Origin of the sequence: Streptomyces sp. NPDC002888 (genome assembly GCF_042888465.1) — a bacterium.
Lineage (GTDB): Bacteria > Actinomycetota > Actinomycetes > Streptomycetales > Streptomycetaceae > Streptomyces.
Map to the genome: position 1 here is coordinate 111,982 of NZ_JBIAPU010000010.1, position 56,832 is coordinate 168,813.

Here is a 56,832-nt window from a genome sequence, read left to right on the forward strand (position 1 = left end):
CTGCTCGATGACGGCCAGGACGGCCTTCTCGACACCCTTGCCCTGGTAGCGGTTCGGGTCACCGTCGCGGAGCTCGATGGCCTCGAAGGCGCCGGTGGAGGCGCCGGAGGGGACGGCGGCACGACCCGTGCTGCCGTCGTCGAGGCCGACCTCGACCTCGACCGTGGGATTGCCTCGGGAGTCCAGGATTTCCCGGGCTACGACGACGTCGATGGACGGCACGAGCATCTCCTTCATGGGATGTGACGCTGGAAGTGCGGGGCCCGTGGGCCTTGCGACTAGAGCCTAACCGCCCCCGGGGCATCGGCAGCCGACCGACCGCCTCGTGGACAGGCTGACGGTACACATTGTTCCCGGCTGGAACAAAGGGCGGTACGGGGATTGCGGGCGAAGGACGGGCAAAGAAAAACCCCGCCCCGGTGCGTACGGGGGAACACGCACCGGGGCGGGGAGCCCGTGGGGACGGGGGGCCCTCACGTGTCCTCCACTGTGGAGGACACGGCTATGAGGACGCTTTGGTTCGGCTGGGGTCCGCGTAGGACCTCGGCTCGAGCCCGCGTATCACTTCAGGTGAAGCTGCTGGCCCGGGTAGATGAGGTTGGCGTCCTGGACGATGTCCTTGTTCAGCTCGAACAGCTTCTCCCAGCCGCCCGCGACCTTCTGCTTCGTGGCGATCGAGCTGAGGGTGTCGCCCGTGACGACCTTGTACTCGCCGTCGCCCTTCTTGACCTTCTTGCCGGTCGGGGTGGTGACGGTCTTCTTGGCGGCCGGGCGCTCGGAGGAGCGGGAGGCCTGCTGCTCGCTCGAGCGGGTGCTGGTGCCGCTGTCGTTCGAGGAGCTGCTGCCGGAGGAGCCGCTGCTGGAGGAGCCGCTGCCGGACGAGGTGTCGGTGCTGCCGCTGGAGGAGGCGCCGGACAGGCCCTTGCCGCAGACCGGCCAGGCACCCTTGCCCTGGGAGGCGAGGACCTTCTCGGCGACGGCTATCTGCTGCGCCTTGCTGGCCTGGTTGGCCTGGGAGGCGTACTGCGTGCCGCCGTACGCGGCCCAGGTGGAGGCGGAGAACTGCAGGCCGCCGTAGTAGCCGTTGCCGGTGTTGATGGACCAGTTGCCGCCCGACTCGCACTGGGCGACCGTGTCCCACTCGGAGGCGGTGGCGGCGGAGGCGTTGCCGGCCGCCATCAGCGGGGCGGCGACGGCGGCGCCGGTCACACCGGCGATGGCGATGGCGCGAGTGGTCTTGGACGGACGACGGTGCTTGCCCTTGCCGGAAAACAGCATGGTTGGATCCCCTCACCGACGCCTGCGAGGTGAGCTGTCGGGTTCGGGCCGGTTGAGTTGCCCGGCCGCACCTCTCACGAGGCGCGGCTTCACCCCAAGCCGGATCCGGTCTCAATGTCCGGGCCCGGCACTTACCTTGGGTCCCCCGCTCCTGCCTACGGCGCTTGACGCGACGACTGTTCCCGTACGGCCGCTGGCAGGATTCGGCGTTGCGGCAGCCGGGGCTCACGTTGGCGAGCGGTCATGACCGTAGACACGTGATCCACGGAATTTCAAAGACGATCAGGGCTTCTGAGACTCATCCCACACTTTCACCAAAGCGGACATTTTGTGTGAAGTGTGGCGCTAACTCCCGCCGCTTTTCGCCCTATTCAGCCCCGACTCGAAGGGTCTGACCGGCGGAGATGTTGTTCGGGTCGGCGCCGATCGCCTGCCTGTTCTCGGCATAGAGGGCAGACCACCCGCCGTCGAGGCCAAGGGAGTCGGCGATGGACGCCAGGGTGTCACCGGGGCGGACGGTGTAGGCGTGACGGCCGGAGGAGGCCGTCTTGGCCCCGCCGTCCGTGGTCTCGTCGGCACTGCCGCCGCGGTGACGGCCGGTGCCGGTGTCCACGGAGCCGGTCACGGAGCCGGTGTCCACAAGGCTCCAAGAACCCGCACCCTGCTGCACATTGTCCGACTCGTCGGACTTGTCGGATGCGGGGCCTTCCGCGGGCGAGCTTTCGGGGCTCCGTGAGTTCGTCGCGCCGGAATCGGCGGACGAATCGGACTTTGCGGAGTTATCCGACTTGGAGGGAGAAGAGGGCGAGGGGGGCGAAGGGGACGGTTCCGTGGAGGATCCGGTCGCAGAGTCGTCGGGGGTACTGGACGCACCCGAGGACTCATCGGATGTTCCGGAGGAGTCGGAAGAATCCGACGAATTGGACGATCCAGATGAGCCAGATGCGCCGGATGAGCCAGATGCGCCGGACGAATTGGACAGACCTCGGGAGGGCACGTCGTCGGCCACACCCGTGTCGACGTCGGCCGAGCCCGAGTCCTTTCCGAGTCCGGTGAGCAGTCCGCAGGTGGGCCAGGCGCCGGGGCCCAGGTCGTCGAGGATCTTCTCGGCGACGGTTATCTGCTGGGAACGGCTGGCCTTGTCGGCGCTGGAGGCGAACTCGAGGCCGCCGTACTTCTCCCAGCGCTCCTGGTTCAGGTGCAGGCCGCCGTAGAACCCGTTGCCCGTGTCGGCGCTCCACGCTCCGCCGGTCTCGCAGTCGGCCACCTTGTCCCACGTCGTGCCGTCGGCCGCACTGGCGCCGGTGGCCCCGAGCAGCGGGATGGCGATGGCGGAGCCGGTCACCCCGGCAGCGACGAGGAGAGCCGGAGCCTGGCGAGGGCGACGGTGGCGACCGTTCCCGGAGAGCATGCGGTGACCTTTCGCGAGACAGCACGTACCCACGCGGCGGGTGAAGCCGAGTCGCCGCGTTGACGAGTGAACGTACCGACAGCCGATCACTTGTCACAAGTTAATGCCGCGTAGATCACGTGAAGATCACAGAGTTGAAGGCATGTCACCTTGATGTATCGGGTACACAGCGCACTCGCCCGGTCACCATGAGGGCGTGAACTCCACCGGCAGCGTGCGCAGTCCCCGCATGATGAGTCCGCCCCGCCACCTCAAGTCGGCCGGATCCCCGCCAAGTCGCAGGTCGGGAAGCCGGGTGAGCAGCGTGGCGAGCGCGGTCTGCCCCTCCAGACGGGCCAGCGGCGCGCCGAGACAGTAGTGGATGCCGTGCCCGTAACCGAGGTGCTGGTTGTCACGCCGTCCGAGGTCGAGGACGTCCGGCTCCGCGAACCGCTCCGGATCCCGGTCCGCGGCGGCGAGTACGACGAGAACGGGGTCCCCGGCCGCGATGTCCTGCCCGCCGATGCTGAGCGGCTCGGTGGCGAACCGCCAGGTCGCGAGCTCCACGGGACCGTCGTAGCGCAGGAGTTCCTCGACGCCGGTCTCGAGGAGGTCGGTGTGCCCGGCGGTGAGGGAGTCCTGCAGGCGGGCCCGTTGTTCGGGGTGGGTGAGGAGGGCGTAGGTGCCGTTGCCGATAAGGTTGACGGTCGTCTCGAAGCCGGCGAACAGAAGGATGAACGCCATCGCGGCCGCCTCGTTCTCGGTGAGGTGCTCGCCGTGGTCGGAGGCGCGGATGAGGCCGGAGATGAGGTCCTCGCCGGGCGCGGCCGTGTCCGGGAGGGCCTCGCGCTTGCGGTGGATGAGGTCGGCGAGGTAGCCGCGCATCTTCTTCACGGACCGCGCGACCCCGCCGCGCGGGCCTCCGCCGTGCCGGATCATCATGCCCGCCCAGTCCCGGAAGTCGTCCTGGTCCTCGCGCGGGACGCCGAGCAGGTCGCAGATCGCGTAGATGGGCAGGGGGAACGCGAACTCGTGGATGAGGTCGGCCGAGCCCCGGCCGGCGAACTCGTCGATGAGGTGGTCGGTGAGCTCCTGCACCCGCGGGGCGAACTCGGCGACCCGGCGCGGTGTGAAGGCCTTGCTGACGAGCCGTCGGAGCCTGGTGTGGTCCGGGGGGTCGATGTTGAGCAGATGCGTCATCAACTCGGCCTTGCGCTCACCGGGAATGCCGGTTTTGCCCTTGGCGTGCGCGGGTTCGTCATGATGCGCCGGGTTCTTGCTGAGCCGCTGGTCGGCGAGGGCTTGCTTCGCGTCGACGTACCGGGTGACCAGCCATGCCTCGACCCCGCTGGGGAGTTTCGTCCGGTGCACGGGGGCGTGCTCGCGCAGCCAGGCGTAGGCGGGGTAGGGGTTGGTGGCGAACTCCCAGGTGAAGAGGTCGGGGGCGGGAGCTGGGGGCTGGGGGTGGTTGGTCACTCCTTGACGGTAGCTGGCTTTTCGGCCATCTCCGCCAGGGCCTTCTTGGCGGCGGGGTGGCCCATGTCGGCGGCTTTGCGGTACCAGAAGGCGGCTCTTTCGGGATTGCCCTGCTTTTCGCGGAGGACCGCCAGCCGGTAGGCGCCGTAGGGGTCACCCATCGCGTAACCCTCGTGGTACATCGCTCTGGCGTCGTCGAGGTTGCCCAGTTCCTCCATGACCATGCCGAGATTGGTGGCGTAGACCGGGTGGTGGAGGCGGAGCGCGAACAGCTCTCCGGCATCCTGCATGGAAGGGGACACCGGGCTTGTGGCGGCCTTCAGCAGCTCGGCCGCGCGCTCGTCACCCGCGTCCGCGGCTCGCCGCAGCCAGATCGGTCCCGCCGCGCGCGGTCCCCAGGTCAGCGCGTACAGGCCCATGCTCCTGGCGATGCCGGTGTGCCCCGCCTCCAGCGCGTCCCAGTAGTACGTCGCCGCCTCGTCGTCGTCCCCTCTGCCGTACAGCAGATCCCCGAGGTGCTCCCCGGCCTCGCCGTCGCCCCCGTCCGCGGCCTTCCGCAGCCAGTGCTCGGCCAGCATGAGGTGGGCCTTCCCGAGGAGCCGGCTCGCCTTTCCGTCCGGATACCGCTCCGCCGCCGTCCGCAGATACGGCAGCGCGTCCTCCGCCTTCTCCCGCGCCAGCAGCAGCTCGCCCACGTGCCCGGACAGCTCCCCCTTCCCCGCGTCCACCGCCTTGCGCAACCACTCCAGTGCCTCGGCCCCCTCGCTCAGGAGACCCATCATGTGCATGGAGTCGGGGTCGCCCTCCTCGGCCTTGGGGGCGAAGAAGGCGCCGGCGGTCCTACGGACGTTGCGGTGCACGTCCGCGTCGGAGCGCGTCCCGTCCAGCGCGCAGCGCCAGACGGCGAGCGGCACCGGCTTCGACGAAGGGTCCCGCAGGACGTCCGCGACCAGTGAGCCGTACGGTCGCCACGTGTCGCCGCTCTCGCCCCGCACCAGGAGCCCGGTCACCCCGCGCCGCTCCTCGGCCGCCCAGGCCAGCGCGTCCTCCGGTGACTCCCTCTCCGGCAGCCCGTGCACATACCCCGGCCCGTAGCAGCCGCTCGCCGCTTCCACGAGTTCGCGCGGTATGCCCCCGGTGACCCCGCAGCGCACGAGGTCGATCGCGGCCCGTACCACCAGGTGACCGCGCGGATGAGGGCTGTTGGAGTAGGTGGCGCGGTGCCACATCTCCCAGAGCTCGGGGCCGATGGCGAGGTACTGGGTGACACCGCTGTCACCGCACCAGCGGAGGGCGTCGACGAGCCGGGCGTCGTCGGTCACGTCGGCGAGCCGTACGAGCTCCGGCTCGCTCCAGCGCGAACTCAGCCGCACCAGCCGGGCTGAGCTCAGGAGATCGGACGCCGGTTCGCTACCGAACCGGTGATTCCCGTACTCCTCGTCGCTCATCGTGGCCACCACGGGTACGCCGAGCCGCTTCAACTCGTCCAGCAGCACCAAGTCCAGCCCTTGGTCTCCGACGTGGCGTTCCAGTCGGTCCAGCCACAGGACGTACGGGCCCTGGCAGTCGCGCAGGAGCCTGGGAAGGGCACGGAGGTCCGTGCCGGGCGGGGGTGCGTAGACGCGGGTGTTCAGCTCCAGGTTGTCGAACATGGCCGTCCACGCGGTCCGTGACTTGCCCGTCAGGGGGCCGCCGGTGATCACGAGCAGACCGTCCCGTTCGCGCCACCCCTGCAGGGCCTCGTCCACGTCCCGCGTCACGTAGAACGCGAGCCCGGACTCCTCCCCCAGTCGCCGTGTCTGCCGCACCCCGAGCGTGACCGGGTTGACCTCTTCGAGGGTCGGCCAGCTGTCGGGGTCGGGGAGCCCGGCACCGGGCCGTGCCCCGTAGTTGTACTGCTTCCCGATGACCTGCCCGCGGAACGTGCCGCCCCGGAAGTCGAGGTGATCGCCCGTCACGGGCGACTCGTTGACGGTGGTCGGATTGATGGAGCCGACTTGGATGAGGTTGCCGGAGACGGTGGTGGAGGAGACGGCGTTGGTGACGTCGGCCGACCGCCTGTTGAACCGACTCATGATGTTGACGAGTTCGGTCGCTGCGCGATCGCCGCTTGCGGAAGAGAGAACCATGCCGAGAAGTCGGCGCCACTTTTTCCTGATCTTCTCGGGGCTCTCCGCCCCGGGGGCGTCCCACTCGAAAGCGCGGAGGTCGTCCGCCTCTCGGCGTCGTCCATGGCGCTCGAACCATGCCGCGAACGCATACCGTATCGACTCCCCGTCCGCCGTCGGCAGCCCCTCCCAGAGGACCCTCGCAGCAACCGTCGCCAGCGCCTCCGACTCCCGATCCACCCAAGCCCCCTGACCACTCGCGCGTCCCTGAGCCAACGGTACTCATCCGGGCGGCCCGTTGGGTCAGTCCTCCGCAGCCCGTATCGCGTCCCGGTAAGCCCGCGCCGCCGCCCGCAACGCCGCCTCGGGATCCGCGCCCTCCGCCTCCGCTCGTACGGCCATCGCCAGCAGCTCGTAGCCGACGCCCTCGCCCTGGGGAAGCGGGACGTCGAGGCCCGCGGTGCGCACGCGGGACGCCAGCTTCGCCGCGAGGGCCAGGCCGGGCTGACCGAGGGGGATGCCCTCCGTCACTGACGTGCGCTGCTTCTCGACGGCCTTCGTGCGCAGCCAGTGTTCCTTGACCTCCTCCGGGGTCGTCGCGGTCTCGTCGCCGAAGACGTGGGGGTGGCGGTGGATGAGCTTGGTGACGATGGTGCCCGCGACGTCGTCGATGGAGAAGGGCGTGTCGGGGTCCTCCTCTGCGATGCGGGCGTGGAAGACGACCTGGAGGAGGACGTCGCCCAGTTCCTCGCGGAGTTCGTCGCGGTCGCCGTCCTCGATCGCCTCGACGAGCTCGTACGCCTCCTCGATGCCGTACTTCGCGAGGCCCTTGTGGGTCTGCTGGGACGACCAGGGGCATTCGGCGCGGATGCGGTCCATGACCTGGACGAGGTCGAGGAGGCGGGCGCCGGGCAGGTCGTAGGAGGCGGGGAGCAGTTCCAGCTCCGGCATGTGGACGCGTCCGGAGCCGGCGAGGCGGGCGAGGCCGTCCGTCAGGGTCGGTTCGCCCTCGCCGGTCGCCACGACGACCACCGTGCGGTCGCCGGCACAGGCGTCGACCAGGTCCTCGGCGGTGGGGGACGCCTCGCCGACCGCTATGCCGGCCTCGCGCAGGTAGGGCAGCTGCGGATGCGCGCCGTCCGCGCACAGCACCTGGTCGGCCGCGTGCAGCGCCTGCCAGGCGGGCCAGGCCAGCAGGCCGGGGGCGACACGGTGCGAGGTGGTGAGCAGGACGATGCGGCCGGAGGCGGCTTCGGGGCTGTCGGGGCTGGATGTGTTCACGCTTCGAACGTAACCCACGCCACGGACAGGGCCCGGAGGTTATCCACAGGCAGGGTGACGTGGAGTGATCGTACGATCATCAACCCTCCAGATTGATGTCACGCCGACTGCTGCGACCCCGCCGCCGAAACCTCCCGCACCCACGGCGTCTTCCCGTCGACCCTGCTGACCTTCTGCACGTCCCAGCTGCCGTAGCGCGGGTTGAGGTCGACGTCGAGTTCCTCGGATGCCTTGGACAGGGCCTTCCAGAAGGCGGGCTGGCTGGTGTCGGTGCCGAGCTGCGTGGCGAGCTTCTGGGCCTCCAGCTGGAGGCGGAGGTTCTCGTCGAGGCGCTGCGGCGGGATCCCGTACTGCTGGAGCCAGGCCGCCTCCAGGCCCTTGGCGCCGCCGGCCTGCCCCTCCAGGCCGGCCCGCATCCGCTGGACCTCGTTGCGGCTGACGGTGAGGCCCGCGTCCTGCGCGGCACGCTGGAGGACCCGGTCGAGGACCATGCCGTGCAGGGTGTCGCGGGTGAGGGTGCCGGACTGGGCGATGGCCTGCGCGTACTGCGCGTCGTCACGCACCGCGGCGCGCTGGGCCGAGCGCACCTCGTTCACCCGGCTCTCCAGTTGCGCGACGGTGATCCGCTGGCCGCCCACGATGGCCGCCGCGCCGGGATGCGCATCGTTTCCGCAGGCGGTCAGGAGGGGTGCCGACGCGACGATCGCGGCGGACAGGAGGAGCGCGGTGCGACGGCGGCGGTGCAAGGAAACCTCCCGAGGAGATTGTGCGACGGTGCACAAAGTCTTGCGGTGATCGATGTTAGGCAGTGGTCCAGCTCTGGCCAACCCATTCGACCAACGATTCACCACGACTTCCGGCACCGCCGCGCGCCCCGCCCTCGGGAAGGGCCGTGACGGGAACGGCGGGGAGGCCCGTCAGCCGGTGATCGCCACCGGTCCGTCCCACGCGTCCCGGTCCACGGTGATCGTGTAGCCGCCCAGCGTCTCCTTGCTGTTGACCATGTACTGGTGACCCCGGCTGTGGTTGGTGAACTGGGTCGCCCCGAACGGCCAGTCCGCGGTGGTGGTGTTCTGCTTGTCCCACAGCGCGTACCAGAGGTTGCCCGGCAGGTCCGTCTTGTCGGTGGCGTTCGCGATCGCCTTCGCGCTGGAGCTGGTGAAGCCGTAGTAGCCGCTGCGGTAGGTCTTGGCGCGCAGCGCCTTGTCGAAGGCGCGCACGTACGTCAGCACGGCGTCGTTGCACGACTTGTTCGTGATGTCGTACGACTCCATGTCGAGGTAGACCGGGCTGCCGGCCTTGATGCCGAGGGCGGAGGACTTGGCGACCGCGTCGGCGGCGTCGCTCGCGCCGAGGGAGGCGGCGGTGGAGGCGGTGATCTTCTCGGGGCTGGAGCCGGTCTGGCAGGGCGGCTGGGCGCCGACGTAGAGCGGGATGAGCTTCCAGCCGACAGTGCTGACCGACTTCACCCAGGACGCGGTGAGGTTGGGCTGGGAGCAGCCGCGGTTCTTGCCGCCGACGTAGACGGCGGCGGCGCCGTAGAAGCCGGTGTGCCAGGCCTTCATCGCGGACAGGGAGGGCGCGGCACAGGTGTCGAAGGCGCGGCCGGTGTAGGTGCGCTGTGCGGGCCACGTGGTCGCCGCCATGGAGGTCTGCGCGGCGATGCCCGCTCCGGCGACGACGGCGGCACCGGCCACCGCCCACGTGATGTATCTGCGCTTCTTCGACTGACGATGGCTGGACACGCGAGAACCCCACCCTGGTTGTGCTGGTTGTTGCGAAACGGATCGCAACCTAACCAGCACCCCTACCGGATTCGGGAAACTCCGTCCCCAGGGGTCCACAAGATTCGTTCATGGCACAGCAAAATCTACCCGCGCACCTGTCCCAGCCACTCAAGGGTCCGGCGGACCTCCGTCGCGAGCGGGTGTCCGGGGCCCTGCAGCCGGTCCACGTCGTGCAGCAGCCGGACCAGGGTGTCGTGGGCGGCGGCGCGGTCGCCGAGGGCGAGGAGCAGGTGGCCGATGCGGCGGCGGACGTCGAGGGCGAGTTCGGGGTCACCGGCGACGTACTGGTTCTCGTAGTACGGCAGCAGCGCGCGGTACTCGGCGAGCGCCGCCGCGGGTTCGCCGAGCTGTTCGAGGCACTGGGCGGCGTCGAAGCGGAAGCGCAGGGACTGCGGGTCGGCCTGGCCGGCCTCGGCGGCGCGCTCGTCGGCGAGGCGGCGCAGTTCGGGCAGCGCGCGCCGGTACTGGCCGTCGTCCATGAGCGTGGCCGCGTACTGCTTGCGCAGGGTGCGCACGACCGGGGAGTGCTCGCCGTGCTGTTCGGCCGCGGCGGGCAGGATCGCGCCGAGGATGTCGACGGCCTGGGTGATGCGGCCCTCGCCGAGCAGGCGCTTGACCTCGTCGACGGCGGCCGCGACGTCCGGCTTGTCCGCCGCGGGCGCCACGGGGGCGGCCTGCGGCTGGGGCGCGGGCGTGCGCGCGCGGTCCGGCCAGGGGGCGTGCGGGCGGAGGAAGGGGCGCGTGGGGTCGAGGGGTGCCCCGGTGGGCGTGCCGCGCGCGGGCAGGAGCAGCTCCAGGTGCTCGTACACCTCCTGCGCGGAGGCGGGCCGGTGCTGCGGGTCCTTGGCGAGCAGGCGCAGGACCAGCGCTTCGAGCGCCTCGGGGACTTCGGGGCGGGTACGGCGCACGGGCAGCGGCGGCTCGTACAGGTGCCGGTGCAGCACGCCGAGCGCCGTGGAGCCGGAGAACGGCACGTCGCCGCTGAGCAGTTCGTGCAGCAGCACCCCGAGCGCGTACAGGTCGGTGTACGGGCCGACCGCGCCGCCCATGGCCTGTTCCGGGGCCATGTACGCGGGCGAGCCGATGGGCGAACCGGTGTGCGTGAGGCGGGTGGTGTCGGTGTCCATGACGGAGGCGACGCCGAGGTCGAGGACGGTGACCGTGCCGTCCTGCTTCACCATCACGTTGCGCGGCTTGAGGTCGCGGTGGACGATCGGCACGGCGTGCACGGCGCTCAGCACGGCGCACAGTTGCGCGGCGACCGCGACCGCCCACTGCCACGGGTACGGGTCGTGTTCGGCGAGGTGGTCGGAGAGGTCTGCGCCGTCGACGTACTGCATGACGAGGAACAGCTCCTCGCCCTCGCTGCCCGCGTCGTGCACGGTCACCAGGCCGGGGTGGTCGACCTGCGCGGTCACCCGGCACTCGCGCACGAAGCGGCGGCGCAGTTCGTCGGCCTCCTGGCCCGCCACCTTGTCGGGGCGCAGCAGCTTCACCGCGACGCGCCGGTCGAGGCGCCGGTCGTAGGCCGTCCAGACCTGGCCCATGCCGCCCTGCCCGATGAGCGTGGCCAGTTCGTACCGGCCGGCGACGACGCGTCCTGTCGCCACGGTCACCTTCCGCCCTCGCTGTCGCCACCCGGCCGGCTGTCCTGCTGGCGCAGGTAGTCACTGAGCTCGTCGAGCTCCGCGCGCACCTGGTCGATCCGGGCGGGCGCGGGACGCTGGGGCGGCGCGGGGGCGGGTATCGGCGGCTGCGGCACCGGGGTGTGGTGCGGCGGCTGGGGCGCGGATGTTCGGGGCACCGGGGGCGGGGTGTGCGGCGCGGGGGGCGGGGTGTGCGGCGCGGGGTGCAGGGTGGTCCCGGTGTACGGCGTCGTGGCCTGCGGGTAGCCGTACGCCGGTGGGCGCTGGGCGGCGTAGGGCCCGTAGCGGAGTTGGTGGAAGTGGCGGATGTCCGCGGCGAGGTAGTACGCGATCGCCGCGACGAGGGTGCCCAGGAGGAGCGTGATGCCCGTCCAGCCGCCCGCGGTGTGGACCTCCTCGCCTGGCTCGCTGCCCAGCAGCACCATGCTGAGGGCGTCTGTCGCCAGCACGGCCACGAACAGACCCCAGTCGAGGGACTTCCGGGTCACGATGGCCAGCCGCAGCAGCATCGTCCAGGCCAGGAAGCCGAGGCTGAAGATCGAGATCACCACGAACAGCACGCGCAGGAAGATCAGCCACCCCGTGTGGGGCGGCTGCTTCACCGGCTGCGTGTAGCCGTGGCCATGCATGACAGCTCCTGATGCCTGAGAGGGACGTACGACGCCGGCCGGCGTCCGACAACGCCGGTCCCGAGGTTGTCGCTTCGAGCGTATAGGCCGACACGGACAAGCGGTCCCGGGTTGTACCGAACCGTTGTCGTGCTGATCACTTCGCTCGACACGGACGCGCCTCAGCCAGGGGCGACCGTCCCGTCCGTCAAGCCGTCGTACATCCCGCGTACGAGCTGCTCGCCGAGGCGGCCCGCGTGGCGCAGCGCCCGCTCGAACTCGTCGAGGGCGCGGAAGCGGGCGCCGTAGCGGCGCTGTTCGTCCAGCGGGAGCCGGGGCAGTTGGAGGCGCCGCACGTCGAGGCGGGTGGCGGTGGACGCGTAGCTGCTGGCCTGACGGTTGTTGGCGGTGCCGCGCAGGAACCCGGCGAGGAACCACGGGTCGAGCGCCGCCGGATCGGGCCGCAGGAGCACGAGGTTGCGCCCCAGCGCGGCGCCCCCGGTCGCGTCGTCGATCACGCGCGCCACCGCGCCCCCGCCGAGCACCGGCAGGACGACGTCACCCGGCTCGGTGAGCACGGCCTCCTCGTCGCTCTCGGGCAGCGTCCCCGAGGGGGCCGTCCCGGCCAGGACGTCGTGGTCGGTGAGCACGGGCACGCGCGCGTGGCCGCCGTTTCCACCGGTGCGCAGCAGCAGGGCGCCCCCGCGCGCGAGTTCGCCGACGGTGGTGAGCGGCCAGCGCGCGGCCTGGGCGGCCTCGGCGGGCGGCGGGGTGAGGTCGGCGGTCAGGCGCAGCGTCTCGCCGAGGCGCTCGCGCACCGCCGTGAGCGCCTCCGCGCCGTCGGCCGCCGCGGGGGGCGGCAGATGACGGGCCGGGGCGAGGTCCACGTCGTCGTCGAGGAGTTCGATGACGGGCACGGAACGGGCCAGCCCCGGCCGCTCGTCGAGCGTCCCGGACCGGTCGAAGGCGCCCCAGGCCTCCAGTACGGCGTCCCGCACGGCCCGCCAGTCCGGTCCGCCGCGCCCCTCCGTGGCGAACTGCCCCACGTCCGCGAGCAGCACCTCCGGCTGCGCGGGCGCCTTGCCGGGCCTGCGCAGCACCCATAGGTGCAGCGGGATGTTGTACGGCGGTGCCGCCCCGACCGGCAGCGCGACGACGGCGCGCAGCGCGCCGCGGCGCAGCAGGTCGGCGCGGATGCGGCGGCCCGAGCGGCGGGAGGCGGAGGCGGGCGGCATGAGCAGGACGGCGGTGCCGCCGTCCCTCAGCCGGGCGAGCGCGTGCTGCACCCAGGCCAGTTCGGACTCGTTGCGCGCCGGGAAGCCGTACTCCCAGCGGGGGTCGTAGGCGAGTTCGTCATGGCCCCAGTTGCGCTCGTTGAACGGCGGGTGGCACAGGACGGCCTCGGCGCGCAACTCCGGGTAGGCGTCGGCGCGCAGCGTGTCGCTCGCGGCCCCGCGCACGGTCGCCCGGGTGTGCAGGGCGAGCCGGAGCACGGTGAGCGCGGCGAGGTCGGGTGCGCTGTCCTGCGCGTACAGCTCCTGGTCGGGACGGGCGGTGACCGCGCGCAGCAGGGCGCCGGTGCCGCAGGCCGGGTCGAGGACGCTGTCGGCCGGTCCGGCCAGGTCGGCCATGAGACGGGCCAGTTCGGTGGGCGTGAGCGTGTACTGGCGCGGGTTGGCGTCGAGGTGCCGGCCGATGAGGAACTCGAAGGTCTGCCGAGCGCCCATCCCGGCGGCCAGCTCCGCGACACCGCGCAGGAGTGGGGCGGAGGGGAGGAGTTCGGGTCCGGAGGGGGTGTGAACCGCTGGCTTGGTGTTCACAGAAGGCGCGGAGTTCACGGGGTTGTTCACGGGGTTGTTCACCGGGCTGTTCACGTGGCTGTTCACCGGGTTCACAGCGCCTAGGCGTGGCGCGATCACCTGCTCCAGTGCGCCCGAGAGCATCGCGGAGAGGCGCTCGTCGGAGCCGGCGCTCACCTCCAGCCAGACCGTGGGGCGGTCGTGGATGAGCAGCAGGACGCAGCCGGCGTGCGTCAGGGCGGTGACGGGGCCCTCGGGGTGTCCGGCGAGTTGCTGCCACACGCGTTCGCGCAGCGGGACCTCGGCGAGTTTGCCCTGGTGGCGCAGCCAGGCCTCGACCTCGGCAAGGGCGAAGGAGGGGCTGGTCTCAGTGCCGCCGACCGGTTTCGGGAAGTCGGCGTGACGACGGCGCCAGTTGCTGACGGCGGCGCGGCCGACGCCGGCGAGCCGTGCGATCCCGGCGGCGGTCACCTCTGTCGCGTTGTCTTGCACCCGCCCCGCTCCCCTCGTCCGGTGTGTGGCGTTCGAGCATACCGGTGAACGTGAGATCCACCGGTTCACGCCGTGTACTCGCCTTAACTTGTGAATCGTGTTGACTCGGTTCACAGCACATGTTCTCATTGACCCAGCGAACGAGCGACTGCCGGACGGAGGCAGTTGCCACGCCTCGGGGAGGGAACAGCCATGGGCATGAAGGGCAAGGTCGCGCTGGGCGCCGTCGTGGGGATCGTCGTGATCGGTGCCGTGTCGGCGAACGCCGGCGGCGGTGACGGCGGCAAGAAGACCGACGCCACCGACAAGGGCTCTTCGGTCTCCGCGCAGAAGACGCCCGGCACCAAGAAGGACTCGGGCAAGGCGGAGGCGGCCGAGAAGAAGGCCGCGTTCGAGGGGGACGGCGACTTCCAGGTCGGTACGGACATCAAGCCCGGCACCTACCGCACCACCGGCAACACCGACGACTTGTGCTACTGGGAGCGCGCCAAGGACGCCTCGGGCGAACTGGACGCGCTGCTGGCCAACGACAACGTCAGCGGCACCAGCTACGTCACCGTCCAGGCCTCCGACAAGCTCTTCAAGTCGAGCGGCTGCAACGACTGGGAGGCCGTCGGCACCAAGGCGAAGGGCTCCCCCGCCACCAAGATGGCCGGCAACGGCGGCATGTTCAGAGTCGGCGCCGACATCGCGCCCGGCACCTACAAGTCCACCGGCAACACGGACGACTCCTGCTACTGGGAGCGTGCCAAGAACGCCGAGCACGGCCTGGAGTCGATCATCGCGAACAACAACGTGACCGGCACGGCCGTCGTCACGATCAACGCCTCCGACGGCTACTTCAAGACGACCGGCTGCAAGGACTGGCAGAAGACCGCCTGACCCTCCGGCACCCGGCGGTCACCCTGGCGCCCCGCGCCCCGCGCCCCGCGCCCGACGGCACGCCACCGCATCACACGTCACCGCACCACCCCTCACTTCATCTCACCCAGTTTCACGAGTCTCACCAAGGAACTCCCATGCGTCGCACCGCACTCGCCGCCCTCTGCCTGACCGCCGTCGCCACCACGGGACTCACCGGCTGCCTGTCGGGTCAGGACAAGGCGGACGACAAGCCGAGCAACTCCAGCAACTCCAGCAAGTCCGGCCAGTCCGGCCAGTCCGGCCAGTCCGGGCGGAGCAGCCAGGCGAGCAAGCAGAAGGACCCGTTCGCCGGGCTGAGCGCCGACGAGATCGCCGAGCGGGCCATGAACGCCACCACCGGCGCCTCGTCACTGCGCTTCAAGGGCGACGTCCCCGACGACGAGACCAAGGGCACGATCCAGATCGACCTGGCCCTGAACAAGAAGGGTGAGTGCGTCGGCGCGATGAGCATGAACGGCCAGGGCAAGGCCGACCTGCTCAAGTCCGGCGACACCCTCTACATGAAGTACGACGAGGCGTTCCTGCGCGCCCAGAGCGAGGGCGAGTCCAAGTCGGACACCGACGCGGTCGTGGCCATGCTCGCCGACAAGTGGACCAAGATGTCCGCGACGGGCCAGGACGCCAAGGACATCGCGGGCTTCTGCGACCTGGACACGGTGCTGGAGGGCCCCGTGGGCGTGGACTCCGACGCCGACGACAGCAACTCCGACGCCACGGTGTCCCGGGGCAGGTCGACCACGATCGACGGCACACCCGCGGTCGTCCTGAACGCCCAGGAGGGCAAGGACCGTTACACGCTGTACGTCGCCAGCCAGGGCGAGCCGTACCTGCTGCGGATGGACAGCACCTCCGCCGACGACCCGGGCACCATCACCTTCAGCGACTACGAGGAGCCGGTCCCGGCGCAGAAGCCCACGGGCGAGATCGTGGACCTGGACGCCCTCGCAGGCTGAGCGGGCTGAACCGGCCAAGCGGACGCGCAGCGCCCCACCCGCTCAGAGCGGGTGTCGCATCCACACGTTCGGCTCGACGTACACGGCGTACCCGTGCTGTGGCTCGCACCGCACCGGTACCAGCGCGCCGGGAACCTCGATCTCGCCCTCGGTGTCGAAGGGCAGCCCCGTCCAGCGGCGCCATTCCTCCAGTGAGGCGGCGACCGTCATCGACGCCGGTGCCACACGCTCGATGGTCGCCCCGGCGCGCGCGTGGACGCGCAGCCACGGATCGTGCGGCAGCCCGTCCTTGCGTACCCGGTGGGCGTACTCCTCGATGGGTGTGCGGGGTTCGAGGTGCTTGGCGTTGGGGCGGACGGGGGCGACGACCTCACGGAAGCCGTGTGCCCGGGCGTTGTCGCGCATCGCGGAGAGCATCAGCCCGGACAGGCCGAGGCCCTGGGCGTGGGGGGCGACGACGATGGAGATGGCGCTGACGGTGTCGGGAGTGACCCCGCGGCGCAGGTCGGCGAAGGCCCACACGAGCACCTCGTCCCAGCCGCGGGCGGGCAGTTCTCCGCGGCCTTCGGCGGCCAGGGAGAACGGCACGCTGTAGGCGTGCGCGACGACCTCGCCCCGCTCGTCCTCGGCGAAGAGCACGTGCTCGGGGAGTTCGACCGGGATGCGACCGTAGTGGGCGTTGCCCACGAGGTCCTGGACGGTGAACTCCGGCCAGTTGTCGGCCATCCCGACGACCCGCTCAAGCGCCTCGGGCCGCTCGGCCAGGCTCGATACCTTCAACTCCATACGGCCACCGTAGGCGCGGGGTGCAACCGCGGAAAGCGGGTTTCACAGGTGCAGCGCTCAGTGGAACCGCGCCGGTGCCTTGGTCGGGTTGCCTCCGGAGGGGAGTTTCTGGTCGGGGCAGCCGGAGAGGACCTTCTCCATCGCGGCCTTCTCTGCGGCGGTGACCCACAGCCCGTACTTCTTCTTCACGGCGACCTGGGCGGCGACGTAGGTGCACCGGTAGCCCTTGTTGGGCGGGAGCCAGGTCGCGGTGTCGCCGTCACCCTTGGAGCGGTTGGTGCTCGCGTCGACGGCGAGCAGGTTGAGCGGGTCGTTGGCCAGGGCTATCCGCTTGCTGGCGTCCCAGTACTTGGCGCCCTTCTGCCAGGCGTCGGAGAGGGCGACGACATGGTCGATGTCGACCTTGCTGCGGCCGCGTCGGTACGTCACGTCCTTCCCCGAGTAGGGGTCCGACTCCAGCACCCCGTAGGAGACCTTGCAGGTGCCGCCGGTGAACTTCACCTCCTTCAGGTCCCGTTCAAGGATGTCGTCGCGGGTGTCGCAGTCGTTGGAGTCCGTGTCCGCCCAGGGGGTGCCGAACCTGTCGCGGTCGTAGCCCGTCTTGGGCGCCCGGCCCTTCACCGTCAGCGACTCGGCGGCCGCCCGGGCGGCACCCCCGTCGGCGCCCCCGGCACCGGCGCCGTCGGTCTGGTCCGCGGACCGGCCGGGGTCGGCGGATCCCGTGGTCTGTTCGGTGCAGCCGGTCATGGTGAGCACCAGCACCGCGGCGGCCGTGGCCCCGCCCCTCAGACGCATCACGGCGCGCCCCTCCCCTTGCCTGCCGGTCCGCCCCGCCTCCGCACGGGCGGGGCGGTTCCTTCCCTGCTGCCCTGGTACGGCTTCCCGCACACCGTAGCGGCCGGGCGCACGGGGGCGTTGGGGCGGTCCGGGCCACGCCGGACTCCGGTGCGCATTCTTCGTATCTCGGGCGTATCGTCGGGTGTGAGTCACCTCCGGAAGGAGCTCTGCATGGGCATCTTCGACAGGTTCAAGCACCAGGCGCGGGACAAGGCGAAGGCCAAGGACATGTCCGACGCCACGGAACGACGGATCAACGAGAAGACGGGCGGGAAGTACGAGGACCAGGTCGACGCTGCGCAGCAGAGAGCTGAGGGCACGCTCGGCATGGACCGCGACCGCGACCGGCCCGACCAGCAGTAGGCCTGAGAGCCTGCCCAGCCGTCCGCGGAGACTCGGCTCCCGTGGGCGGCTTTTTCTGTGGCAGGCTGCGCGCGCCTGCCCGGCACCGTCGGCCGGGTCCGCCCGCACCACACTGTTCACGCCACGCCACGCCACTCACACCACGCCAATCACACCTTTCCGATCCCCAGCGTCGATTCCGAAGGCAGCAGGCCGGAGCCGAGCACCGTGACCCAGTAGTCGCCGAGCAGTTCGTTGAGGCGGTCCAGGGCTTTCGGATCGAGGGACTGCCAGGGGCGGGCGGCCAGTTGGTCGGTGTCCTGTTCGACGCGGAGGCGCAGCTCGCGGCCCGTCTGCGTGGCCGTACCGTCCTGGTGGACCAGGCCCCGGGAGGCGAGGCGGTCCCGTCCGGCTGCCCATTCCTGCGCGCTCCAGCCGCGGCTGTCGAAGCGCTCGACGGAGGCGGCGCCTATCGCGGCGAAGGAGACGAGCGACTCGACCGGGTCCAGGCCGGCCACGAGGAGGGCGGCGAGGTGGCCGTCGCCTCGGTGTTCCCGCAGGATGGTCGCCGCCTGCCACAGTTGCAGGTGCGGCTCCTCGGGCCAGTCCAGCACGGCGTTGGCCGCGGCCAGCGGACGCCCGGCCGTGTCGGCCACCTCCGCCGCGCTGCGGGCGAGGGCGGCGGCCTCCGCCAGCTCGGGGCTGTCCACACGGTCGCCGAACAGCGTGCGGTACGCCCGGTCCATGCCTCGCAGCCGCGCCTCCAGCACGGCCTCGGGGCTCGCCACCGACCATGCCTGTTCCATGTGCGCGGCGACCATGGCGGGCGAGAAGCTGTAGAAGGCGGAGGTCACGACCTTGCCGTCCACAGGGCCCAACGGCGCGGCACGGAACGGGAAGTAGCTCGACCAGCGGTCCCGCGTGCCGTACCCGAGTGCCACCGCTTCCTCGAGAACTTCCGGCGCGAAGTACAGCACCGCGTGCAGGGGCTCCAGCAGATGCCAGAGCTGACGCACCCGACCGAGCTCCAGCGCGCCCGCCCTGCCCGTCTCATCCAGGATGTCCGACATGACGTTCCCCCTCGTCGTCCGACCGTCCGGCGCGGTACAGCGCGATCCCGCGCCGCCCAGCGCCACAACTTGACACTGACAAGATTGCCCGCGCCGCCCGAACTTGTCAATGCCTAGATCGTGCGTACGCTGATGCCATGAGTCGCGCGCAGCCACAGCCCGAAACCACCCGGAGCCCCGGGCGCCCGTACCACCACGGCGACCTGCGCCGCGCCATCCTGGCCGCCGCGCTCGACGTCATCGCCGCCGACGGACCGTCCGCTCTGAGCCTGCGTGACCTCGCCCGCCGCGCCGGTGTCTCGCATGCCGCGCCCGCGCACCACTTCAAGGACCGCACGGGGCTGCTGACGGCGATCGCGGCGGAGGGGTTCGGGCTGCTCGCGGCCACGATCGGCGGGGCGACGGAGCTGAAGGACGCCGGTGTGCGCTACGTCCGCTTCGCACGCGAGCACCCCGCGCACTTCCAGGTGATGTTCGCGCCGGAGCTGCTGCGCGCCGACGACCTGGAGCTGACCACCGCCCGCGCCCTCGCCACCGAAGCCCTGCGCGGGGCCGTCTCCGCCGTTCCCCCCGAGCGCCGCGGCGACGACGCGCGCCTCGCCGGCATCGCCGCCTGGTCCCTCGCCCACGGCTTCGCCACGCTGCTGCTCAGCCACAACCTCGACGACCCGGTGGGCGACCAGGACCCCGAGGAGGTCTTCCGGCACCTGGCGAGCATGCTGTTCCGCTCGCCATGACGGCCCCGACCGATCCCTACGACCCCAGCACCGACGCCAGGAACTCCCCCACCCAGCCCAGCAACTCCCGCCCGACCAGCGGCTTGCCGCCCACCTTCGCGGTCTTGGGGCGCGGTACCAGCACCTGGTGCGCGGCCGGTTTGATGACGGTGCCCGGATACAGCCGCTTGAGGCGCAGTTCCTGGGACTCGCGCAACTCCACCGGCGCGAAGCGGATGTTGTTGCCCTGGAGCACGATCTCGCCGACGCCGCAGGCGCGCGCGAGCATCCGCAGGCCGGCCACCAGCAGCAGGTTCTCCACCGGTTCGGGCAGCTTGCCGTAGCGGTCGACGAGTTCCTCGCGGACGGCCTTGATGTCCTCCTCCGAGTTGGCGGAGGCGATGGCGCGGTAGGCCTGCAGGCGCAGCCGCTCGCCGGGCGCGTAGTCGTGGGGGACGTGCGCGTCGACGGGCAGTTCGATCTTGACCTCGAGCGGCTGCTCCTCCTCGATCTCGCCGGTCTCCAGCTGGCGCCGGTAGTCCGCGACGGCCTCGCCCACCATCCGCACGTACAGGTCGAAGCCGACGCCCGCGATGTGGCCGGACTGCTCGCCGCCGAGCAGGTTGCCCGCGCCGCGGATCTCGAGGTCCTTCATCGCCACGTACATGCCCGCGCCCATCTCCGTGTGCTGGGCGATGGTCGCGAGCCGCTCGTGGGCGGTCTCCGTCAGGGGCTTCTCCGGCGGGTACAGGAAGTAGGAGTAGCCGCGCTCGCGGCCACGGCCGACGCGGCCGCGCAGCTGGTGCAGCTGGGAGAGGCCGAAGGTGTCGCCGCGTTCCACGATCAGGGTGTTGGCGTTGGAGATGTCGATGCCGGACTCGACGATCGTCGTCGACACCAGCACGTCGAACTTCTTCTCCCAGAAGTCGACGACGACCTGCTCCAGCGCCGACTCCGACATCTGCCCGTGGGCCGTCGCGATCCGCGCCTCGGGGACGATCTCCCGCAGTCGGGCCGCCGCCCGGTCGATCGACTCCACCCGGTTGTGGATGTAGAAGACCTGGCCCTCACGCAGCAGCTCGCGCCGCAGGGCCGCGCCGATCTGCTTCTCCTCGTACGGGCCGACGAAGGTCAGCACCGGGTGCCGCTCCTCCGGCGGGGTGGTGATCGTGGACATCTCACGGATGCCGGTCACCGCCATCTCCAGCGTCCGGGGGATCGGGGTCGCGGACATCGTGAGGACGTCGACGTTCGCGCGGAGCTTCTTCAGCTGCTCCTTGTGTTCGACGCCGAAGCGCTGCTCCTCGTCGACGATGACCAGGCCGAGGTCCTTGAACTTCGTCTCGGAGGAGAACAGGCGGTGCGTGCCGATGACGATGTCCACCGAGCCTTCGCGCAGCCCCTCCAGGACGGCCTTCGCCTCCGTATCGGTCTGGAAGCGGGACAGCGCCCGCACCTTGACCGGGAACTGCGAGTAGCGCTCGGAGAAGGTGCCGAAGTGCTGCTGCACGAGCAGCGTCGTGGGCACGAGGACGGCGACCTGCTTGCCGTCCTGGACGGCCTTGAAGGCGGCCCGCACCGCGATCTCGGTCTTGCCGTAGCCGACGTCTCCGCAGATCAGGCGGTCCATGGGGACCGACTTCTCCATGTCCTCCTTGACCTCGGCGATCGTGGTGAGCTGGTCGGGGGTCTCCGCGTACGGGAAGGCGTCCTCCAGCTCGCGCTGCCACGGGGTGTCCGTGCCGAAGGCGTGGCCGGGGGCCGCCATGCGCGCGCTGTACAGCTTGATGAGGTCGGCGGCGATCTCCTTGACCGCCTTCTTCGCGCGGGCCTTGGTCTTCGTCCAGTCGGCGCCGCCGAGCCGGTGCAGGGTCGGGGCCTCGCCGCCGACGTACTTGGTGATCTGCTCCAGCTGGTCGGTGGGGATGTACAGGCGGTCGCCGGGCTGGCCGCGCTTGGCGGGGGCGTACTCCACGACGAGGTACTCGCGGGTGGCGCCCTGCACGGTCCGCTGCACCATCTCGATGTAGCGGCCGACGCCGTGCTGCTCGTGGACGATGTAGTCGCCCGCCTCCAGGGAGAGCGGGTCGATGGTCTTGCGGCGACGGGCGGGCATCCGGGCGCCGTCGCGGCCGGCCGCCTTCTGGCCGGTCAGGTCGGTCTCCGTGAGCACGGCGAGCCGGAGCCCCGGGTCGACGAAGCCGTAGTCGATCGAGCCGCACGCCACGTGCACCACGGACGGGCTCAGCTGCTCCAGGTCGCCCGTCTTTGCATCAGACGCGAGGCGGGCCGCGATGCCCTCCCCGCCGAGCACCTCTACGGTTCTGGCGGCCGGGCCGTGGGCCTCGGTGACGAAGACCGCGCGCCAGCCGTCGGCGAGCCAGCCCTTGGTGTCGGCCAGTGCCTTCGCGGTGTCGCCGCGGTAGGTCTCCGGGGCGTGCATACCGAGCTTGAGCGTGTCGCCCGCCGCGTCAGCGGCAAATGTCTCCGTGAGGTCCAGGTCGGCCGCGAACGGCGACACCGACCACCACATCATCTCCAGCTCGCGCGCGCGGTCGCGGACGTCCGCGATGGACCACAGAGAGGCCGCCCCGACGTCGATCGGCGCCTCGCCGCCGCCGGCCGTGGCCGCCCAGGACGCCTGGAGGAACTCCTGGCTGGTCGCCACGAGGTCGGACGCACGCGTGCGTACCCGCTCCGGGTCGCAGACGACCGACATGGCGCCCTTCGGCAGGACGTCGATCAGCAGCTCCATGTCGTCGACCAGGACCGGCGCCAGGGACTCCATGCCCTCGACGGCGATCCCCTCGGCGAGCTTGCCGAGCAGTTCGCCCAGCTCGGGGTGCTGTTCGGCGAGGGCACGCGCGCGTGCGCGGACGTCGTCGGTGAGGAGCAGTTCGCGGCAGGGCGGGGCCCACAGGCCGTGCTCGGCGACCTCCAGGGAGCGCTGGTCGGCGACCTTGAAGTAGCGGATCTCCTCGACGTCGTCGCCCCAGAACTCGATGCGCAGGGGGTGTTCCTCGGTGGGCGGGAACACGTCGAGGATGCCGCCGCGTACGGCGAACTCGCCGCGCTTCTCGACGAGCTCCACGCGCGCGTACGCGGCGCCGGCGAGAGCCTCGACGATGGCGTTCAGGTCGGCGGTCTGGCCCGTCCTCAGGGCGACCGGCTCCAGGTCGCCGAGGCCCTTGACCTGCGGCTGGAGGACGGAGCGCACGGGGGCGACGACGACGGAGACCGGGCCGGTCTCGGGGTCGTCGGGGCGGGGGTGGGCGAGGCGGCGCAGGACGGCAAGACGACGGCCGACGGTGTCGCTGCGGGGGCTGAGGCGCTCGTGCGGGAGGGTCTCCCACGAGGGGTACTCGACGACGCCGTCCGGCGGGAGCAAGGAGCGCAGGGCGGCGGCGAGGTCCTCGGCCTCGCGGCCGGTGGCGGTCACCGCGAGGACGGGGCGGGCGGACTCGCGTGCCAGGGCGGCGATCGCGAAGGGGCGGGCCGCGGGGGGGCCGACCAGGTCGACGTGCATGCGGTTGCCGTCTGCGGCCGCCTTGATCGCTTCCGCGAGGGCGGGGTCCTTGACGACGGCGTCGAGCAGACCGTGCAGGCTCATTCGGGGGCGGCTTTCGTCCGGGGGTGGGCATCGCGGAGCGCCCGACGCGCGCTGCGGGCCGGGGGTCCATCCAGCCTACGTCGCTGACGTCGTGGCCGTCGGGGCCTGTGGACAACGCCGAGTTTCGAGGTGCGCGGCGTCGCTGTGGACGTAGCGGGGTGTTCGCCCCCTCCGCCCCTACCCGTCCCGCCCCTGGGGGCTGCCGCCCCCAGACCCCTGCTTCGGCCTGCGGCCTCGTCCTCAAACGCCGGACGGGCTGAAAAACAGACGTACCCGGCGCCGAGAACACCCCCGTGTTTCTCGGCGCCGGGCTCCCCCGTCGACCATGGCTTGTGGCGGCTGCCGCCGCTGTGGTGGCTACTCCGTCGCGATCGCGTTCAGTACGTTCATGCGGCCCGCACGGAACGCCGGGACCAGTGCGGCGAACAGGCCCACGAAGGCCGAGCCGATGAACACCCCGGTGATCGTCGGCCAGGGGATCTCGAGGACGGTCAGGCCCTGGAGGGCGAGGAGCTTCTGGGCGGTGGCGCCCCAGCCCATGCCCAGGCCGAGGCCGAGGAGGGCACCGAAGAGGGCGATGACCACGGACTCCATGCGGATCATCCGGCGCAGCTGGCGGCGGGAGAGGCCGATGGCCCGCATGAGGCCGATCTCCCGGGTCCGCTCGACGACCGACAGCGCCAGGGTGTTCACCACTCCCAGGATGGCCACGATGATCGCCAGCGCCAGCAGGCCGTAGATCATGTTCAGCAGCTGGCCGATCTGGTCCTTCAGCGCCTGCTTGTAGTCGGTCTGGTCGCGGACCTCGTACTGCGGGTAGTCGTGCAGCGCGGACTTCAGCGCCTTGTACACGGTGTCCTGCTGCCCCTCTTTCGCCGTGGCGAAGACCAGCTGGTCGAGCGGCATCTTGTCGGCCGGGACGTACTTGGCCATCGTGGCGATGGACGTGTACATCGCGCCCTGGTCGATGACGACGTCGCTGCTGGTGATCGCGCGGACCGTCAGCTTGGCGACGGAGCCGTCCTTGAAGGCCACGGAGACCTTGGAGCCGAGCTCGATCTTGTGGTCCTTGGCGAAGTCCTCGTGGACGGACATCGAGTCGGGCCGGTAGGCGTCGGCGAGTTTGCCGGCGACCACCTCGGTGCGCACGTCGGTCGCGTAGGTCGGGTCGGCTCCGGTGATCGCGGTGTCCTTGAGCGTCTTGCCGTCAGGGGTGGTGAAGTCGGCCTTGGTCCACTTGTACTCGGTGACCCGCTCCAGGCCCGGCGTCGACTTCACGGCCTTGACCGCCTGCGGGGTGACCAGCTGCCCGCCGTCGTTCTGGATGATGAAGTCGGTGCCGACGGTCTTGTCGAGCTGGTCCGTGGCCGAGGCGACCATGGAAGAGCCGACCACCGACAGGCAGGCGACCAGCGCCAGGCCGATCATCAGGGCGGCGCCCGTGGCCCCCGTACGGCGCGGATTGCGCAGCGCGTTGCGCTCGGCCATGCGGCCGACGGGACCGAACATCCGCAGCAGGACCGCGCCCAGCACCCGGACCACGCCGCCCGCGAGCAGCGGGCCGATGACCACGAAGCCGATCAGCGTCAGCACCACGCCCAGGCCCAGCCAGAGCGAGCCCTCCTTGGCCTGGTCGGCGGTGGCGGACACGTAGAGGCTGCAGCCGCCGGCGCCGGTGAGGACGGAGCCGAGCAGGGCCCGGATCCAGCCCGCCTTGGCGTCGGCCGGGGCGCCCGCGTCGCGCAGGGCGGCCATCGGGGAGACCTTGCCGGCGCGCCGGGCCGGGAGGTAGGCGGCGAGGACGGTGACGACGACGCCGAGCACCAGGCCGATCACCGGGGTCGTCCAGGCGACGGTCAGGTCGTCCGTGGACAGGTTCATGCCGGTCATGCCCATGAGCTTCATCAGCCCGACGGCGAGACCGACGCCCGCGCCGACCCCGAGCACCGAACCGACCACACCGAGCAGCAGCGCCTCGGCCAGCACGGAGCGGTTGACCTGCTTGCGGGACGAGCCGATGGCGCGCATCAGGCCGATCTCGCGGGTGCGCTGGGCGACCAGCATCGAGAAGGTGTTGATGATCAGGAAGATGCCGACGAGGAAGGCGATCCCGGCGAAGCCGAGCATCGCGTACTTCATCACGTTCAGGAACTCCCCGACGTCCTTCTGGTTGGCGTCGGCGGTCTCCTTGGCGGTCTGCACCTTGTAGGTGCCGCCGAGTTCGGCGACCACGTTCTTCTTCAGCTGTGCGTCGGTGACACCGTTCGCGGCCGTGACGTTGATGTTGGTGTAGACGCCGGTCTCGCCGACCAGCCACTGCTGGGCCGTCTTCGTGTCCAGGTAGAAGATCGCGGCACCGGGGTTGGTGACGGTGAACGTGGCGATGCCGGAGATCTTCGCGGTGTGGTTGCCGACCGCGCTGATCACGCCGAGCTCGTCACCGAGCTTCAGGTGGTGCTTGTCGGCGGTGTCCTCGTCGACCATGATCTGCTGGGAGTTCTTGGGCGCCGCGCCGGAGGTGATCTCCATGGTGCGGGCCTCGTTGCCGTTCCAGTTGCCGACGATGGTCGGCGCGCCGCTGGAGGGCGACAGGTTGTCCTTGTCGGCGTCGACGACGGTCACCGAGGTCGAGAAGACGGTGCCCTCCGCCGACTTCACTCCCCGCGCCCCCCGCACCTCGCCGAGGACGGCGGCCGACATGACCGGCGGCTTGCCGTTGTCGGAGGTGGTCTCCCCGGTGTCCGAGGCGCCCTTGGCGCTGACGGTCACGTCCGAGGAGGTGGCCGCGAAGAGCTTGTCGAACGTGGTACCCATCGTGTCGGTGAAGACCAGGGTCCCCGTGACGAAGGCCACCGACAGCAGGACGGCGACGGCGGACAGCGCCATGCGTCCCTTGTGCGCGAAGAAGTTGCGCATCGAGGTCTTCATGACGGTCATGACGTGCGCCCCCGGGCGTCGAAGTCCTTCATGCGGTCGAGGACGGCGTCCGCGGTCGGCTTGAGCATCTCGTCGACGATCCGGCCGTCGGCGAGGTACAGCACCCGGTCCGCGTACGAGGCGGCGACGGGGTCGTGCGTGACCATCACGATGGTCTGGCCGAGCTCGTCCACCGAGCGGCGCAGGAAGCCCAGGACCTCGGCGCCCGCGCGCGAGTCGAGGTTTCCGGTCGGCTCGTCACCGAAGATGATCTCGGGGCGGGCGGCCAGCGCCCGGGCCACGGCGACGCGCTGCTGCTGGCCTCCTGAGAGCTGGGTGGGACGGTGCTTGAGCCGGTCGGAGAGCCCGACGGTGTCGACGACCCGTGCCAGCCACGCCTTGTCCGGCTTCCTGCCCGCGATGTCCATGGGGAGCGTGATGTTCTCGAGCGCGTTCAGCGTCGGCAGCAGGTTGAACGCCTGGAAGATGAAGCCGATCCGGTCCCGGCGCAGCTGTGTGAGCTTCTTGTCCTTCAGGCCGGTGATCTCGGTCTCGTCGAGGTAGATCTGGCCGGAGGTGACGGTGTCGAGCCCGGCGAGGCAGTGCATCAGGGTGGACTTGCCGGACCCCGAGGGGCCCATGATCGCGGTGAACTGGCTTCGGGCGATGTCCACGTCGACATGGTCTAGGGCGACGACACGGGTCTCCCCGGACCCGTACGCCTTGACGACCTGCCGCGCCCGCGCGGCAACGGCCGTACGCCCTCCAGTGCCCCCGTGCCTGGGAATGGTCACAGCCGATGTCACGGTATGTCTCCTATGTCGGTCATCAGTTGGGTGCACCGGTCCGCAGTGCGTGTGCTCTGCTGTCGCTGCTGTCGCTGCTGTCGCTGCGGCCGTGCGCTTGCTGCTTCGGTACGCGCCTTCGGTACGTCGCTTCGGTACGTGCCTTCGGTACGTCGCTCAGTCTGTCGGTGGAAGAGGGCCGGGCGCGCTGGTGCTCGGCACCCTCTTTCCGGGGGGTTAACCCCACCCCCCGGTGGTGACGGTCGCCGCCCCCCGACGGCGTAAAGCCAGGTTAAGGAGCACCCCCGTGCCGACTCATCCTCCGGCGGTACGAACCCTCCCCGAGCCGTAGTACGGAGGTACCCCTAGGGGCAGTCCACCGCCGGGTGGAGGGCTTCTCGGGGCCAACTCCACCCTCCGGCGCACCCAGGCTGCACCCTCCCGTCACGTGAGGGTCAATGCGAAGCTGTCCGACGGCAGATAGATGCAGGGGGCACGGGAGGGGACTGCGAGTGAGCGGTACGACACCGGCGACACGCGGCGCCGCACAGCGCACGGCCACCGGCAGGCGGGGCGCCGTCGTCGCCGCGCTCATGCTGTCGATGGCACTGGCGGCGCTGGACTCCACCATCGTCTCCACGGCCGTACCGCAGATCGTCGGCGACCTGGGCGGCTTCTCCGTCTTCTCCTGGCTGTTCTCGGGCTATCTGCTGGCCGTCACGGTCACCCTGCCCGTCTACGGCAAGCTCTCCGACACCTTCGGCCGCAAACCGGTGCTGGTCGTCGGCGCGGCCGTGTTCCTGCTGGGCTCCCTGCTGTGCGCGCTCGCCTGGAACATGGCGGCGCTGATCGCGTTCCGTGTCGTACAGGGCCTGGGCGGCGGGGCGTTGCAGGGCACGGTGCAGACGCTCGCCGCCGACCTGTACCCCCTTGAGGAGCGCCCGAAGATCCAGTCCAAGCTGTCCACGGTGTGGGCGGTGTCGGCGGTCGCGGGCCCGGGCATCGGCGGGCTGCTCGCGGCGTACGCCGACTGGCGGTGGATCTTCCTCGTCAACCTGCCGATCGGCTCGGTGGCGTTGTGGCTGATCGTCCGTCATTTGCACGAGCCTCAGCGGGAGTCACTGCGGGAGCCGCCAGGCGAGTCGCAACGGCAGTCCCGTCCGAAATCGCGTCCCCACGCGCGCGTGGACTGGCCGGGCGCACTCGCGGTGTTCGCGTGCGGCGGCGTCCTGCTGGCGGCGCTGGTGCAGGGAGGCGTAGCGTGGCCGTGGCTGTCGGCGCCCTCGTTCGCCCTGTTCGGTGCGGGGCTGGCGCTGGCCGCGCTGGTCGTGGTCGTCGAACGCCGGGCGGCCGAGCCGATCATCCCGGGGTGGGTGTGGCGCCGCCGCACGATCGCCGCGGTCAACCTCGCGCTGGGCGCGCTGGGCCTGCTGATGGTGGCCCCGACGGTGTTCCTGCCGACGTACGCGCAGTCGGTGCTGGGCCTCGCCCCGGTGACCGCCGGATTCGTGCTGTCCGTATGGACGTTGAGCTGGCCGGTGTCCGCCGCGCTGAGCCAGCACGTCTACCGCAGGATCGGCTTCCGCGACACGGCGCTGCTCGGCATCGGCGCGGCCGCGCTGGTGCTGTTCGCGTTCCCGTTCCTGCCGTATCCGGGCGAGGCCTGGCAGCCGACGCTGCTGATGCTCCTGCTGGGCGCGGCCCTCGGCCTGTTCCAACTCCCCCTGATCGTCGGCGTCCAGTCGACGGTCGGCTGGGCGGAGCGCGGCACGACGACCGCGTCCGTGCTGTTCTGCCGTCAGACGGGCCAGACCGTCGGCGCGGCGGTCTTCGGCGCGGTCGCCAACGGGGTGCTGGCCGCGCGGCTCGGCGGCGCCAACGACCTGGACTCCGTCACCCGGGCCCTCGACGCGGGCACGGCCCCCGAGGCCACCCGGCACGCGATCGCGGAGGCGGTGCACGCGGTGTACCTGGGCGCGGCCTGCGCGGCGGCACTGGCGTTCCTGGTGCTGCTGTGCGTGGCGCCGCGCCGCTTCCCGGTGCTGCAAAATCCCGGGGACCGGGACGGCTCGGCGATCTAGAATCGCGGCCGACCATCAGGCAGGACGGCCACCATCAGAGGGCGGCCATCGCCAGGGGACGGCCACCATCAGGGGACGGCCACCATCAGGGGACGGCCACCATCAGGGGACGGCCACCATCGGGGGGACACATGCGCATGCAACGGACACGGCACAGACCTGTGGGAACTCGCCGCACACTCCGGTCCGTCGTCGGATCACTGGCCGCACTCTCCGCCGTGCCGTTCCTCGCCGGCTGTGGCGGCTTCAGCCTCGACGGCCCCGGACCCGTCCTCGCCTCGCCGCCCGTCTCCTCCGCGCCCTCCGAGCGCACCCTGGGCCCCGACGGCATCGGCCCGTTCGAGGTCGGCATGAGCCTCGACGAGGCCGAGGCCACCGGCCAGTTCGAGGCGCGGGACGAGGACCCCAAGGCCTGCATGACCCACACGAGCCCCGACGACATCCGCGTCGGCTGGTCCAGCAAACTCGGCATCACCACGCTCACCGCCGAGAACGTGCGCACTCCCGAGGGCATCGGCGCCGGCTCGACCTTCGCCGAGGTCAAACGGGCCTACCCGAAGCCCGCCGAAGCCGGCGACATGCCGTTCGACGAGCAGCTCGCGATGATGGGCGTGATCTGGACCGCGGTGCCGGACCGGCCCGACAACATGTACGCGATCAAGTTCGACACCTCCCACCTCGCCGGCCGCGCCCAATTCGACCAGGCCACCGTGCAGGTCGTCATGCTCAAGTTGGTGGCGGAGCAGAACTGCTGACGGTCGGACACCGCACCTCAGAGACCGGTTAACGCCGGTAACACCCCAGGTCGGCAACGGTTTGGCGTAGTAAGCGCATACCGACCACTCAGTTTGCTGAAACCCTCCCGCTGCTCCGAAGCGCCGAGTAGCGTGCGTGGCTCGCGCCCCCCCACCTCCCTGCGGTCCGCCGCCACGGACCCGAGCCACGCAAGGAGCACCGGGATGTTCCACGACCCGCCGCCCACGCACCACACCTACCCCTGGCAGCCGCCCCCGCCGCCCGGACCCGCCCGGCGCCCACCGGCCCGACCACCCCTCGGCCACCACGGCGACCTGCGGATCCTGCGGAGCGCCTACCGCCGGCAGCGACGCGTGGCAACCCTCACCGCACTCGGCTACTTCACCCTGTTCCTGATCCTGTCCGCGTTCGCGCCCTCCTTCATGACCGGCACGATCACCGACGGACTGCCCGCGGGACTTGTCCTCGCCCTGCTCCAACTGCCCGTCACCGGGCTGGCGATCGTCCTGTACGAGCGCACGGCCCGCCGCCGCGTCGACCCGCTCGCCGACCGCATCCGCAGGCAGTCCGCCCTGGACGCCAGGCGGGAGGCCACCCGATGACGGAACTCAGCGGCGACGCCCAGACCATGTCACTGGTCGCCTTCACGGCCGTCGTCACCGTCACCCTCCTGCTGTGCGTGATGACCGGCCCCGACCGCGACGACCTCGACGAGTTCTACACCGGCTACCGCTCCCTGTCCCCCCTGCGCAACGGCCTGGCCATCGCCGGTGACTACATCTCGGCGGCGACCGTCCTCGGCACCGGCGGCGTGATCGCCCTGTTCGGCTACGACGGGATCGTCCTCGCCCTCAGCACCGCGCTCTCCCTGATGCTGCTGATGTTCCTGCTGGCCGAACCCCTGCGCAACGCGGGCCGGTTCACCATGGGCGACGCCCTGACCCGCCGTATGCCCGGACGGGCCGTCCGCGTCACCGCATGCGTGGTCACCATCGCCGCGCTGTTGCCGATGATGCTGGTGCAACTGGCCGGCACGGGCCAGCTGCTCGCCTTCATCCTCGGCTTCTCCGGCGACGCGGTGAAGACGGGATGCGTCCTCGTGATGGGCGCCCTGATGATCAGCTACGCGGCGATCGGCGGCATGAAGGGCACCGCCCTCATCCAGATGCTGAAGATCGTCATCCTGCTCGGCTCCGGCACCGTCGTCGCCGTGCTCGTCCTGAGCCGCTTCGACTGGAACCCGGGAGCCCTCTTCGACGCGGCCGCACGGCAGAGCGGCGTCGGATCGGCCTTCCTCCACTCGGGCCTGCAGTTCACGGGCGGCGCGAGCCCCCGCCTCGACATGATCACGTCCGAGCTGACGGTCGTCCTCGGCGGTGCCTGCCTGCCCCACATCACCATGCGCATGTACACCGCCTCCAGCGCCCGCCAGGTCCGCCGCTCCATGTCCTGGGCGGTGGCGAGCGTGGCCGTGTTCGTACTGGTCATCACCGTCGTCGGAGTCGGCGCGACGGCCCTGGTCGGCCGGGCGGCGGTCGCCCAGGCCGACCCGCGCGGCAACACCGCCTACCTGATGGGCTCCCGCGCGGCCTTCGGCCCCGACATCTCCACGGCCGAGACACTGCTGTTCACCACGGTCACCACCGCGATCTTCCTCACGGTGCTCGCCTCGGTCGCCGGCATGATCCTCGCCTGCGCCAACTCCCTCGCGCACGACGTGTTCGCCGCCCGCGTGAGGGAGATGTCCCCACACCGCGAGATGCTCCTGGCCCGCCTCTCCGCCCTGGCCATCGGCATCCCCACGGTCCTGCTGGCCGTCCAGGTCCAGCACCGCAGCCTGCAACCCCTGGTGACCCTGTCCTTCTGCCTGGGCGCCTCCGCCCTCGCCCCCGCCCTCGTCTACAGCCTCTTCTGGCGCCGCTACACCCGAACCGGCCTGCTCAGCACCCTCATCGGCGGCTCCCTCTCCGTCCTGCTGCTGATGCCGGGCACCAACCTCGTCTCCGGCTCCCCCGTCTCCGCCTTCCCCGACGCCGACTTCAACTGGTTCCCCTTCACCACGACCGGCCTCGTCACCATCCCCCTCGGCTTCGCCTTCGGCTGGCTCGGCACGGTCGCCTCCGGCCGGACCAAGGCAGAGGAACAACGCAAGCAGTACGAGGCGGTGGAGGGCTGGATTCTGGCGGGGGCGGTACGGAGGGAGAGCTGAGGCGGCTGAGGGGCGGGCGTCGCACTGCGCGCGCAGCGCATCACTAGGCGGGAGCCCGCCATGCGCGCGCAGCGCATCACAGGCGGGGGCCCACCATGCCCGCGCAACGCTTCACGAGTGGGGGCCGGCCCGCCATGCCCACACGGCGCTTGACGGGGCGGGGGCCCGCTTCGTCGGCTGCGGCTACTCCGCCACCCTCCCCGTCAGCGCCGTCAGCGCCGTCAAGCTGCTGCGTACGTGGTCCATGTGGGCCTGTACGTCGTCCCGCCGCTCTCCGTGTTCGCGCAGCATGCGCTCCGTCTCGCACGCGATGTGCTCCTCACGCACCCGCGCCTCGGCCACCACCTCCACGGCCCGCGCCCCCGCCTCCTCCTGCCGCCGCCGCGCCGACTCCTCCGCCTCGGCGAACGCCTGCTTCGCCTCGGACAGCGCCGCCTCCGCCCGCGTCACCGACCGGGCGTGTTCCGCGTCCAGCGCGGCGGCCCGCTCGGCCGCCTCCCGCTCCACCTCGGCGAACCGCTCGGCGAACTCCTTCCCCTGCTCGGCGAGCATCCCGGTGGTGCGCTGACGCATCTCCCGCAGCGCGGCCACCGCCTCACCCCGGCTCTCCTTCACCTCACGCCGGGCACTCACACGGATCTCGTCCGCCTCTGCACGCGCCGCGAGCAACCGCTGACGGACGCGCTCCTCGGCCTCCGCACGCAGCGCGTCCGCCTCCTCCTGCGCCCCCTGGCGCCATTCCAAGGCGTCCGCCTGCGCCTCGGCACGCCACTCCCGCGCCTCACACCGCGCACGCTCCCGCTCGGCCGCCGCCTCCTCCTCCACCTGCTCGAAAAGGCGCCGGGCGCGCTCCCCGAGCGCCTCGTACGTCTGCGGAGCGAGGTGCGTCACCGCCTCCCGCAGCCACTCCGCCTCCTCGTCCATGTCCCGGGCGAGCACGGTGAGGCGGGCGGCCCGCTCCCACGCCGCGTCACGATCCTCGGAGAGCGCCTCGACGTACGCATCGACCTGTTCGGGCCGATAGCCACGCCCGCGGACGATCACGAAACCGTGGGACGACACCGATGCGCTGCTCATCCTGGAACCCTCTCCGCCGGATCCATTTCGCGCACATCTTGATGGATCAGACGGAAGTGTTCATAACGCGACACTCCACTTATAAACCACGAACGCCTGTAAGACACAGAAAGGGGCCGGGCCAGGTCGTGCGACCGGGCCCGGCCCCCTGCCTGAAGGCTGCCGTCAGAGCAGCCCGTCCCACATCTGTTCCAGCAGCACCGACCACCAGCTCTCCGGCGAACCGAGCGCCGCCGGATCGAGCGCGGCCAACTGGGCCTGGAAGTCGACGGTCCAACGGCCCGCCTGCTCCTGGTTCAGCCCGAACCGCAGCCGCCACATCCGCCCGAGCAGCGCGAGGCACCGCGCGAACTCCGGCAGACCGGTGTTCACGAACTGCGGCGGTACGGGCGCCCCGCCGGGCCCCGCCTCGACGGGGACGGCGACGATGTTCGCCGTCCCGTACTGCACGCAGATCGCCTTGCCGAAGTCCGTGCCCATCACCAGGTACGAACCCGCGTCCGAGGCCGGGTGCACCCCGCGCTCCTGCGCCAGCTCAGCCAGCGTCGGCACGGGCCGCCCGGCCACGGCCTGCGCCCAGAAGAACGGCCCCATGTCCGCCGGCAGCCCCGCCACGACCAGCGTGTGCGCCACGATCGGCGGCACACCCTGACGGGACACCGCGGCCTGCTCGAACCGGAACACCCCCGGCCCGAACGCCGCCGCCAGCTCCTGCGCGATGCCCTCCGGCGGAACCGGCGGCGCCGACTGCACCGGCGGCAACGGCGCGCGCACCGGCGCGGGGCGCGCGGGGCCGTCGGCCACCTGGTGCAACTCGCCCTGGTGCGCCAGCAACTGCTGCATGCCCTGCTGCCGACTCGCGTGATCCGTGCCGTACGGGGCGATGCTCGTGATCCGCGCCTGCGGCCAGTTCTCCCGGATCATCCGCGCACAGTACGCACCCGGCAACTCACACGACTCCAGCTCCGTGTGCAGCTCCAGCACCTGGTCCGGCGGCACGTTCATGCCACGCAGCTCGTGGAAGATCTGCCACTCCGGGTGCGGCGTCCCCGGCGCGGAACGCCGGATCAGCTGCTGCTCGGAACCGTCCTGGGCGCGGTAGCGCAGCACGGCCTGATAGCCCGGCCCGACCGTCGGCAGACCGGCCTGCTGCGGATACCCGTACGCGGGCGGCGGCCCGCCAGGACCGGGCTGCCCCGGCGGCGGGACCGCACCAGGAGGCATGGGCTGGGGGGCACCCGGAGGCATACCGGGAACACCGTGGCCACCGGGGCCACCGGCACCGGGCGCACCTGGGGGAGCGGGAGGAGCACCGGGGACCCCAGGGGCGCCAGGCATGCCGGGGGCCTGCGGGGGCGGGGGCACGCCCGGGCCACCCACCGGAGGCCCGGCCAGCATGGTCTCGGCGTGGTGGACGGCGCCATGCGCGCCACCTGCCGAGCCGTGAGCGCCCGGAGCGCCGGGTGCACCCGGGGCGCCCGGAGGCTGCGGCGCGCCCGGGACGCCCGGAGCAGCCGGAGGCTGAGGAGCACCGGCGACACCCGGGGCACCAGGCGCGCCCGGAGCACCGGGAACGCCAGGCGGATGGGGCGCACCGGGGACACCGGGCGCACCCGGCGCGTGCGGCACACCCGGACCACCCGGACCACCCGGACCACCGGGCCGCTGCGGCGCGCCCGGAGGCTGCGGCGCGCCCGGAGGCTGCGGCGCGCCCGGAGGCTGCGGCGGCGCACCCCCGCCCATCCGGCCGGGATCGGCGAGCATCGTGGCGGCATGGTGGACACCACCCGGAGGCGTACCACCAGGTGTGTTCGGCATACCGGGAGCGTTCGGCGGAGCGGGCGGGTGGGGACCACCCGGCACGTTGGGCGCACCCGGGCCGCCCTGACCCTCGGGGCCGTCGGGGCCGAGCGCCGACACGAGCTGCGTAGGCACATACCCGCCGGCAGGAGCACCCGGCGCCCCCGGTGCGGACGGCGGCGGAGGCCCACTGCCCGGCCGCACACCCGGCGCTCCGGGAGCACCCGGCGGAGGCGGCGGGGTCACCCCCCGCCCACGACGAGGAGGCGCCGCCTTGCTGGTCGCGGCATCGGCGATGTCCCCGGCATTCGGCGCCAACGGCCGCCCCGGCGCCCCCGGACCACCCGGCCCCTGAGGCGCACCCTGCGGATACCCGTACGAGGGCGCACCCCCCGGAGCCGGAGGCGGAGTACCAGGCCCGGCCGGAGCCCCGGCCCCCTGCGGATACCCGTACGTCGACGCACCGGGCCCAGGCGGAGGCGTACGGCCGTCGGCCCCAACCGGACCACCGGGGCCGCCCGGAGCACCGGGACCACCCGGACCAGTCGGCGCCTGCGGATACCCGGCCCCCTGAGACCCGTGCACGCCACCGGCCGTACCCGACGCACCTGGCGCACCCTGCTCATCGACCGCCGGTGCCACCGCCGTCCGAGGAAGCTGGCTCCCGCCCGACATCAGCGCCGTCTTGGCGTCCGGAGCGACAGGCGGCGGCGTGCCGTCGCCGACGTCGGTCAGAGGCGGCGCGAACACCGTCGCAGGCAGCGGTACGGAACGGTCCTCCCCCGCGTCGCCGTTGGTGTCCGTCCCCGCCCAGGGCGTCGCCCCAGCGGGCGCACTCGGCACACCGGGCGCCTCCGCACGCGCCCCCGCCGCGTCGTCACCCGTACCCGCGGCGGCCGGCCACGACGCACCACTCCCCTGCGCCGCGGAAGCCGCAACAGACGCGGAAGCCGAGGACGACGAAGACGGCGAAGACGGAAAGGACGGCGAAGACAGAGAGGACGACCCGAAAGGCTCCCCTGCCTGCGTCTCGGGCAGCGTCCCCGCCCCACCCGAGGCCGCCCCAGAAGCACCCGCCCCGGACGCCACGGAAGAAGCCCCCGAAGAGCTCTCCTCCCCAGCCCCCCGCCGATCCGGAATGCCCAGCTTGTCCGCCGCCTCCTGCAACCACTCCGGCGGAGACAACAAGAACGACGTCTGGTTCAGGTCCACCCGAGCCGCGGGCGCCGGCGCCGCATCGGCAACGCCCTCAGGAACGCCGTACTCCTCCTCGTACCGGCGGATCACCTCACCCACCGGCAGCGCGGGCCACAACGTGGCCTCCCCACTGTCCCGGGCGATCACCAGCCGCTGCGCACCCCCGTCCGAACGCGGCCCGTCCGCACGGTCCTCGCCCCACACCACGAACCCGAGTTCGAACTCCCGCACCCGCACCTCACGATGCTGGTACGCCGGCACATCCCCGTTGATCCACTCTTCCGCGCGCTCCTGCGCCTGCGCGAACGTCACCATCGCTTGAGCTCACTCCCCCACGGAAGAAACCGGAACGGCACGCGCGAACCCGCCGTCCACCATCAGGTTCGCCACGGTCTCCAACTCCGGCGGATTGCCCGCGAGCCGGGACAGGAAGACATCGAAATCCTCACCGCACGGCAGCAACAACCGCCCCGTACGCTCCGCCGGCGACATCGCCGGATCCACGTCCCGCACATCGTCGTACGCGCAGAACCACACCGAACCGATCCGGTCACCCTTCACCTTCACGGCCAACAACCCACCCTGGACAAAACCGACACCCAGGTAATCCTTCGTCAAATGGTCACGCAGACACTTGTTCACATACACCAGGTCATTGACCGCCGCCTCGTCCCGCACCGTGAAGAACGGCTGGTCCACCAGCAGCCCCAACTCCGCGTCCAGCGCGGCACCCACCGGCGCACAACCACCCGCCGCCTTCAGAAACGAACGGTACGCACCCGGCAACCGGTACCCGAGGTCCTCCTCGACCCCCTGCACCTGCTGCTCCGTCACCGCCACACCCGACTTCGGCAACCCGACATGCACCGGCCGCGTCTCCTGCAACGGACGCGTCCCCCGCTTGCCCTGATCGACCTGCGCCGTCGCCACCCCACCGTGATGCCGCAACAACGCCTTCACCTCGACCGGAACCAACTCCAGCCGCCGCGAACCCACCACGTGATGCCACGTCCAACCATGCGGCGTCGCCACCGCGGGCACCGTGTCCCACAGATCGTGCCCCGACGCCGCCAGCGCCGAATTCGCCGACACGTAGTCCGTCAGCCGCAACTCGTCGACCCCGAAACCCTCCGGCGGATCAGCGATCTCCGCCGCCGCACGCGCATAGGGCGAGAAGTCGGGGTAACCGTGCTCATCCACCCGCACCCCCCTCGGGTGACGAGTGGCCCGGACCGGATCCGGGAAGTGCACGACCTGCCCGGCATAGGCCGCGTTCGGCGGCGCGGCTTGCTGCCCGAGCCGACCTGTCGTCATGGCGGTTGCCCCCTGCGGCACTCTGTACGACCCACAGCGGCCGGCACCGTTCCGGTTCCGGCACACCACGGCCGTATTCGACTGTCTCCAACGGCACCGACGCGCGTTGACCGCACCTGTCGCGGTGCCGACAGCCTATGCGGTACGACGACACCGGTCACCGGGCCTCCGCTTCGGTGACCAGCCGTCACCCCACCGTGACAGCCAGCCCAAACCCGGGCGTGTCGCAGCGCCCCAGCTACCACACCGGCCCCCCGATTTGGCACCCTGTGACGTCCGGGGGATGCTCGGGAGGGGAAGACGATCATGAACACGACTCAAACGGGACCGCACACCAGCCGCTCCGGCGACCCCCGAATCGGCTGGAGCAGCAACGAAACCCCCACGATCCCCACCCTCCTCCATCGCCGCGACGGCATACTCCCCACCGTCGCCGCCGCCCTCTCCGTCCGCGGCGCCACCCTCACCGGCACCGCCGCCCGCGGCGACCAGCCCCCCACACTCCACCCCCTCGTCCAGGACTTCCTGGACACCCTCACCAGCGCCCAACGCGACCGCTTCACCGGCCGCTGCGCCGAAACACTCCTCATCTCACGCCACATCGCCAACGCCGACACCGCACGCAGCAGGCGCGCCACACGCAGACCCATGACCAACGGCGAAGCCCGCAAAGCCCTCAAACAAGCCAAACTCACCGCCCGCCGCATCCGCGAGGACGGCGACCCCCTCCACGGCAACTTCGCCACCCCCTGCCGCGCCTGCACCGCCCTCAGCGCCCACTTCGGCGTCCGCATCGTCGACCCCGCCGCACCAAACGACTGACCCCCACAGTCACAAACCACACCGCACCACACCGCACATCGACGAACAAAGGGCAGATGCACACCGACCGCACCTCCACCACCCGCTTCCCCGTCCCCGTGGACGCCGCCCTGCGCAACGCCGGCTGGCAACCCGGACGCTGGGACATCAAACAAGCCGAAATCTGGGCCGACACCCTCCGCGACCACGCCTCACCCGCAGGCCACCGCCACGCCGTCTTCCCCGCCGCCGTCGAAGCCTGGGCCGAATTCGGCGGACTCCACATCACCCCCACCGGCCCCGGCCGCCAGATCGCCCCCGCCACCCTCCACCTCGACCCCCTCCACGGCCTCCACCTCGCCCGCACCCTCGGCGACCTCGGCCGCGCCCTCGACACCGAAGTCAGCCCCCTCGGCGCCGAAACCGACACCCACGCCCTCCTCGCCATCGACACCGAAGGCCGCGTCTACGCCCTCGACCACACCGGCGACTGGTACCTCGGCCCCGACATCGACCAGGCCCTCGCCGGCCTCGTCACCGGCATAGAGCCCACCCGCCTCACCGCAGGCTGAACCCCCAGAGCTCCAAAGCCCCCGGCCCTACGACGCCGGAATCACCGCCGACACCCGAAAACCCCCCGCATCCGTCGGCCCCGACACAAACACCCCACCCAGCGCCAACACCCGCTCCTTCATCCCCACCAACCCATTACCCCCCGACGGCAACCGCGCCGACGACGCCGACGCCACCTCCGGCGGCGGCTCGTTCTCCACCTGCATCGCAATCTCCGACACCCGATGCGCCAGCCGCACATGCGCCTTCGCCCCCGCCGCATGCTTGTGCACGTTCGTCAGCGCCTCCTGCACCACCCGATACGCCGTCTGCTCCACCTCCCGCGCATACGACCGCGCATCCCCCTCCACCGACAGATCCACCACCATCCCCGCAGCCGCCGACTGCCCCACCAACTCCTCCAACTCGGACAGACACGGCCCCTCCCCACCCGGCTCCTCCTCCACCACCCGCGAAGCAACCGCCGCCACCGCCACCAACGGCACCGCCACCTGCCGCTGCGGCTCCCCGCTCCGCAACACCCCCAACATCTCCCGCAACTCCGTCAACGCCTGCCGCCCCATATCCCCCACCAACACGGCATTGCGCACCGCCTTCTCCGGATCCTTCCGCGCCACCGCCTGCAACGCCGCCGCATGCACCACCATCAGACTCACCCGATGCGCGACCACGTCATGCATCTCCCGCGCGATCCGCGTCCGCTCCTCGTTACGCGCCCACTCCGCCCGCTCCTCGGCACGCTCCGCCAGCAGCTGCAACTCCCGCTCAAGACTGTCCGCCCGCTCCCGCAAGCTCTCCATCAACCGCCGCCGCGCCCCCACGTACAACCCCAGCAGCACCGGCGGCGCCGTCAACCCCAACGACGTCGCGATCGACGCGAACGGAACGAACCAGTCCCCCAGCGTCAGACTCCCCCGGTCCATCCCCTGCCGCACCCGCACGAACGTCACGATCAACGTCCCCACCAGCGACATCCCCGCCAGCGACGCGATGATCCGCCGCGGCAGCTCGGCCGCGGCCAGCGTGTACAACCCGACGATGCCCATCAGGAACCCCATCTGGGCGGGCGTGATGGCGATCGCCACGAGCACCACGGCAATGGGCCACCTCCGCCGGATCAGCAGAACCGATCCGGCCGACAACCCGAACACCACCCCCACAGCCACCGGAATCCCCGCGGCACGCGCGAACGGAATCCCCTCCCCCGCGCACTCCAGCGCGGACACCACCGCCAGACTCGAATCGAACACCGCACTACGCCGTCTGTCCCACCACCACGGCCCCCTCAAGGCCGTCCCGTGGTCTTCCCCCGTCGTGGTCATGCCCTCCAGCCTACGGGCGCCCACCCCCGCTTTTCCGGCGAGTTTCCCCGACTGGCCTACACCACACTCCGTAACGGAATAACTCCGAAACCGCCCGGTATCCCTCGAACTGCTGAACCATGGCCGTTCGACCGCGGAACCGATCATTCCGCCCGGACGGTATGCGTATGGCACATTCATATGGCAAGTACGCGGACTTCGAGGGGTTGCGGGAGCGGGCGGTCGCCTTGCGGCGGGCGGGACACAGCCGACGCCAGATCCGCGACCGGCTGCACGTCGACAACAACGACATCCTCAACCGGCTCCTGGAGGGCGAGCCGCCTCCCGAATGGACGAAGCGCCCGAACGCAAAGGACGACCTCCGGGACAGGGCGAGGGAGCTACGGCTCCAGGGCTGGACGTACGACCAGATCCAGGTGGAGCTGGGGTGCTCGAAGAGTTCGATCTCGTTGTGGGTCCGGGATCTGCCTAGGCCGGAGCGGCGCGACCCGAAGGAGCAAGCGAAGCTGGCATCGCGGAAGCGGTGGGAGCACGAGCTGGCGGTACGGGACGAGGTGCGGCAGAAGACCAAGGCGGCGGCTGCTGGAGAGATCGGCAAGCTCTCCGACCGCGAGCTCTTCCTCATGGGTGTCGGCCTCTACTGGGCGGAGGGCTCCAAGGACAAGCCGTACGCCCGCCGCGAGAACGTCACCTTCGTGAACAGCGACCCGGGCATGATCAAGGTCTTCCAGGACTGGCTCGACCTTCTCGGAGTCGAGCGCGAGCGTCTGCGGTACACCGTGATGATCCATGAAACCGCAGACGTAGCAGCGGCCGAACAGTACTGGGCCGGCTTCGTGGGCGCCGACCGCTCCGCGTTCTACAAGACGACGCTCAAGAAGCACAACCCGAAGACAGTCCGGAAGAACGTCGGTGACTCCTACAGGGGCTGCTTGGTCATCAGGGTCCTGAAGGGGGCCGACCTGTACCGTCGTATCGAAGGCTGGTGGAACGGAATCGTTCTTGGCAGCTCGCCAGGCTCCGGTAAGGTCTGACGCAGTGATCCGCCGTGGGGTAACGGTAGCCCGCAGGCCTTTGAAGCCTTGCAGTGCTGGTTCGAATCCAGCCGGCGGAGCTGCATTCCTGGGCCCTGACCTCACCGTCAGGGCCCACTCTCATGTCCCCCACGAAACGCCCCGGTATCCTGCGGATGTCAACCCCCACCCTCCACAGCCGAAGGGCAACCCCGTGAGCGCCATTCGCCCGGCAGCCGTCGTCGTTCTCGCAGCGGGTGAGGGCACCCGTATGAAGTCGGCCACACCGAAGGTCCTGCACGAGATCTGCGGTCGCAGCCTCGTCGGCCATGTGCTGGCCGCCGCCCGAGAGTTGGACCCCGAGAACCTGGTCGTCGTGGTCGGGCACGCCCGCGAGAAGGTCGCCGGGCACCTCAACACCATCGACCCGGACGTCCGCACCGCGGTCCAGGCGGAGCAGAACGGCACCGGGCACGCCGTCCGCATGGCGCTCGAAGAGCTCGGCGGCAGCATCAACGGCACCGTCGTGGTCGTCTGCGGCGACACCCCCCTCCTGACCGGCGAGACGCTGAAGCAGCTCGCCGGCACGCACGAGGCCGACGGCAACGCCGTGACGGTGCTGACGGCAGAGGTCCCGGACGCCACCGGCTACGGCCGTATCGTGCGCGACGGAGCCTCCGGTGCCGTGACGGAGATCGTCGAGCACAAGGACGCCACCGAGTCGCAGCGGGCGATCCGTGAGATCAACTCGGGGGTGTTCGCGTTCGACGGGCAGCTGCTGGCGGACGCGCTGGGGAAGGTCCGTACGGACAACTCGCAGGGCGAGGAGTACCTCACCGACGTGCTCGGCATCTTGCGCGAGGCCGGTCACCGGGTCGGCGCCTCCGTGGCCGCCGATCACCGTGAGATCGCGGGGATCAACAACCGCGTGCAGCTCTCCGAGGCCCGTCGGATCCTGAACGACCGGCTGCTCACAAGTGCGATGCTCGCCGGTGTCACCGTGATCGACCCCGCCACGACGTGGGTGGACGTGACGGTGACCTTCGAGCAGGACGCGGTCGTCCATCCCGGTACTCAGCTGTACGGCTCGACCCACCTGGGCGAGGGCGCCGAGGTCGGTCCCAACAGCCGGCTCAAGGACACTCAGGTCGGGGCGGGAGCGCGGGTGGACACCACCGTGGCCGACGGGGCGCATGTCGGTCCTGAGGCGACCGTCGGGCCGTACGCGTATCTTCGGCCCGGTACCCGCCTCGGGCTGAAGGCCAAGATCGGTACGTACGTGGAGGCGAAGAACGCGTCGATCGGGGAGGGCACCAAGGTGCCGCATCTCTCCTACGTCGGTGACGCGACCATCGGTGAGTACACGAACATCGGTGCCGCGAGTGTCTTCGTGAACTACGACGGGCAGGACAAGCACCACACGACGGTGGGCTCGCACTGCCGTACCGGTTCGGACAACATGTTTGTGGCGCCTGTCACGGTCGGGGACGGTGCCTACACCGCCGCGGGCTCGGTGATCACGAAGGATGTGCCGCCGGGTTCGCTGGCCGTGGCCCGTGGTCAGCAGCGGAATATCGAGGGTTGGGTGGCTCGTAAGCGTCCGGGCAGCGCGGCCGCGAAGGCTGCCGAGCAGGCCTCCCGCCAGGAGGAAAGCGGAAGCTGACCGGAAACCGGTGCTCCAAACACGGCGTACCGTGATAAGTGCACACCCGCACCCCCCAGCTGAGACGACCTCTCATGCCCAGCCGAGGTCGCTCGACACCCAGCTGAGACACCTCTGAGGAGACAGTGCTGTGACCGGGATCAAGACGACCGGCGAGAAGAAGTTGATGTTCTTCTCCGGCCGCGCACACCCCGAGCTTGCCGAGGAGGTCGCCCACCAGCTGGGTGTCGGGGTTGTCCCGACCAAGGCCTTCGACTTCGCCAACGGTGAGATCTATGTGCGCTATCAGGAGTCGGCGCGCGGTGCGGACTGCTTCCTGATCCAGAGCCACACGGCTCCGATCAACAAGTGGATCATGGAGCAGTTGATCATGATCGACGCGCTGAAGCGTGCGTCGGCGCGCTCCATCACCGTCATCGTGCCGTTCTACGGTTACGCGCGGCAGGACAAGAAGCACCGTGGACGTGAACCGATCTCGGCGCGTCTGATCGCGGATCTGATGAAGACGGCGGGTGCGGACCGCATCCTGACCGTGGATCTGCACACGGACCAGATCCAGGGCTTCTTCGACGGTCCGGTGGACCATCTGTTCGCGCTTCCGCTGCTGGCGGACTACGTGGGTCGGAAGGTCGACCGGGACAAGCTCACCATCGTCTCTCCGGACGCGGGTCGAGTGCGGGTCGCGGACCGTTGGTGCGACCGCCTGGGTGCGCCGCTGGCGATCGTGCACAAGCGTCGTGACAAGGACGTGGCGAACCAGGTGACCGTGCACGAGGTGGTCGGCGAGGTCGAGGGCCGTGTGTGCGTGCTGGTCGACGACATGATCGACACGGGTGGCACGATCTGTGCCGCCGCCGACGCTCTGTTCGCGCACGGTGCGGAGGACGTCATCGTCACGGCCACGCACGGTGTGCTGTCGGGGCCTGCGGCCGATCGTCTGAAGAACTCGAAGGTGAGTGAGTTCGTCTTTACGAATTCCCTGCCCACGCCGGGTGAGCTGGAGCTCGACAAGATCACGGTGTTGTCGATCGCGCCGACGATCGCGAGCGCGGTGCGTGAGGTGTTCGAGGACGGTTCGGTGACGAGCCTGTTCGACGAGCAGTAGTCGTTCAAGGTCAATTTTTCTGTGGCCTCCTTCGCCGAGTAGACTGCTCAAGTTGCTCGGCGAGGGAGGCCGCATCCGTTCTTCGGTGCGGTTGTCCGTTATCGACGCGCTCTTCGTAGCAGGCCGTTCGTGGCCGGGTGACCACGTCCGTTCCTATGTTCTACGAGGAGTGATCACATGTCCGAGGTGAAGCTCGCCGCTGAGACGCGCACCGAGTTCGGTAAGGGTGCCGCGCGTCGTATCCGCCGCGACAGCAAGGTTCCGGGTGTTCTGTACGGCCACGGCGAGGCCCCGCTGCACCTGACCCTGCCGGGTCACGATCTGCTGCTGGCGCTGCGTACGCCGAACGTCCTGCTGTCGCTGGACATCGACGGCAAGAACGAGCTGGCGATCCCGAAGTCGGTGCAGCGTGACCCGATCAAGGGCTTCCTTGAGCACGTGGACCTGCTGCTGGTCAAGCGTGGCGAGAAGGTCAACGTCGAGATCTACGTGCACACCGAGGGTGAGCTGGCCCCGGGTGGCAACCTGCTGGAGCACGTGCTGAACGCGCTGCCCGTCGAGGCGGAGGCCACGCACATCCCCGAGTCCGTCACGGTCTCCGTCGAGGGTCTGACGGCCGGTGACTCCATCCTCGCCAAGGACATCCCCCTGCCGTCGGGCACCAAGCTCGACGTCGAGGGTGACACGGTCGTCCTGCAGGTGCTGGCCGCGCAGGCCGAGGAGGCCGTCGAGGGTGAGGGCGAGGGCGAAGAGGTCGCCGAGGCCTGATCCTCCCCTTTTCTTTCGTTTGCCGGCCGCCGCTCCCTCCCGGGGGCGGCGGTCGGCGCGTATCAAGGAGACATGCAGGTGACGACCGATGCCAATGCCCCCTGGCTGATCGTGGGGCTGGGCAATCCGGGGCCCGAGTACGCGGGTAACCGGCACAATGTGGGCTTCATGGTGGCCGATCTGCTGGCGGAGCGGGTGGGGGGCCGGTTCAAGCGGGCGGGGAAGGCGCAGGCGCAGGTCGTGGAGGGGCGTATCGGTCCGCCGGGGCCGGCGAACCGTCGGGTGATTCTGGCGAAGCCGATGTCGTTCATGAACCTGTCGGGGGGTCCGGTGAACGCGCTGCGGGAGTTCTTCAAGGTGCCGCTCGCGCACGTCGTGGCGGTGCATGACGAGCTGGACATCGACTTTGGGGCGTTGCGTCTGAAGCTGGGTGGCGGTGACAACGGGCACAACGGTCTGAAGTCGATGACGAAGGCGATGGGTGCGGAGTATCACCGGGTGCGGTTCGGGATCGGGCGGCCGCCGGGTCGTATGCAGGTCGCGGACTTCGTGTTGAAGGACTTCTCGTCGGCGGAGCGCAAGGAGTTGGACTACTTCGTGGACCGGGCGGCGGATGCGGTGGAGTGCCTGGTGATCGAGGGGTTGGAGCGGGCGCAGGGTACGTACAACTCCTGACTTGTCCGGGGCTGGGCGGAGTTGACTGGCCGTCCAGGTATGGCCAATGATCCCGGCCATGCCTGCCACAGCCCTCTCCTCTCGTCAGGCCTCGGTCGTCGCGTTGCGGTTCGGGCGGCTCGCGGCGATGGGGACGGTTGCCGTGTTGATCCTGATCGCGGGGGTCTGGGCTTCGTGGGGTGCCGCTCAGCACGTGATGCTGACCAAGGGGCGGGAGAGCGGCACGATCGAGGTGGCGCGCTGTGGTGGGGGCACGTGTTCGGGGCCGTTCACGCCGATGTCGCAGGGGGCGTCGGCGCGGGAGCGGGTCGTCATCGAGAAGTCGGTGGCGGTGCGCAAGGGGCAGACGTACACGGTTGTGGTGAAGCCGGGGTCGGACGAGGTGGTGCGTTCGGGGCCGGCCGGGGTGTTGTTCGCGTGGATTCCGCTGGGTGGTGCGCTGCTGTTGGCGTCGGTGGTGGTCGCGGGTGGGCTGGGGCGGGTGCGGGCCGGGTGGGTTTTGGCGGGGGTGGGGGTCGGGTTGTTGACGGCTGCGTTCGTGACGATCTGATGTGTGTGATTGACGTTCTGATGTGTGTGACTGACGTTCTGATGTGTGTGACCATCTGGCGTTCGTGACGGTCTGAGGGGTTTCGCCGTTCTTCATGGCGGTGGCGGGGCCGAGTGTTGTGTGTTCGTGATTGACCTGGTCATGGCCGGGGCTGGAAGCTGAGCCGCCCCCTCCACATCTTCTGTTGGTTCACTCGAAGATGGACTGCCCATGCGTACCCTCTCCCGTTTCGGCGCTGTGTTCGCCGTTGCCGCGGCCGCCCTGTTCGCGGCCCCTTCCGCCTATGCCACCCCTCCGGGTGACAACGGCACCGTGAAGATCCATGACGCCTCGACCGGCGAGGAGTTGCGTCGCAACGAGCCGCACGTGTGCGCGTTCTATCTGGACGCCTTCGGTTTTGACGGCGGTCAGAAGGTCGACTGGCACATCGAGGCCTGGGCGCCGACCGCCGCCACGAAGGGTGAGACGGTGAAGTCCGGTGCGATCACGCTGGACGGCGGGGGTCATGGCCGTACGGCGGACCTGTCGCTGCCGGACGGGCACTACAAGCTGTTCTGGAACTTCGACGGCGAGAAGGGTGCCGCGAAGCACAAGGTGTTCTGGTCGGACTGTGAGGACTCGGAGGGGGGCGGTGGTGCGACGCCGTCGGCGTCGGTGTCGCCGAGTTCCTCCGCGAGTGAGGGGGCGTCTGTGTCGGCGTCGCCGAGCGCGGGCTCGTCGGTGTCCGCGTCGGTGTCGGCGTCCTCCTCCGCGGCTGCTGCTGCGTCGCCGCAGGGGGGCGGCGAGGATGGTGACCTGGCCGAGACGGGCAGCAGTGCCCCGGTCGGGCTGTTGTCGGGTGTCGCGGCCGCGCTGGTCTCCGCGGGTGGGTATCTGGTGCTGCGTCGCCGGCAGGCTCAGCGAGGCTGAGGTAGGGAAAACCGGCAGTGCCCCCGAGGACGATCGGTCCTCGGGGGCACTGTCGTGTCCGCTCTCAGCCGGTGTTGCGCAGGCCGGCTGCCACACCGTTGACGGTGAGGAGCAGGGCGCGGGCGAGCAGCGGGTCGGGCTGTTCACCGGCGGCCGCGGCGTCGCGCTGGCGCTTGAGGAGGGTGACCTGGAGGTAGGAGATGGGGTCCAGGTAGGCGTCGCGGATGGAGACGGTCTGCTTCAGGACCGGGGTCGCATCCAGGAGTTCCTTCTCGCCCGTCACCTTGAGCACTTCGCGCACGGTGAGTTCGTGTTCGGCCTTGATGGTGTCGAAGACGTGGCGGAGTTCGTCGGGGACGAGGGTGTCGACGTAGTGCTGGGCGATGCGCAGGTCGGTCTTGGCGAGGGTCATCTCGACGTTGGAGATGAAGTTGCGGAAGAAGTGCCACTGTTCGTGCATCTCGTCGAGCACGGTGTCGAGGCCGGTCTCGCGCAGGGCCTTGAGGCCGGAGCCGACGCCGAACCAGCCGGGGACGATCTGCCGCGACTGGGTCCAGCCGAACACCCACGGAATGGCGCGCAGTCCGTCGAGCGAGACGCCGGAGCCGGGGCGGCGGGAGGGCCGGGAGCCCAGGTGCAGGTCGGCGAGCTGGTCCACCGGCGTCGACGCGAGGAAGTACGTCGGCAGGTCCGGGTCCTCCACGAGCTTGCGGTAGGCGTCGTGGGCGGCGTCGCTGACGACGTCCATGGCGGCGTCCCAGCGGGCGAGGGCCTCGACGGACTGGCGGGGTGAGGTGTGCAGGGCGGAGGCCTGGAGGGTGGCGGCGACGGTGAGTTCGAGGTTTTCCCTGGCCAGGGACGGGATGAGGTACTTGTCGGAGATGACCTCGCCCTGTTCGGTGACCTTGATCTCGCCTTCGAGGGTGCCCCAGGGCTGGGCGAGGATGGCGTCGTGGGAGGGGCCGCCGCCGCGGCCGACGGTGCCGCCGCGGCCGTGGAAGAGGCGCAGGCGTACGCCGTAGCGGTGGGCGACGTCGCGCAGGCGGCGCTGGGCGCGGTGGATCTCCCACTGGCTGGTGGTGATGCCGCCGAACTTGGAGGAGTCGGAGTAGCCGAGCATGACCTCCTGGACGTCGCCGCGCAGGGCGACGAGGCGTCGGTAGGAGGGGTCGGAGAGCATGTCTTCGAGGATGGTGTCGGCGGCCTTGAGCTCGTCGGTGGTTTCGAGGAGCGGCACGATGCCGATCTTGGCCCAGCCGGCGTGGAGGTCGACGAGTCCGGCTTCGCGGGCGAGGACGGCGGCGGCGAAGACGTCGTCGGCGCCCTGGCACATGGAGATGATGTAGGACTCGATGACTTCGGGTCCGAAGATTTCGAGGGCGCGCTTGACGGTCTGGAAGACGCCGAGGGTCTTGGCGCCGGCGGCGTCGACGGGGGCCGGGGTGGGGGCGAGGGGCCTTCTGGAGCGGAGTTCCTTGGCGAGGAGCTTGGAGCGGTACTCGCGGGGCATGTCGGTGTAGCGCCAGGATTCCTCGCCGAGTCGGTCGAAGAGCTGGCCGAGGGCGTGGTGGTGGGCGTCGGCGTGTTCGCGTACGTCCATGGTGGCGAGCTGGAGGCCGAAGGCGGCCAGCGTGCGGATGGTGCGGTTCATGCGGCCCTCGGCGAAGAGGGCGCCGCGGTGTTCGCGCAGTGAGGTCTGGATGAGGGTGAGGTCCTGCAGCAGTTCGCTGGTGCCGAGGTAGTCGCGGCCGGGCTGGTGGGGGGTGCCCTTGGCGAGGCGTTGCTTGGTGTTCTCGAGCTTCTGGCGGATGCAGGTGGCCTTGAGCCGGTAGGGCTCTTCGGCGTTGAGGCGCTTGTAGCGGGGGCTGATCTCGGGGAGGCGTTCGAGGTCGGTCTGGAGGGATTCGAGGAGTTCCTCGGTGGCGCCGGTGTAGCGGATGGAGTTCGACAGGAAGCCGCGGAGCTCGTCGATCAGCTCGAGGGCGTCGTTGATGCCGTGTTCGTGCTGGAGGATCAGCACGTCCCAGGTGACCTGGGGGGTCACGTTGGGGTTGCCGTCGCGGTCGCCGCCGATCCAGGTGCCGAAGGTCAGGGGGCGGGTGTCGTCCGGGAGGGTGACGCCGACGCGTTCGAGTTCGGCGGTGAGGTCCTCGAGGACGTCGCCGACGGCGCCGGCGTGGAGTTCGTCGAGGTAGTAGACGGCGTTGCGGGCCTCGTCGGCGGGTTCGGGGCGTACGACGCGCAGCTCGTCGGTCTGCCAGACGAGGTCGATGTTCTCGGCGAGGCGGATGTCGTAGCGGCGGCGGTCGGCCTCGATGACGGGGGTTTCGAGGAGTGCGGCGATGCGCCGGAGCTTGTTGAGTACCGACCGGCGTGCGGCCTCGGTGGGGTGTGCGGTGAACACCGGGCGAACGTTGAGGTGGCGGACCGTTTGGCGGATGTGCTCGGGGTCGGCGTCCTTGAGGCGGTCGGCGGTGCGGGCGAGGAGGCCGCCTTCGGCGGCGCGGCGGGCGCGCAGTTCGCGGCCGCGGTGGACCTGTTCGGTGACGTTGGCCAGGTGGAAGTAGGTGGAGAAGGCGCGGACGAGCTTGGCGGCGGTCTCCAGTTCGGTGCCGCGCAGCAGCTCGGCGGCGGCTTCGCCGTCCTCGCGGGTGAGGCGGCGGACCTTTTCCACGAGGTCGAGGAGGTCGGGGCCTTCCTGGCGGACGAGGGTCTCACCGAGGAGGTCACCCAGTCGGCGGATGTCGGCGCGCAGCTCGCTGCTGGTCGTCGTCTGGTCGTCGGCACTGCTCACAGGTGCGGCTCCTTGCAGTGTTGAAGCTCGTCTGGGAGGGGAACCCGGAGGGACGTCCCAGCGCGGCAGGCGCCGCATACGGGCGGAAACATCCGGGAAGGATTCAGAGCGGACCGCGCTGTCCGACCGACTCCCAGGATAGGTGTCGGTGCGGACGTGCAGACTCTCGGGCTCTTGCCGCGGGGCGACACGCTGCCATACTTACGACGCCGTAGGTTACGGAACCGTAGGTGAGTCCCGCTCGACTCCCACTCGGTTCGTGTACCGGGTATCTCTCCCAACCCTCGACCCCACAGGGGACGCCCATGACCACAAGTTCCGACGTGATCGAAGACGCCCAGAAGGCGAGCGACGACGCGGCCGTCCCCTCCGCGACGTTGGGTGGGGAGCAGAAACGCTCGATCGAGCAGATCTCCCTTCTGCTCTTCATCACCGTCCCGTTCCTCGCGGTGCTCGCGGCGGTGCCGCTGGCGTGGGGGTGGGGGGTGAGCTGGCTGGATCTCGGTCTGCTGGTCTTCTTCTACTTCCTGGGGTGCCACGGCATCACGATCGGTTTCCACCGCTACTTCACGCACGGCTCCTTCAAGGCCAAGCGGCCCCTGCGGATCGCGCTGGCGATCATGGGTTCGATGGCGGTGGAGGGGCCCCTGGTCCGCTGGGTGGCGGATCACCGCAAGCACCACAAGTTCTCGGACGCGGAGGGTGACCCGCACTCTCCGTGGCGGTTCGGTGAGACGGTTCCGGCCCTGATGAAGGGGCTGTGGTGGGCGCACATCGCATGGATGTTCGACGAGGAGCAGACGCCGCAGGAGAAGTACGCGCCGGACCTGGTCAAGGACAAGGTGATCCGGGCGATCTCCCGCCAGTTCGTCCTGTGGACGGCCCTGTCCCTCGCCCTGCCCGCGCTGATCGGCGGTCTGGTGACGATGTCCTGGTGGGGCGCGTTCACCGGCTTCTTCTGGGGCTCCCTCGTCCGGGTGGCCCTGCTGCACCACGTCACGTGGTCGATCAACTCGATCTGCCACGCGGTCGGCAAGCGGCCGTTCAAGTCGCGGGACCGTTCGGGCAACGTGTGGTGGCTGGCGATCCTGTCGTGCGGCGAGTCCTGGCACAACCTGCACCACGCCGATCCGACGTCGGCGCGGCACGGTGTGGAGCGCGGCCAGCTGGACTCCTCGGCGCGCTTCATCCGCATCTTCGAGAAGCTCGGCTGGGCGTACGACGTGCGCTGGCCGTCACGCTCGCGTATCGATTCGCGCCGGAACACCGGTGAAGGCGGTTCCCGGCGCCGGAAGGAGACGGCCGAGGCGGCATGATTGACGCCGTGGCGACCGACTCCAGCAGCACCCCGAGCAATGAGAAGCCGCGGCGTGCGCGTCGCACCCGGATGACCGGTGCGGAGCGGCGCCAGCAGCTGCTGGAGATCGGCCGCACCCTGTTCGCGGCGAAGGGCTTCGAGGGCACGTCGGTGGAGGAGATCGCGGCGAAGGCCGGGGTGTCCAAGCCGGTGGTGTACGAGCACTTCGGCGGCAAGGAGGGCCTGTACGCGGTCGTCGTGGACCGCGAGATGCGGCGCCTGCTGGACATGGTGACCAGCTCTCTGACGGCCGGCCACCCCCGTGAGCTGTGCGAACAGGCGGCCTTCGCCCTCCTGGACTACATCGAGGAGTACACGGACGGTTTCCGCATCCTGGTCCGTGACTCCCCCATCCCGCAGTCGACGGGTACCTTCGCGTCCCTGATCTCCGACATCGCCACCCAGGTGGAGGACATTCTGGGCCGCGAGTTCAAGAGCCGCGGCTTCGACCCCAAGCTCGCGCCGTTGTATGCCCAGGCCCTGGTCGGCATGGTCGCCCTGACCGGCCAGTGGTGGCTGGACGTCCGCCGCCCGAAGAAGGCGGAGGTGGCGGCGCATCTGGTGAATCTGGCGTGGCACGGGTTGGACGGGCTGGAGGCGAAGCCGCATTTGATAGGGCGCCGCAAGAGCTGAAGAAACGTTCCACTAGATGCATGTTATGGCATCATGTGGTCATGACTGAGATTGCGATCAGCGCGGCCCGTTCCCAGCTCGGCGACCTGGTCCGCCGCGCGGCCCACGGCCGGGAGACCATCGCTCTCACCGACCACGGTCACGTGGCGGCGCTCCTTGTCTCTCCTCAGGTGATAGAGGATCTCGAAGACGCCCTCGCGGTCGCGGACTACCAGCGACGCAAGGCGGAGGGCACGCTTGGCGAGGGCATCCCCATGGCCGAGGTACGCAGGCGACTGGGGCTCGAGCAGAAGTGACCTACGAGATCATCTTCGAACCGCAGGCCCTCGACTCCGCAGCCCGGTTCCTGAAGGAGGACCCGAGCGGCCTCGCGGTGGTCCTGGACACCATCGACAAGCTCGCCGACAGCCCGCGTCCAGCGGGATCGATCCCTTACGGCCCCGACATCCGCCGTCTTCGCGTCGGTGACTACCGGGTCCTCTACGTCATCGACGACGACGTGATCCGCATCCTCGTCACCCACCTCGGCCGGACCGCCTGAACACTCAGCCCTGCTTCCGGGCCACCGCGAACAGTCGGCGGAAGGGCAGGACCGTGCCGTACTCGGTGCTCGGGTAGGCCTCGCGGAGCAGGTCGCGGTATTCGGCGAGGAAGGTGTCGCGGGCGGCGGGGTCGTCGGCGAGGGCGGTGAGGACGGGGCGCAGGCCGGTGCCCTTGACCCAGTCGAGGACGGGGTCGTCGCCGTGCAGGACGTGGTGGTACGTCGTCTCCCAGATGTCGGTCGCGCAGCCGAGGCGGGCGAGCCGGTCGAGGTAGACGCCGGGTGCGTGGACGGAGTCCGCGCGGCGCAGGACGCGTCCGAGCCGGTCCTTCCAGCGGAGGGTGTGGGCCAGCTCGCGCATGAGTGCGTGCAGGGGCGCGTCGATGTTGTGCGGGACCTGGAAGGCGAGGGTGCCGCCGGGTGCGAGGCCGTCGAGCCAGGCGGGGAGGGCGTCGAGGTGCCCTTCGACCCACTGGAGCGCGGCGTTCGACACGATCAGGTCGCAGGTGTGCGTCGGGGCCCAGTCGGCGGCGTCGGCGTGGGCGAAGTCCAGGTGTCCGCCGCCCGGGGTGGGTCCGGCGTAGGCCTGTGCCTGTTGGAGCATCGGCGCGGAGTTGTCGTAGCCGGTGATGCGGGCGGTGGGCCAGCGGTCGGCGAGGAGGGCGGTGACGTTGCCGGGGCCGCAGCCGAGGTCGGCGATGCGGGGCGGGTCGCCCGGGAGGTCGGGGACGCGGGCGAGGAGGTCGGTGAAGGGGCGGGCGCGGTGGCCGGCGTGACGCAGGTACTGGGCGGGGTCCCAGTGGGGAGCGGGCATGGCGGGGCCTTCCTCGGAAGTCGCAGGGTGCGAGGTCGGGTCCTGTCCAGCCTCCCCTCAAAGTATCTTGACGTCAAGAGACTTCATGTCGACACAACCACTACACTGATCGTCATGGAGGACGAGGTCGATCGGCTGGTCGCAGCGTGGCGCCGGGAGCGCCCGGACCTCGACGTGGAACCGCTCGAGGTGCTCAGCCGGGTCAGCAGACTGGCCCGGCATCTGGACCGCGCACGCCGTCTGGCGTTCTCCGAGCACCAGCTGGAGCCCTGGGAGTTCGACGTCCTGACCGCGCTGAGGCGCGCGGGATCGCCGTATCAGCTCTCACCCGGTCAACTGCTCACACAGACGCTCGTCACATCGGGCACGATGACGAACCGGATCGACCGCCTGGCGAAGAAGGGCCTGGTCGAACGCCTGCCGGACCCGAGCGACCGGCGCGGTGTACTGGTCCGCCTGACCGACGAGGGCCGCGACCGCGCGGACCAGGCCCTCGCCGGACTCCTCTACCAGGAGCGTGCGATCCTCGCCGAACTCTCCCGCGCCCAGCGCGGCGAGCTGGCCGGCCTGCTACGCCAGCTGACCGCCCCGTTCGACAACATCCCCGGCTAGGTCGACGGGCCCCACCCCGGCACGGCGGGCGAGCGCGACCGCGGCGAGGGTGGAGTGGACGCCGAGTTTGCCCAGCACGTTCTGCATATGGGTGCGGACGGTGTGCGGGGAGAGGAACAGCCGCTCGGCGACCGCCTTGCGCCCGAGCCCGGCGACCATGCACCGCAGCACCTCGCGCTCGCGCGGCGTGAGGGACTCCACCAGCCGCTCGCTCTCCGTGCGGTGCTTGCGGGCGGCGGTCAGCTCGCGCAGCACGCCCGTGAGCAGGGCGGGCGGCAGATGCGTCTCGTCCCGCAGCACGCCCCGGATGACGGTGAGCAGCCGCGACAGCGAACAGTCCTTCGCCACCCACCCGGACGCCCCAGCCTGCAGGGCGAGGGCCGCCCGGCGCGGATCGTCCTTCTCGGCGAGTACGACGATCCGTACGGCGGGCTGCGCGGAGCGGACCCCGACGACGAGGGAGAGCCCGTCGACGAGCCCGTCCTCACCCACCTCCTGCACGGGCACGGCCGGCCGCACCCCGGGCAGATGGCCGCCCAGGTCGGCGTCGACGAGCAGGACGTCGAACCGGCGGCCCTCGGCCGCCGCGCGCTCCAGACTGCGCAGCGCGGCCGGGCCGCTGCCGGCGGCGGACACGTCGACGTCGGGCTCGGCGGCCAGGGCCGCGGCGAGTGACTCGGCGAAGATACGGTGGTCGTCGACGACCAGGACTCGAATGCGAACCACGAAACCCCCTTCCCCAAGCTCTTGAAAGAGCAGGGGATACCCCAGGTCCGGAGAACGACGACCGGCGCGGGTACGACGCCCCGAGGGGTCGCCACCGCACGGCCGCCGCCGTGCAGAAACTGCTACCCCCACCGCGGGCGTCGTACCCGACTTGTCTCGCCCCCTGATCAGCATCGGCCCCCACCGGTGCTGTTCATCAGAGTACGGCCGGGCGGCAGGAGCGGAAGTCGATTTGCAGAACTGGCCGTCCAGCGCGTTTATGGTGTGCCGCATGTTTCGTATCGAGACAGAAGTCGACAAATCCCGGCGCGATCTTCTCCGCTCCCGGCTCCGCGACTCCGACACCTCGGCCTCCCCCGTACTGCGCGCCCTGCGCGGCACTCCGGCCGAACGCGAAGTGCCCCTCCACGTCTGGGCGTTGGACGCGGTCACCGGCGACCTGGCAGGCGGCCTGGTCGGCCACACCTGGACGACCTGGCTGCACATCACCTACCTCTGGGTCACCCCCCACCACCGCGGCACCGGCCTCGGCACCCACCTCCTCTCCGAGGCCGAACACCTCGCCCACACCCAACGGTCCTGCACCCGGGCCCGCCTGGAGACCTGGGACTTCCAGGCACCGGAGTTCTACAAGCGGCGGGGATACGAGGTGGTATGCGCGATCGAGGACTACCCGCCGGGGGTCACGGAGTTCACGATGACGAAGCGGTTGGGGTGAGCCGGGGAGACAGTCGGAGCAGGGCGGTACCCGCCCGTCGGCCCCGTACGCGATCGACGCGTACGGGGCCGGTGTGGTCCGTCGGAGTGGGGGTCAGTTCGACCGCCGCGCTCCCGCCGAAGGCACCGCCTCGAACACGCGTGGGGCCGTGAAGCCCGCTGCCGCGAAGGCCGTCTCGACCGCCTTGGTGATCGTGTCGACGTCGGTGGCCTCGGCGAGGACGATGGCCGAGCCGCCGAAGCCGCCGCCGGTCATGCGGGCGCCGAGGGCGCCGGTGGTGAGGGCGGTGTCGACGACCAGGTCGAGTTCGGGGCAGGAGATGCGGAAGTCGTCGCGGAGGGAGGCGTGTCCCTCGGTGAGGACCGGGCCGATGGCGCGGGTCTCGTCCGACTCCAGGAGGGAGACGACCCGCTCCACCCGCTCGTTCTCCGTCACGATGTGGCGGACCAGGCGGCGGACCTCCTCCTCGTCGCCGAGGCGGGCCAGGGCCGCGTCCAGGTCGGCGTACGCGATGTCCCGGAGGGCGTCGACGCCCAGCAGCGCGGCGCCCTTCTCGCAGCCCGCGCGGCGCTTGCCGTACTCGCCGTCGCTGTGGGCGTGCTTGACCTGGGTGTCGACGACCAGCAGGCGCAGCCCCAAGGCGGCCAGGTCGAAGGGGATCTGCTTCTGGGACAGGTCGCGGGTGTCGAGGAACAGGGCGTGGCCGGCTTCGCAGCAGGCGGACGCGGTCTGGTCCATGATGCCGGTGGGGGCGCCGACGTAGACGTTCTCGGCGCGTTGGCACAGGCGGGCCAACTGCCAGCGCTGCAGGCCGAGGTCGTAGAGGTCGTTGAGGGCCAGGGCCACCACGACCTCCAGGGCCGCCGACGACGACAGGCCCGCGCCCGACGGGACCGTCGAGGCGAGGTGGACGTCGGCGCCGGTGACCGGGTGGCCGGCCTCGCGCAGGGCCCAGACGACGCCCGCCGGGTAGGCGGTCCAGTTCTTGTCCGCCTCGGGGGCCAGTTCGTCCACCCGCAGCTCTACGACGCCGCCCTCGACGTCCGAGGAGTGCAGACGGAGGACGCCGTCCTCGCGGCGGGAGACGGCCGCGACCGCGGTGTGCGGGAGCGCGAAGGGCATGACGAAGCCGTCGTTGTAGTCGGTGTGCTCGCCGATCAGGTTGACCCGGCCCGGCGCCGACCAGACGCCCTCGGGCTCGGCTCCGTACAGCTCCACGAAACCGGCCTGGACCTGCTGCTGTGCCGCCACTACTGCTCCCTTGCGATGTGCTGCGCGAAGTCCCACGCGTCCGCGACGATACCCGCGAGGTCCGCGCGGGACGGGTTCCAGCCCAGCTTCTCGCGGGCGGTGGCGGCGGAGGCGACCAGGACCGCCGGGTCGCCGCCCCGGCGCGGGGCCACGACCTCGGGGATCGGGTGGCCGGTGACCTGGCGGACGGTCTCGACGACCTCGCGGACGGAGAAGCCGTTGCCGTTGCCGAGGTTGCAGATGAGGTGCTCCCCGGGCTGCGCGGCCTTGAGGGCGAGCAGGTGGGCCTCGGCCAGGTCGGCGACGTGGATGTAGTCGCGTACGCAGGTGCCGTCGGGCGTCGGGTAGTCGTCGCCGTAGACGGAGATCGCGTCGCGGCGGCCCTGGGCGACCTGGAGGACGAGGGGGATGAGGTGCGACTCGGGGTCGTGGCGCTCGCCCTGCGTGCCGTAGGCGCCGGCCACGTTGAAGTAGCGCAGGGAGACCGCGCCCAGGCCGTGGGCGTTCGCCTCGCCGGTGATCATGTGGTCGACGGCGAGCTTGGAGGCGCCGTAGGGGTTGGTCGGCTTGGTGGGGGCGGTCTCGACGATGGGGACCTGCTCCGGCTCGCCGTACGTCGCGGCCGTCGAGGAGAAGACGAGCTTGCCCACGCCGGCGTCGCGCATCGCGCCGAGGAGCGCCATCGTGCCGCCGACGTTGTTGTCCCAGTACTTCTCGGGCTTCGCGACCGACTCGCCGACCTGCGAGAACGCGGCGAAGTGCAGGACGG

The 56,832-nt window shown here is 70.6% G+C and carries 49 protein-coding genes, 1 tRNA gene and 1 riboswitch (2 of these 51 cut by a window edge); of the genes, 24 read left to right on the top strand and 26 right to left on the bottom strand.

Annotation, left to right across the window (positions count from 1 at the left end; all coding sequences use genetic code 11):
* The 11 genes from eno to ACFYWX_RS18285 form a co-directional block, all read right to left on the bottom strand.
* A protein-coding gene (gene eno / locus ACFYWX_RS18235) for a phosphopyruvate hydratase (protein WP_389425197.1) crosses the window boundary here: on the bottom strand, nt 1-222 show its 5' end (the start). The gene continues 1,059 nt to the left of window position 1, outside the view; 222 of the gene's 1,281 nt are visible here — the first part of the coding sequence; its start codon is at nt 220-222; its stop codon lies beyond the left edge, outside the window.
* Nucleotides 223-561: 339 nt separating this feature from the next.
* The gene (locus ACFYWX_RS18240; protein WP_389425044.1) at nt 562-1,278 is read right to left on the bottom strand and encodes a transglycosylase family protein; all 717 of its coding nucleotides are present in this window, start codon (nt 1,276-1,278) and stop codon (nt 562-564) included.
* Between the two features lie 4 nt (nt 1,279-1,282).
* A riboswitch (cyclic di-AMP (ydaO/yuaA leader) is annotated at nt 1,283-1,451 on the bottom strand.
* A 194-nt stretch (nt 1,452-1,645) separates the two neighbouring features.
* The gene (locus ACFYWX_RS18245; RefSeq protein ID WP_389425045.1) at nt 1,646-2,689 is read right to left on the bottom strand and encodes a transglycosylase family protein; all 1,044 of its coding nucleotides are present in this window, start codon (nt 2,687-2,689) and stop codon (nt 1,646-1,648) included.
* A 183-nt stretch (nt 2,690-2,872) separates the two neighbouring features.
* On the bottom strand, nt 2,873-4,144 hold the full coding sequence (locus tag ACFYWX_RS18250; protein WP_389425046.1) for a cytochrome P450: 1,272 nt from the start codon (nt 4,142-4,144) through the stop codon (nt 2,873-2,875).
* Nucleotides 4,141-6,219 carry a tetratricopeptide repeat protein gene (locus ACFYWX_RS18255; protein WP_389425047.1) on the bottom strand — a complete coding sequence of 693 codons (2,079 nt, stop codon included), beginning with the start codon at nt 6,217-6,219 and terminating at the stop codon, nt 4,141-4,143. The genes ACFYWX_RS18250 and ACFYWX_RS18255 overlap by 4 nt, the downstream gene beginning before the upstream one ends.
* A 336-nt stretch (nt 6,220-6,555) precedes the next feature.
* Nucleotides 6,556-7,551, bottom strand: coding sequence for a nucleoside triphosphate pyrophosphohydrolase (locus tag ACFYWX_RS18260; RefSeq protein WP_389425048.1), 996 nt, complete (start codon nt 7,549-7,551; stop codon nt 6,556-6,558).
* An 80-nt stretch (nt 7,552-7,631) separates the two neighbouring features.
* The gene (locus tag ACFYWX_RS18265) at nt 7,632-8,279 is read right to left on the bottom strand and encodes a SurA N-terminal domain-containing protein (protein WP_389425049.1); all 648 of its coding nucleotides are present in this window, start codon (nt 8,277-8,279) and stop codon (nt 7,632-7,634) included.
* A gap of 171 nt (nt 8,280-8,450) precedes the next feature.
* The gene (locus tag ACFYWX_RS18270) at nt 8,451-9,278 is read right to left on the bottom strand and encodes a glycoside hydrolase domain-containing protein (protein ID WP_389425050.1); all 828 of its coding nucleotides are present in this window, start codon (nt 9,276-9,278) and stop codon (nt 8,451-8,453) included.
* A gap of 125 nt (nt 9,279-9,403) precedes the next feature.
* Complete coding sequence (locus ACFYWX_RS18275; RefSeq protein ID WP_389425198.1) at nt 9,404-10,894, bottom strand: protein kinase; 1,491 nt, start codon at nt 10,892-10,894, stop codon at nt 9,404-9,406.
* Nucleotides 10,895-10,932: 38 nt separating this feature from the next.
* Complete coding sequence (locus ACFYWX_RS18280) at nt 10,933-11,595, bottom strand: hypothetical protein (RefSeq protein ID WP_389425051.1); 663 nt, start codon at nt 11,593-11,595, stop codon at nt 10,933-10,935.
* Nucleotides 11,596-11,756: 161 nt separating this feature from the next.
* On the bottom strand, nt 11,757-13,865 hold the full coding sequence (locus tag ACFYWX_RS18285) for an N-6 DNA methylase (RefSeq protein WP_389425052.1): 2,109 nt from the start codon (nt 13,863-13,865) through the stop codon (nt 11,757-11,759).
* Nucleotides 13,866-14,057: 192 nt separating this feature from the next.
* Here ACFYWX_RS18285 and ACFYWX_RS18290 point away from each other — a divergent pair, with 192 nt between their 5' ends.
* On the top strand, nt 14,058-14,747 hold the full coding sequence (locus ACFYWX_RS18290) for a hypothetical protein (RefSeq protein WP_389425053.1): 690 nt from the start codon (nt 14,058-14,060) through the stop codon (nt 14,745-14,747).
* 137 nt (nt 14,748-14,884) lie between these two features.
* Nucleotides 14,885-15,742, top strand: a complete 858-nt coding sequence (locus ACFYWX_RS18295) for a hypothetical protein (protein ID WP_389425054.1) — start codon at nt 14,885-14,887, stop codon at nt 15,740-15,742.
* Nucleotides 15,743-15,784: 42 nt separating this feature from the next.
* Here the strand turns inward: ACFYWX_RS18295 and ACFYWX_RS18300 are convergent, their stop codons facing one another.
* Both ACFYWX_RS18300 and ACFYWX_RS18305 read right to left on the bottom strand, forming a co-directional pair.
* A complete protein-coding gene (locus ACFYWX_RS18300) occupies nt 15,785-16,528 on the bottom strand; it encodes an N-acetyltransferase (RefSeq protein ID WP_389425055.1) in 744 nt (247 codons plus the stop codon).
* 57 nt (nt 16,529-16,585) lie between these two features.
* Nucleotides 16,586-17,323 carry an HNH endonuclease family protein gene (locus ACFYWX_RS18305; protein ID WP_389425199.1) on the bottom strand — a complete coding sequence of 246 codons (738 nt, stop codon included), beginning with the start codon at nt 17,321-17,323 and terminating at the stop codon, nt 16,586-16,588.
* Between the two features lie 213 nt (nt 17,324-17,536).
* Here ACFYWX_RS18305 and ACFYWX_RS18310 point away from each other — a divergent pair, with 213 nt between their 5' ends.
* Entirely contained in the window at nt 17,537-17,728 is a 192-nt protein-coding gene (locus tag ACFYWX_RS18310; protein ID WP_389425056.1) for an Rv0909 family putative TA system antitoxin, read from the top strand.
* A gap of 149 nt (nt 17,729-17,877) precedes the next feature.
* On the opposite strand, the gene ACFYWX_RS18315 is transcribed toward ACFYWX_RS18310, so the two are convergent.
* A complete protein-coding gene (locus ACFYWX_RS18315; protein WP_389425057.1) occupies nt 17,878-18,777 on the bottom strand; it encodes a hypothetical protein in 900 nt (299 codons plus the stop codon).
* 137 nt (nt 18,778-18,914) lie between these two features.
* Here ACFYWX_RS18315 and ACFYWX_RS18320 point away from each other — a divergent pair, with 137 nt between their 5' ends.
* Complete coding sequence (locus ACFYWX_RS18320) at nt 18,915-19,514, top strand: TetR/AcrR family transcriptional regulator (protein ID WP_389425058.1); 600 nt, start codon at nt 18,915-18,917, stop codon at nt 19,512-19,514.
* A gap of 16 nt (nt 19,515-19,530) precedes the next feature.
* Here ACFYWX_RS18320 and mfd read toward each other — a convergent pair whose 3' ends face one another.
* The 3 genes from mfd to ACFYWX_RS18335 all read right to left on the bottom strand — a co-directional run bounded on the left by mfd (nt 19,531) and on the right by ACFYWX_RS18335 (nt 26,825).
* Nucleotides 19,531-23,103: a transcription-repair coupling factor gene (mfd, locus tag ACFYWX_RS18325; RefSeq protein ID WP_389425059.1), complete on the bottom strand. Its 3,573-nt coding sequence runs from the start codon at nt 23,101-23,103 to the stop codon at nt 19,531-19,533.
* A gap of 357 nt (nt 23,104-23,460) precedes the next feature.
* Nucleotides 23,461-26,040 carry an ABC transporter permease gene (locus ACFYWX_RS18330; RefSeq protein WP_389425060.1) on the bottom strand — a complete coding sequence of 860 codons (2,580 nt, stop codon included), beginning with the start codon at nt 26,038-26,040 and terminating at the stop codon, nt 23,461-23,463.
* Nucleotides 26,037-26,825 carry an ABC transporter ATP-binding protein gene (locus tag ACFYWX_RS18335; RefSeq protein WP_389425061.1) on the bottom strand — a complete coding sequence of 263 codons (789 nt, stop codon included), beginning with the start codon at nt 26,823-26,825 and terminating at the stop codon, nt 26,037-26,039. The genes ACFYWX_RS18330 and ACFYWX_RS18335 overlap by 4 nt, the downstream gene beginning before the upstream one ends.
* Nucleotides 26,826-27,316: 491 nt before the next feature.
* Between ACFYWX_RS18335 and ACFYWX_RS18340 the strand changes: the two genes are divergently transcribed.
* The 4 genes from ACFYWX_RS18340 (at nt 27,317) to ACFYWX_RS18355 (ending at nt 31,850) form a co-directional block, all read left to right on the top strand.
* Nucleotides 27,317-28,885 carry an MFS transporter gene (locus ACFYWX_RS18340; RefSeq protein WP_389425062.1) on the top strand — a complete coding sequence of 523 codons (1,569 nt, stop codon included), beginning with the start codon at nt 27,317-27,319 and terminating at the stop codon, nt 28,883-28,885.
* 218 nt (nt 28,886-29,103) lie between these two features.
* Nucleotides 29,104-29,640: a hypothetical protein gene (locus ACFYWX_RS18345; RefSeq protein ID WP_389425063.1), complete on the top strand. Its 537-nt coding sequence runs from the start codon at nt 29,104-29,106 to the stop codon at nt 29,638-29,640.
* A gap of 204 nt (nt 29,641-29,844) precedes the next feature.
* Complete coding sequence (locus tag ACFYWX_RS18350) at nt 29,845-30,243, top strand: DUF485 domain-containing protein (protein ID WP_389425064.1); 399 nt, start codon at nt 29,845-29,847, stop codon at nt 30,241-30,243.
* On the top strand, nt 30,240-31,850 hold the full coding sequence (locus ACFYWX_RS18355) for a cation acetate symporter (RefSeq protein WP_389425065.1): 1,611 nt from the start codon (nt 30,240-30,242) through the stop codon (nt 31,848-31,850). The genes ACFYWX_RS18350 and ACFYWX_RS18355 overlap by 4 nt, the downstream gene beginning before the upstream one ends.
* A gap of 183 nt (nt 31,851-32,033) precedes the next feature.
* Here the strand turns inward: ACFYWX_RS18355 and ACFYWX_RS18360 are convergent, their stop codons facing one another.
* The 3 genes from ACFYWX_RS18360 to ACFYWX_RS18370 form a co-directional block, all read right to left on the bottom strand.
* Nucleotides 32,034-32,927: a cellulose-binding protein gene (locus ACFYWX_RS18360; RefSeq protein ID WP_389425066.1), complete on the bottom strand. Its 894-nt coding sequence runs from the start codon at nt 32,925-32,927 to the stop codon at nt 32,034-32,036.
* A 165-nt stretch (nt 32,928-33,092) separates the two neighbouring features.
* Nucleotides 33,093-36,239, bottom strand: coding sequence for an SUKH-4 family immunity protein (locus ACFYWX_RS18365; protein WP_389425067.1), 3,147 nt, complete (start codon nt 36,237-36,239; stop codon nt 33,093-33,095).
* Nucleotides 36,240-36,248: 9 nt separating this feature from the next.
* Nucleotides 36,249-37,238 (bottom strand): SMI1/KNR4 family protein, encoded by a 990-nt coding sequence (locus ACFYWX_RS18370; protein ID WP_389425068.1) that lies wholly within the window; start codon nt 37,236-37,238, stop codon nt 36,249-36,251.
* 306 nt (nt 37,239-37,544) lie between these two features.
* On the opposite strand from ACFYWX_RS18370, the gene ACFYWX_RS18375 reads away from it, so the two are divergent.
* On the top strand, nt 37,545-38,060 hold the full coding sequence (locus ACFYWX_RS18375; RefSeq protein ID WP_389425069.1) for a YwqJ-related putative deaminase: 516 nt from the start codon (nt 37,545-37,547) through the stop codon (nt 38,058-38,060).
* Between the two features lie 56 nt (nt 38,061-38,116).
* The gene (locus tag ACFYWX_RS18380; protein WP_389425070.1) at nt 38,117-38,611 is read left to right on the top strand and encodes an SUKH-3 domain-containing protein; all 495 of its coding nucleotides are present in this window, start codon (nt 38,117-38,119) and stop codon (nt 38,609-38,611) included.
* A 27-nt stretch (nt 38,612-38,638) separates the two neighbouring features.
* Here ACFYWX_RS18380 and ACFYWX_RS18385 read toward each other — a convergent pair whose 3' ends face one another.
* Nucleotides 38,639-39,934: a sensor histidine kinase gene (locus ACFYWX_RS18385; RefSeq protein WP_389425071.1), complete on the bottom strand. Its 1,296-nt coding sequence runs from the start codon at nt 39,932-39,934 to the stop codon at nt 38,639-38,641.
* A gap of 167 nt (nt 39,935-40,101) precedes the next feature.
* Here ACFYWX_RS18385 and ACFYWX_RS18390 point away from each other — a divergent pair, with 167 nt between their 5' ends.
* The 8 genes from ACFYWX_RS18390 (at nt 40,102) to ACFYWX_RS18425 (ending at nt 46,617) form a co-directional block, all read left to right on the top strand.
* Entirely contained in the window at nt 40,102-40,968 is an 867-nt protein-coding gene (locus ACFYWX_RS18390) for a hypothetical protein (RefSeq protein ID WP_389425072.1), read from the top strand.
* 8 nt (nt 40,969-40,976) lie between these two features.
* Nucleotides 40,977-41,048, top strand: a tRNA-Gln gene (locus ACFYWX_RS18395).
* 113 nt (nt 41,049-41,161) lie between these two features.
* Complete coding sequence (gene glmU / locus ACFYWX_RS18400) at nt 41,162-42,610, top strand: bifunctional UDP-N-acetylglucosamine diphosphorylase/glucosamine-1-phosphate N-acetyltransferase GlmU (protein ID WP_389425073.1); 1,449 nt, start codon at nt 41,162-41,164, stop codon at nt 42,608-42,610.
* Between the two features lie 130 nt (nt 42,611-42,740).
* Nucleotides 42,741-43,715: a ribose-phosphate diphosphokinase gene (locus ACFYWX_RS18405; protein WP_389425074.1), complete on the top strand. Its 975-nt coding sequence runs from the start codon at nt 42,741-42,743 to the stop codon at nt 43,713-43,715.
* Between the two features lie 177 nt (nt 43,716-43,892).
* Nucleotides 43,893-44,483 (top strand): 50S ribosomal protein L25/general stress protein Ctc, encoded by a 591-nt coding sequence (locus tag ACFYWX_RS18410; protein WP_389425075.1) that lies wholly within the window; start codon nt 43,893-43,895, stop codon nt 44,481-44,483.
* Between the two features lie 72 nt (nt 44,484-44,555).
* Nucleotides 44,556-45,158: an aminoacyl-tRNA hydrolase gene (pth, locus tag ACFYWX_RS18415; RefSeq protein ID WP_389425076.1), complete on the top strand. Its 603-nt coding sequence runs from the start codon at nt 44,556-44,558 to the stop codon at nt 45,156-45,158.
* A gap of 46 nt (nt 45,159-45,204) precedes the next feature.
* Nucleotides 45,205-45,708 (top strand): hypothetical protein, encoded by a 504-nt coding sequence (locus tag ACFYWX_RS18420; RefSeq protein WP_389425077.1) that lies wholly within the window; start codon nt 45,205-45,207, stop codon nt 45,706-45,708.
* A gap of 210 nt (nt 45,709-45,918) precedes the next feature.
* Nucleotides 45,919-46,617: an LPXTG cell wall anchor domain-containing protein gene (locus ACFYWX_RS18425; RefSeq protein WP_389425078.1), complete on the top strand. Its 699-nt coding sequence runs from the start codon at nt 45,919-45,921 to the stop codon at nt 46,615-46,617.
* A 64-nt stretch (nt 46,618-46,681) separates the two neighbouring features.
* On the opposite strand, the gene ppc is transcribed toward ACFYWX_RS18425, so the two are convergent.
* Nucleotides 46,682-49,411 (bottom strand): phosphoenolpyruvate carboxylase, encoded by a 2,730-nt coding sequence (gene ppc, locus ACFYWX_RS18430; RefSeq protein WP_389425079.1) that lies wholly within the window; start codon nt 49,409-49,411, stop codon nt 46,682-46,684.
* 305 nt (nt 49,412-49,716) lie between these two features.
* On the opposite strand from ppc, the gene ACFYWX_RS18435 reads away from it, so the two are divergent.
* From ACFYWX_RS18435 to ACFYWX_RS18450, 4 genes are read left to right on the top strand one after another with little or no spacing between them, the layout of a single operon-like run.
* On the top strand, nt 49,717-50,727 hold the full coding sequence (locus tag ACFYWX_RS18435) for an acyl-CoA desaturase (RefSeq protein ID WP_389425080.1): 1,011 nt from the start codon (nt 49,717-49,719) through the stop codon (nt 50,725-50,727).
* On the top strand, nt 50,724-51,401 hold the full coding sequence (locus ACFYWX_RS18440) for a TetR family transcriptional regulator (RefSeq protein WP_389425081.1): 678 nt from the start codon (nt 50,724-50,726) through the stop codon (nt 51,399-51,401). Before ACFYWX_RS18435 ends, ACFYWX_RS18440 begins: the two co-directional genes overlap by 4 nt.
* A 41-nt stretch (nt 51,402-51,442) precedes the next feature.
* Nucleotides 51,443-51,697, top strand: coding sequence for a type II toxin-antitoxin system Phd/YefM family antitoxin (locus ACFYWX_RS18445; RefSeq protein WP_217161759.1), 255 nt, complete (start codon nt 51,443-51,445; stop codon nt 51,695-51,697).
* Nucleotides 51,694-51,942: a type II toxin-antitoxin system RelE/ParE family toxin gene (locus tag ACFYWX_RS18450; protein WP_389425082.1), complete on the top strand. Its 249-nt coding sequence runs from the start codon at nt 51,694-51,696 to the stop codon at nt 51,940-51,942. The genes ACFYWX_RS18445 and ACFYWX_RS18450 overlap by 4 nt, the downstream gene beginning before the upstream one ends.
* A gap of 4 nt (nt 51,943-51,946) precedes the next feature.
* On the opposite strand, the gene ACFYWX_RS18455 is transcribed toward ACFYWX_RS18450, so the two are convergent.
* Nucleotides 51,947-52,756 (bottom strand): trans-aconitate 2-methyltransferase, encoded by an 810-nt coding sequence (locus tag ACFYWX_RS18455; RefSeq protein ID WP_389425083.1) that lies wholly within the window; start codon nt 52,754-52,756, stop codon nt 51,947-51,949.
* A 114-nt stretch (nt 52,757-52,870) separates the two neighbouring features.
* On the opposite strand from ACFYWX_RS18455, the gene tamR reads away from it, so the two are divergent.
* Nucleotides 52,871-53,368, top strand: a complete 498-nt coding sequence (tamR, locus tag ACFYWX_RS18460) for a MarR family transcriptional regulator TamR (protein WP_389425084.1) — start codon at nt 52,871-52,873, stop codon at nt 53,366-53,368.
* Here the strand turns inward: tamR and ACFYWX_RS18465 are convergent.
* Nucleotides 53,327-54,094 (bottom strand): LuxR C-terminal-related transcriptional regulator, encoded by a 768-nt coding sequence (locus ACFYWX_RS18465; RefSeq protein ID WP_389425085.1) that lies wholly within the window; start codon nt 54,092-54,094, stop codon nt 53,327-53,329. The two genes, tamR and ACFYWX_RS18465, sit on opposite strands and share 42 nt — an antisense overlap.
* 271 nt (nt 54,095-54,365) lie before the next feature.
* On the opposite strand from ACFYWX_RS18465, the gene ACFYWX_RS18470 reads away from it, so the two are divergent.
* On the top strand, nt 54,366-54,812 hold the full coding sequence (locus ACFYWX_RS18470) for a GNAT family N-acetyltransferase (RefSeq protein WP_389425086.1): 447 nt from the start codon (nt 54,366-54,368) through the stop codon (nt 54,810-54,812).
* 93 nt (nt 54,813-54,905) lie between these two features.
* Here the strand turns inward: ACFYWX_RS18470 and galK are convergent, their stop codons facing one another.
* Together galK and galE are read right to left on the bottom strand one after the other, a co-directional pair.
* Nucleotides 54,906-56,063 (bottom strand): galactokinase, encoded by a 1,158-nt coding sequence (galK, locus tag ACFYWX_RS18475; RefSeq protein ID WP_389425087.1) that lies wholly within the window; start codon nt 56,061-56,063, stop codon nt 54,906-54,908.
* Nucleotides 56,063-56,832: the 3' portion of a UDP-glucose 4-epimerase GalE gene (galE, locus tag ACFYWX_RS18480; RefSeq protein ID WP_389425088.1), read on the bottom strand. Its footprint extends 199 nt past the window's final position; only the last 770 of its 969 coding nucleotides appear in the window; the start codon falls outside the window, past its right edge; its stop codon occupies nt 56,063-56,065. Before galE ends, galK begins: the two co-directional genes overlap by 1 nt.

Bases quoted from the DNA above. Each gene is read 5' to 3' on its own strand.
- ACFYWX_RS18240 (WP_389425044.1), bottom strand. From the start codon at position 1,278: ATGCTGTTTTCCGGCAAGGGCAAGCACCGTCGTCCGTCCAAGACCACT.
- ACFYWX_RS18245 (WP_389425045.1), bottom strand. From the start codon at position 2,689: ATGCTCTCCGGGAACGGTCGCCACCGTCGCCCTCGCCAGGCTCCGGCT.
- ACFYWX_RS18255 (WP_389425047.1), bottom strand. From the start codon at position 6,219: ATGAGTCGGTTCAACAGGCGGTCGGCCGACGTCACCAACGCCGTCTCC.
- ACFYWX_RS18280 (WP_389425051.1), bottom strand. From the start codon at position 11,595: ATGCATGGCCACGGCTACACGCAGCCGGTGAAGCAGCCGCCCCACACG.
- ACFYWX_RS18290 (WP_389425053.1), top strand. From the start codon at position 14,058: ATGGGCATGAAGGGCAAGGTCGCGCTGGGCGCCGTCGTGGGGATCGTC.
- ACFYWX_RS18295 (WP_389425054.1), top strand. From the start codon at position 14,885: ATGCGTCGCACCGCACTCGCCGCCCTCTGCCTGACCGCCGTCGCCACC.
- ACFYWX_RS18300 (WP_389425055.1), bottom strand. From the start codon at position 16,528: ATGGAGTTGAAGGTATCGAGCCTGGCCGAGCGGCCCGAGGCGCTTGAG.
- ACFYWX_RS18305 (WP_389425199.1), bottom strand. From the start codon at position 17,323: ATGCGTCTGAGGGGCGGGGCCACGGCCGCCGCGGTGCTGGTGCTCACC.
- ACFYWX_RS18310 (WP_389425056.1), top strand. From the start codon at position 17,537: ATGGGCATCTTCGACAGGTTCAAGCACCAGGCGCGGGACAAGGCGAAG.
- ACFYWX_RS18315 (WP_389425057.1), bottom strand. From the start codon at position 18,777: ATGTCGGACATCCTGGATGAGACGGGCAGGGCGGGCGCGCTGGAGCTC.
- ACFYWX_RS18320 (WP_389425058.1), top strand. From the start codon at position 18,915: ATGAGTCGCGCGCAGCCACAGCCCGAAACCACCCGGAGCCCCGGGCGC.
- mfd (WP_389425059.1), bottom strand. From the start codon at position 23,103: ATGAGCCTGCACGGTCTGCTCGACGCCGTCGTCAAGGACCCCGCCCTC.
- ACFYWX_RS18330 (WP_389425060.1), bottom strand. From the start codon at position 26,040: ATGACCGTCATGAAGACCTCGATGCGCAACTTCTTCGCGCACAAGGGA.
- ACFYWX_RS18350 (WP_389425064.1), top strand. From the start codon at position 29,845: ATGTTCCACGACCCGCCGCCCACGCACCACACCTACCCCTGGCAGCCG.
- ACFYWX_RS18355 (WP_389425065.1), top strand. From the start codon at position 30,240: ATGACGGAACTCAGCGGCGACGCCCAGACCATGTCACTGGTCGCCTTC.
- ACFYWX_RS18360 (WP_389425066.1), bottom strand. From the start codon at position 32,927: ATGAGCAGCGCATCGGTGTCGTCCCACGGTTTCGTGATCGTCCGCGGG.
- ACFYWX_RS18365 (WP_389425067.1), bottom strand. From the start codon at position 36,239: ATGGTGACGTTCGCGCAGGCGCAGGAGCGCGCGGAAGAGTGGATCAAC.
- ACFYWX_RS18370 (WP_389425068.1), bottom strand. From the start codon at position 37,238: ATGACGACAGGTCGGCTCGGGCAGCAAGCCGCGCCGCCGAACGCGGCC.
- ACFYWX_RS18375 (WP_389425069.1), top strand. From the start codon at position 37,545: ATGAACACGACTCAAACGGGACCGCACACCAGCCGCTCCGGCGACCCC.
- ACFYWX_RS18380 (WP_389425070.1), top strand. From the start codon at position 38,117: ATGCACACCGACCGCACCTCCACCACCCGCTTCCCCGTCCCCGTGGAC.
- ACFYWX_RS18385 (WP_389425071.1), bottom strand. From the start codon at position 39,934: ATGACCACGACGGGGGAAGACCACGGGACGGCCTTGAGGGGGCCGTGG.
- ACFYWX_RS18390 (WP_389425072.1), top strand. From the start codon at position 40,102: ATGGCACATTCATATGGCAAGTACGCGGACTTCGAGGGGTTGCGGGAG.
- ACFYWX_RS18410 (WP_389425075.1), top strand. From the start codon at position 43,893: ATGTCCGAGGTGAAGCTCGCCGCTGAGACGCGCACCGAGTTCGGTAAG.
- pth (WP_389425076.1), top strand. From the start codon at position 44,556: ATGCAGGTGACGACCGATGCCAATGCCCCCTGGCTGATCGTGGGGCTG.
- ACFYWX_RS18420 (WP_389425077.1), top strand. From the start codon at position 45,205: ATGATCCCGGCCATGCCTGCCACAGCCCTCTCCTCTCGTCAGGCCTCG.
- ACFYWX_RS18425 (WP_389425078.1), top strand. From the start codon at position 45,919: ATGCGTACCCTCTCCCGTTTCGGCGCTGTGTTCGCCGTTGCCGCGGCC.
- ACFYWX_RS18435 (WP_389425080.1), top strand. From the start codon at position 49,717: ATGACCACAAGTTCCGACGTGATCGAAGACGCCCAGAAGGCGAGCGAC.
- ACFYWX_RS18440 (WP_389425081.1), top strand. From the start codon at position 50,724: ATGATTGACGCCGTGGCGACCGACTCCAGCAGCACCCCGAGCAATGAG.
- ACFYWX_RS18445 (WP_217161759.1), top strand. From the start codon at position 51,443: ATGACTGAGATTGCGATCAGCGCGGCCCGTTCCCAGCTCGGCGACCTG.
- ACFYWX_RS18455 (WP_389425083.1), bottom strand. From the start codon at position 52,756: ATGCCCGCTCCCCACTGGGACCCCGCCCAGTACCTGCGTCACGCCGGC.
- tamR (WP_389425084.1), top strand. From the start codon at position 52,871: ATGGAGGACGAGGTCGATCGGCTGGTCGCAGCGTGGCGCCGGGAGCGC.
- ACFYWX_RS18470 (WP_389425086.1), top strand. From the start codon at position 54,366: ATGTTTCGTATCGAGACAGAAGTCGACAAATCCCGGCGCGATCTTCTC.